This window comes from Staphylococcus cohnii subsp. cohnii (assembly GCF_002902365.1).
In the GTDB taxonomy this organism is placed as follows: Bacteria; Bacillota; Bacilli; order Staphylococcales; family Staphylococcaceae; genus Staphylococcus; species Staphylococcus cohnii.
Map to the genome: position 1 here is coordinate 693 of NZ_PPQC01000044.1, position 57,671 is coordinate 58,363.

The following is a 57,671-nucleotide window of genomic DNA, read 5'->3' on the forward strand; positions in this document are numbered from 1 at the left end:
TCGCTTTATTGCACTAAAGTCTTTCTTATTTCTAGCATATTGCCTTACCAGTCAATCAATATACCTAACAGATACATTGTTCACATGGGTAGAGAATTTGATGTGCTATCCGTTTGTGATTCATGGAAACACTCCCTTAACTTATTTTCTGTGTATTACCTTTAATATGGTGGGTCGGCATAACATAGTGACTATTTCTATCAATTTCTAACATACGTTTACCATCTCTGTATTTCTGCCAATATTTAGCATCTGCAGTGAGTTTATTAATTTCATCTAGTAAATAATTAATCGCTAAATGATCACCACGTAAATATATTGTCATATGCCCTACACTGTTATAGTTGAGTTTCAAATTGTACCCTCTTAACCACAAGAAAATTGATTCAGTATTTAACCTTGATTGCAGTGTTGCCTGTCCTAAACTCGACAAACACCAATCACATGTTATAAAGTCTATTTCTAAATACTGATACTTGCCCTGTGTTTTATAGATGTGACAAATAGGTTTGTTAGCAATTTCTAAATTCTTAATATCATTAAAGTTGAGTTTCTTATTATTTAATTTGAATGAATCAGTTGGTATTGAATGCATTAACACAGTTTATGAGTCCTCCTATTTTGAAATATGTTTAATAAGTTAATTCTATAATCACACGATTTACATTATTTTTAGTTACTAATGTTCCATATCTGTTGCCACTATTGCATAGGTATCTCATTTTCTTAATCTCCTTTTTGTTCGTTACTTATTTTATTTCGTTACCAAAAACGCCATTTCATTACCACCATTACCAGTTCGTTACCACTGATTTTTCTTACTGCCACAACGTGTTTAGTAGTTTACTGGTAATGAAAGAATGAAAATCAAGAAAAAACTTCTTATATATTAATGTCCTACTTCTTTTAGTTATTTGTATATTAACTTCTTAAAAATTGAAATTCCATTCACACTTTTGTCTATAAACCTTGTCATACCAACACTTAAGAGGTGGTAATGAACAATAATATTTCGTTCACAATAGTTCATATAAATGTGATTGAATGTACTATAAACGCCGTAATATCAACATTTAATAGGTGTGAATGAAATTTCAATTTATTCATCATTTCATTCACACTTTCATTCACACTACTTTCAAATTAGTATTTATATACGATTGCTTTTGTTCCCCATGTGGTAAAAGTGTAGGGTCAAAATGTCCTACTTTTGCTTGTAAGTCATTCACTGAATAATATCTAGGTTTATCTACCTTCCAATTTTTACCAAGATATCGTTCAAAACTTTTGCAGAATTTCCTTTCAGAAAGAGGTTTATAACCACTACGTTCACAGAAAAATTTATATCTGTAATAAACAATCGTTTTAGGTACTTTATCAACATTCCATTTATCAAACTCTGTGACTTTAAAATCATATACTGGGTCATTATCTTGAACATATTCTTCTAATAATTCAGCTGACACTCTAGGAAGAATAAACTTGTTGAAATTTAAATTTATAGCTTTGTGAAGTACATATTCTAGTACCTTTTTATCAGCAAGATATTTTTCTTTGATATCTGGATTTTCTTTTGTACCGTTAAAATCTGCGTTAAATGGTACTATTAAAAGTCGTCTGTTTGTACCACCAGTTTTATTTTTAAATCTCGGCATACCATTTGTAGATTGAATTACTGTAGTTCTAAAAACTGTACGATATGGTTGTTTATTCTTTATATTTACAAGCACTGGATCACCTGTAACTACACTATTAAAGTTCGAGCTATCCTCAATATTTACGCCTACAGGAACATCATCACCGATCACAAGTGTTTTACCTTCTAGTACGCCTAATTTAAACTCTTGGTCAAATTCATTAACTTTAAGACTCGCTACATTATCAAAACCGATTAAGTTAGTAAGTAACGTTTGGAAAGTGCCTTTAGCATTATTTCCATCACCTACAAGGAATATTGCTTTCTTGCGTGTGTAGTTTCCATTTAATGAATCATTAATAACTTGCCATAATAATGTAAATACTTCTCTATCACTACATGCAACTTCTTCTAACCAGCTATCAAAACTCCAACCATTAATAACTGGTGCTTTAGGATTATCAATATAATTAGTTGAAATCTTAGTAGTAAACACATAGTTAGGTGTAAAAGATTCTAATTTCATAGTTTTTCTGTTAAACACACCGTTATTTACTGGTATTAAATGTGGTTCGTTTGTTTTATCTATAACATCTACCATATTAGTTAAATGATATATAACTTCTTGTGCTTTCTTCTCATTGTGTCTAGGCTCTAACCAAGAAATAATACGTTTAATAATTGCAGTGTTCTGTGTGTAGATGCCTTTTTCGCTTTGATACATTGCTAATTTTGTATTTTCTTCTAAATCGAATATCACGAATTTTATTACATCATTGAGCAATACAGCACATCTATTTGTTCCAATTGTTTGTGGTGGTCTACCTGATGCTTCACCATTTTCTTTCGCTTTCTCAAACTCTGCTTTCATAAATGCTAACTCTTCGTTTCGAATCAATGATATAGTGTATCTAAGCGATTGCCCTGTACCTCTCAAATTAGGCTCGTATATTGTTTCTTGGTTTACAATAGCTGTATCCAGTTCGTTATTTCCCCACGTTGAATTGCCACGCTTTTCGTCCCATTTGTCAGTAAGATTATTGTAGGCTAAAAATATTCGTTCCATTTGTAACTTATCTCTACCAGTATAAAAAGCTAATACTCTTAATAGACTTTGTACTGCTTCACTAGGACTATCAAAAATATCTTCATACTCACCAGCAAGTAGTTTTTTATATTTGCTTTTCTTCATCATCATTTTAACGATTTCATCATCTGTAAAAATACTGCTTCCAGTTTTAGCAATTGTTAAATTTTGTCTTTTAGGTTCTGCTTTAAAATACCTTTCAACAATATTATTAATAGTTTCTTGGTCATCACAAATTTCACTTTGCCCGATGGTGTGACCTGTAACAGTCATAAAGCGCCCTGTGTCATACAATTCAATATCTAAGTCAGTACGTTTCTTTTTGCGTTCATCTGGTAATGTACCTTTGAAGAAACAATGTAAGCCTGTTCCACTCGGTGATAATTCACAATAAGTTAATTCAGTCATTTCTATTGCTAGATCAGATTTTAATTGACCAGTATCATGATTGACTGCATCATCTATATCCAAGCAAATGTAATTATCATCATCACTTAATACAAAGCCAATGCCATTATATTGTTCATCACTATCACAAAGTGAAATGACATCTTGAAATTCAAGCCATGTACTAACATTTGTAGAACTTGCTTTATAACCTTCTGTGCTATATGGGACTTTGCTATATACTTGTTGTTTTTCTATCCATTCAGCACGCCACAATACCCATTTAGGCAATTGTTTTAATTCATCGGGTATTTCTAGCGCATTGACTTCAATGATTTTATCTTTTTCCTTAATTGCCATTAAATTCCTCCCTATTCACTTCAAAAACGAAGCACGGAATGATATAATATATTTATATATATAAGCTATTCCATGCTTGTTTTGCTTTATTGTTATCGAAATTCATCTATGCGTTGTCAGATTCTGTCGCCAAACATTCATCTGATGACGCTTTTTCTATATCTAATGCTTTAAAATCTTTGATTAACTTATCAAATTGCTTTAGATACACTAGCATTAACTCAGTTGTATGTTCATGTTGTATACGAGATTCGTTATAACCAATTGCATAGCTTATTTTTTCATCTTTAGTTGTTAAATCTCTTTTAGTAAACATTTCATCACCATGCCACACGTGTGCTGTTACAACATCATCAATTTTTTCTTTCAATAATTCAAATTCACATATCAAATCTTTCTGATTCCAGTTCATTTTACTTAACCTCCATACTCCCTAGTTTTTGCATTGCCCATTCCATCATTGCTTCCAAATGTTCTTCATGATTTTTTATTTCAACCCATTCATGCTTACCTTCTTTTACCTTATGCTTGTATTCTGTTTGCTTATTATCAATGACTGCTTCAAATGTGTTTAGAATATCGCATAATATCTCTAATTGTGTTTGATTCATTATTTAGCTCCCTCTCTAATTTGTTTCATTTGCATTTTTAAATCATTTAAATCAATAAATAACTTGTTATTTAAATTGAATAGTAGTTCTCCCAAATCTTCGCTGATTTCTTCATCAAGTGGTTTTGAATTGCAGTAATCTACTAACCATTTCATCAATTCATTTGCATAGTCACTTTGACCTAAAATATGATGCATTTTTTCTGTTTGTACGATATATTCATCTTATGTCATATTATTTCTCTCCTATTTTATATTTACGTCTGATTCTTCTATCTTCCAAACTATCTTTTATCACAATTGATATAAGTGATAGTGGTGTATATAATGCCAGCGCATTAAAGATGTCATCTGTGTATATTCCTACTGCTGCTGACACTGAAGCACTTGCGGTAATTAATGCTATAAATGTTTTCATTCTATCCTCCTAAGAATTATATATTTCGTTAAAATTTTTCTTGATGTAATCTTTCATTGGTTCTGCTAAAAACTTGTAATGATCTGCTTGTGATTTAGGCTCATGTACATACCTTTCAATATCCTTTTTAAATTTTGGATTTAGCAATAGTTTTTTCATAATTGAATTCCTTGATAATTGCATGTGTGACTGTAAATCTTTGAATGACCACACAAGCTTAGGTTCATTGATAATTACAATACCTTCACTTTCTTGTAGTTGTTCTTGCATTATTTTCACCTCCTTATTAAGCAGTAGCTTGTGTATTTAAGTATTTATTGTAGATAGTTTTACTGACTGAAATATCTAAACCAAATTTGTTAATAGAAGTCATTAAATCGACTGTGTCATCTAAAATTTGTTGACGAATAATTAACATATCCTCACTCATTTGTTCTTTTTTCAAAGCTTTATCATAACCAAACAATGTTGAAACACATTTATTAACTACAGTTTGACATTTCATATAACTAATCTTATTGGGATTAGATAAACCTTTTTGCAAAACGTCCATAGCTTTTCGTTGATGCTGCTTATCCATTAAATCAAATACTTCATGTTGCTTTAATCCGATTGATTGTCTTAACTCTTTAATAACTTGCTTAACCCATTTCTTAAACTCATCAGCTTCATCACGTCTACTATTCCAAATAGCTTCGTAAATGCCTACTTCTGAAATAATTACAGCTTTTTGCTTACCTTTAAGGGTGTCCACATTATGGACAGCCTTTTCACTCTCATCTAATAATCTAGTCATATGTGGTGTGTGTGAATACCCTAATGCTTTAGCAACATCACCTGCTATTGCCCAATACTCTCCGTCTTTTTCGATAAAACGAATTTCTTTGTCGTCAAAAATTTGTTTAATCATGTTACGCCTCCTTTATTTTAAAAAAATCATCAAAGTTTATTCCCAAACTATCTGTAATGAGTTTTGCAGTTTTAGGACTAACTTTTTTATCTTTAAATAAGATAGTTAAAGTAGCAGGAGAAACTCCTATTAAAGATGCAAAACTATTTTTCGTGTTGCCACTCATTACGATTTGCTTATTTAATTCTTTAGGGGCTTTGACTTCAATCATTTACGTTCACCTCATTTCTAGAGATAAATTTTTATCTCTTTTAACTTAATTTAACTCTACTATATTTATCAATTTATGTCTAGTGGTAATTTTCTATTTCTTTAAAAAGTTTTTAATGTTACTATTCATATAGAGGTGATTGAAAATGATTGAAAAAGAATTAAGCTCTAAAATAGGCGAAGAGTTAAAGAAGGCTAGAAAAAAATATAAAGTGTCTGCCCAAAAAATTGGTGACGTGTTAGGATATTCTCAAAGCCATATTAGTGGCATTGAAAATGGCACAAAAATTATTCCAAACAAAAGATTTATCACTAACTATTTGAAATTTATTACCAATTCCAATTTTTCTGAAATGAATTTTTATATTAATAATATAAACGAAATAGCAAATGGTGAAATCCAACTTGCCACTTATTTAGATGATAGTACGTCATTAATGAATGCGTTAGTTAATGATTACGAAGATGATACTTCACAAATTAATTCTTTAAAATATGAAAAACGAAATGGAGAAAGCGATAAAGAGCATTTTGATTTTCCAATAAATGATATAATGTTTCATTTAACAGATTCAGAAAATCCAAAATACTTTAACAAAATTAAATTGAGTATAAGCGACAAAGAACATATAAATAAATACATCGAAGATTATATTGTTTTAAAATATAAAATTCATTTATCACAATTGAACGACTTGTATAATAAACATAAAATTAACGAAAAATCATATAATCAAGAATATTATCAAATTGATAGAATTTTAAAGTCTATTAAAGGGGATAACTATGGCAAGCTTTGAAAAGCGAGGTAAAACATGGAGATATTCAATCTCATATGTAGATGATGAAGGCAATCGCAAAAAAGTTCAAAAAGGTGGTTATCGTACTAAGCAAGAAGCTAAACGAATTGCAGAAGATTTAGAGTATAAAATGAGAAATGGATATGCTATAAGTAATGATGTGACGTTCGCAGACTACTTTTACCAATGGTATGAAGTTAATAAAAAGCCTCACGTATCGGAATCAACCAAGAAACATTATGAATCTGCATACAAGCATATTAAAGACCATTTTAGATACAAGTTATTAAAAGATATTAAACGTACTGAATACCAAAAGTTTCTCAATGAGTACGGTTTAACGCATAGTTATGAAACGATTAGAAAGTTGAATAGTTATATACGCAATGCATTCGATGATGCTATACATGAAGGTTATGTTATTAAAAACCCTACATACAAAGCAGAATTACACGCATCTATTCCAGCTAAGACGGAAGAAATGAAGTTTATTAACGAATCAGAATTCAAAAAACTTAAACATTATTTTGAACAAAAAAATACCACCTCATCACTTGTGCTATTAGTAGCACTTGCAACAGGTGGTAGATTTTCAGAAATCGCTAAATTGAAACGTGAAGATCTGGATATTAAAAATAATAAAATTCATTTAAGAGGTACCAAGACCGAAACATCAGACAGAATAATAAGTATTGATGCAGTAACTATGAAACGTATACAATCATTTATTGATTCACGACCTACTAATATCAGTGGTTACATCTTTACTGTTGATGGTAAAACGATAACTAACGCTGCTGTAAACAAAGTACTGAGAAAAGCATGTGCTAATCTAAATATAAAAGAGATAACTATTCACTCGCTAAGACACAGTTTCTGTTCTATACTCATACATCATGGCTTTTCAATACTATATATATCAAAACATTTAGGGCATTCCAATCCAGCCACAACACAATCCATTTACTCCCACCTACTTCAGGAAACCTATGAACGTGAAGATGAAAAAGCAATGAAATTATTAGAAACTATTTAAGCCACTTAATAATAAATATTAGGTGGTTTTTTATTATAATTTATATTTCAGTCCCCAAATAGTCCCCACAAAGTAAAGAAAAAGCTTATATAACAACGTTTAATCACTTTATAATATGCCCTTCGAGGGATAATTGAATGTTCTTCGTTATAAGACATTACCTTAAATAGTGATTTATCGGGCTTTCAATGACTTTTATTTTCAGTCATTGAAAGTCCTTTTTATATTTCTACACCACGTAAAATATAAAACAACGATTCATAAGATTTAAAAACAAATTTCTTCATTTATAACGTTTAAATGGCTTAACTATTGTGATTCAAGCATTTAAAGTTTCGCGAAAATGATTTTATGATTATTTTTAAACATTTAACTACTTAAATATATCACCATTATTTCACATTGATAAACGTGCTGCCTAAAACATCTCTCACATCGTGAATAACTAAAAAGGCATTTTCATCTACTTCATTGACTAATTTTTTAACTCTGGTCACCTGAGACTGAGGTACAACAACATATAACATCGTTGTTTCAGTTTTAGCATAACCGCCTTTTCCATTTAATAGTGTCGAGCCCCGACCGGTAAAGGAATTTATTTTGTCACTGATAATTTCATTCTTACTAGAAATGACCGTAACGCCTTTTTTAGGATTAAAGCCTTCAATGATAAATGAAGTCGCTCTTTCTGTAATGAATAACATGATAATCGTAAATAACACATTTTTTAATGGTAATACCATTAAGAAAGATAAGACGACAATACCATCTAAAATAAAAATACCTTGTGATGTTTTCATTTCTGAATACTTACTTATGATTTTAGCAATGACAGATGTGCCTCCAAGTGTACTCCCTGTAGAAATTACTAGTCCAGCACCGATTCCTATAATTGCACCACCAAATACAGAGTTGATAACAAAATCATCTATACCTAAATTTATATTTTCAGTTACTCTTAAAAAGAATGAGAGTGCCGTGTTTGAGATGACGGTATAAACAGCGATTGTTTTGTTTAAATACTTCCAACCAACAAAAACAACGATTGTATTAATAACTAAAGAAGACCAAGCTGGAGAAAAGCCTAAGGTATACTTCAAGGCTAGTGCGATACCGACTGTACCCCCATCACCTAAATTTGATCCTAGTAAAAAGCAATTTACACCTATAGCGTTAATAAACGTTCCAACTAAACACAAGATAATACTTTTATAATGATTTTTTATTAATGCTGACATTTATTCACTCCCATTCTGTTCGATTTAATCTAAACTATAATCACGTCATATGTTATGTATATATTCAATCCATACCTAAATAATTGACTTAGCTATTCCTAAACTTAGATTACAATAGCAGCACATTTAAGTGTCAAAACTTAATTTAGTATTAATAAGGCATCGTAAGATCCTCAGAAAATGTAGCCCTATTAAAAAAGACACCTCTTATGAGGCGTCATCTATAAATCTAATTAGAATATTATAATATCAAAACGTAGTTTTTTTCAATAACATTTTAATATATTTTTAAATTTAGTCTTATCATTTGTAATAAATGCCACATTCTTTTAAGAAAAACTAATTAAAGTTCGATTGTTTCACCGCTTCGGATTTTGTCAGCCATTTGATTTAATTTTCTTAAACGATGATTGACACCAGATTTTGAAATTGTACCTGAAGACATCATTTCGCCTAATTCTTTCAAAGAAATATCTTGATGTTCTATTCGTAATTTCGCTATTTCACGTAATCGATCAGGCAAGTTATCTAACCCGATTTCTTGGTCTATTAATTGAATACTTTCGACCTGCTTCATCGCTGCACTAACGGTTTTATTTAAATTAGCCGTTTCACAATTAACTAATCTATTTACAGAATTTCTCATGTCTCTGACAATACGCACATCTTCAAATTTAAGCAACGCTTGATAACCACCGATTAAACTCAAGAAATCAGAAATTTTTTCAGCTTCTTTTAAATAAGCGATGCTTCCTTTTTTACGTTCTAGATGTTTCGCATTAAGTTCATATTCATTCATTAAATTCGTAATGCCTTCTGAATGATCTTCATACAATGAAAATATTTCTAAATGATAGGAAGATGTTTCAGGATTATTCACTGATCCACCTGCTAGAAATGCACCACGTAGATAACTTCTTTTCATTTCATCTTCATGGATCATTGCTTCATCTATTTCATGCGTAAAAACACCATTCTTCAAAATACCTAATTCATCTAAAATTTCTTTGGCACGAGCTTTAATTCTACAAATATAAATATTATTCTTTTTTAATTTCATTTTTTTTCTTACAAGTAACTCTACTTCAACATTAAATACTTTTTTTATTAAAGAATATATACGTCTTGCTGTCGTAGCATTTTCAGTTTGAACATTTATCACAAATTGTTGGTTTGAAAGACTGAGTGCACCGTTCATCCGTATGAGTGCACTGAGCTCTGCTTTTGCATTTATTTCATCTACTTCTATTCTCGTAAGTTCATTTTTCATTTCTGATGCAAAGCTCATACATCTTCAGCCCCTTCTTATCTAAGTTTAATACTTAGTTTATTTACTATTTTATTTATCTCTGTTAAATTCAATCGTTTCTGTTTCACTCATGGCAATCTCGTAAATCATTTTAGACAAGACCTCTGTATTATGTCTAACATAATTTTCTTGTGACACTTCTACTAGGTTTTCGTGTGTAAAAACTTTTATATTTTGTGCTTCCATATCTTTCATGTTGCATTTAACTGGATCTGCGCCATCTTCTTTATAACGACGTATAACATCAGCATTAAACGTCTGAGTACTACATATAGCATAGTTTATACAATGACGTCCCATGTGATTATGTATTGCATCAACATGATCTAAAGCAGTGTAATGATTAGTTTCCCCAGGTTGCGTCATAACATTTGATACATATAGCTTTGGCGCATCACATTTTAATAATGAATCCGCAATACCTTTAACGCACAGATTAGAAATTACACTTGTATATAGGGAACCTGGTCCTAAAACGATTAAGTCAGCATCTTCTATCGCCTCAACAGCTTCTTCCATAGGTTCTACATTTTCTGGTTCTAAAAATACACGTTCTATCTTTTTATTTTTTTTAGGAATTTTTGATTCGCCATAAACAATTTCACCGTCTTCCATCACTGCATTTAAGCGTACACTGGAATTTGTAGACGGTATTACTCGACCTCTAATATTTAAAATTTTACTTAATTCTTTTACTGCGTGTCCAAAATCGTCATTCATATTCGTTAATGCAGCTATTAATAAGTTACCTAAAGAATGACCTTCAACTTGATTTTCTTTAAAACGATATTGGAACAATCTTTCAATTGTTGATTCTGAATCGCTGAGTGCTGAAATTACATTTCGTATGTCACCTGGTGCAGGAATATCCATTTCGCTTCTAATTTTCCCCGTACTACCCCCATCATCAGCAACTGTGACAATGGTCGTAATATCTATTGGAAAATCTTTTAAACCACGTGCTAAAACAGATAAACCTGTACCTCCGCCAATAAGTACAAGTTTAATTCTTTTCATTTTTTTGCTTCACGCCACTTTCAATTTGAGCATCTCTATGATGCACATATACATTATAGTCAAAATTTTCGTTGAGTTCTGCACCAATGCGTTTCGCCAGAGCTACAGAACGATGTTGGCCTCCGGTACAACCAATAGCAATCACAAGTTGTGATTTACCTTCTTTTTTATATCCTGGAATCATAAATTTTAATAAATCCATCAATTTCTCATAAAAAATATTTGTTGTTTTCCATTTCATAACGTAATTATATACTGCTTCATCTTCTCCAGTTAGGGGTCTTAATTCATCTACATAATGCGGGTTTGGTAAAAACCTCACATCAAACACTAAATCCGCATCCATCTGAATCCCATGTTTAAAACCAAAACTGGTTACATTAATGTTGAATGTTTGATAATTACTTTGATTAAAGTAATCTCCAATTCGCTTACGAAGCTCTTTGGGTTTCATAAATGATGTATCAATCGTGTAGTTTGCTAAACTTTGAATCTCAGAGAGTAAACTGCGCTCTTCTTCAATTGCTTCAATTAACGAGCGTTGCCCTTGTTCATTTAATGGATGCGCACGTCGTGTCTCTTTATAACGCGAGATCAACTTTTCGTTGGAGGCTTCTAAGAACATCATATCAACAATAATGTCTGAGTTACTTTTGATTTGATCGATTTCTTTAATCAATGATTTGAAAAGTTCTTTCCCTCTTAAATCAATGGCAATGGCTACCTTTTGCAACGAAGGATTTCCTTGACCCATTAATTCTACAAACTTCGGCAACAGTATTGGAGGTAAATTGTCTACACAAAAATAACCGATATCTTCTAAACTTTGTATTACAACTGACTTACCTGCGCCAGATAAACCCGTTACAACTAATAATTCACTTTTAGTCACTTCTTTTTCTTCTCGTTGCATTACTTTACACCATCCAAAGATTATTTTTAGACATTCCATTTATTGTTCTGGAATTTTATTTCAAACCACGCAATCATTTTAACTTAGTCAGTTTATGACCACTATGCTATCACATTATATTTTACATGAAAAACGACTTTGGTAGTAGTTTTATCACTTAATCGACCCTAAGTACTATGTAGACTGACTTAAATGAAATAAATTTGTGTCCACAAATGTAACTGAGCACTTTTCAATTTTTCAATTAACATAATTTATAATAGATTAGCGTCTGTGCGACGTAATTAGTATATAGCTCCTGAAATATACATATATTAGGTTTATACCTCACACAAGCGATTCATAGAGCTAACACTGCACACTTACACTTAAAATGCGATTATGTAAAAAAGCTAGAATGCTAAACCTACATGATTAATGTATGGTTGAAACATTCTAGCCTGTCTGAATCCCGTTATTATCCAATTAAATTCTATAAATAATATATTTTAATCTTATGCTTCTATAGTATCTTTTAATTCTTCAATATAAGAAATTGCACTTTGTGCTGCAATACTGCCGTCACCTGTTGCAGTTACGATTTGGCGTAGGCCTTTTGCACGTACGTCTCCAGCAGCATAAACACCTGGGATTTTCGTACTCATATCTTCATTAGTGACAATATAGCCTACTTCATTTGTAATGCCTAAATTTTCAAATGGTGCCGTTAATGGTTTCATACCAATGTATACGAAAACACCGTCAGCATCGAAAGTTTGTTCAGCGCCATCTTTTGTTGATTCTAAAGTAACTGAACCAACTTTACCGTCTTTTTCGTTGATTGTTTTAAGTGTATGACTCCAAATAAAGTCGATTTTATCATTTTTAAAAGCACGATCTTGTAAGATTTTTTGCGCACGTAGTTCATCTCTACGGTGAACGATTGTTACACTGTCAGCGAATTTTGTAAGGAATGTACCTTCCTCAACTGCTGAATCTCCACCGCCGATAACAAATAATTTTTTGTTTTTGAAGAATGCACCATCACATACCGCACAATAACTCACACCACGGCCACCTAATCCTTGTTCACCGGGCACACCGATTTTTTTATATTCAGCACCAGTAGATATAATCACAGCTCGTGCAGTAATCTCACTGTTGCCAAGATTTATGACTTTATATCGACCTTTGTCTTCAATTGATTTGATATCACCATATTGATATTTTGCGCCAAATTTTTTAGCGTGTTCAAACATTTTAGTTGATAAATCTGGCCCAGTAATCATTTCAAAACCTGGGAAGTTTTCAACCTCTTCTGTATTTGCCATTTGTCCACCTGGCATACCACGTTCAATCATTACAGTACTTAAGTTTGCACGTGATGCATACACGGCAGCAGTCATACCAGCTGGCCCTGCACCTACAATCGCAACATCAAAATCCACTTGTTCAGCCATTTAAATTGCCTCCTGTTTATTAATTCATTATACGCATTATATATGATTTCTTGCATTTCATAAAATTATATGCTTACCAAATAGTCTATTGTTTTATTTAAACGATAAGCCGTTATATCAAACCATTCTAATACTTGTTGTTTAGTAATCTTAGTATCCATACTCCGATAATACATATAAACAAAAGCAGCCACATAATCATCTACATTAGTTAAATCTGCTTGTTCTGCTATAATCGCCTCTGCTTTATCAATCCATACGATAAATAATTCTGAGTTATTTTTCAAGTATTCAATATTATACAACATTAACATGCCTCTATGAATAAAATCTAACTTATTTAACTGTAAACCTTGAATGAGGTAAGTTAAATATAATTTTTCATAATCATTCATATCTTCTAAAACAGCCCATATGTCTTGTGTCAGTAAGACTTCACGACCCTTTAATTGATTTAATAAGAAAATCCCGTATAACCTCCGATGACTATCATCACTCAATAATAGTGGCAATACTTGTTGGTTGAAATACGCCTTACTTTGCTCAATTACCCAAGGCGCATAACCTACATCAACCTTAGATATTTCTTGTAACTTAGACCAAAAATATTTGCTATCTTCGATATGATTGAGATGATAATTGTTGTGGCTCAATGCATTGTACATTTGTATAGAGAGAAATTTCCCTTTTCTATAAAGTGGTTGCAGCAATTTTTGAGAAGCTTCATATTGTTTTAAATAACAAAGTACAATACCTAACTTGAACGATTCATCATCATTCATAGGTACGACTTTACTTAAAATATTCAAATAACGTTGATATTTTTCTTTTTCATTGGTGTTATATAACAATAAAGTGTAATGACAAAGTGCATGTACATCAGTATTATCCTCATTAAGCAAACGTTCAAACATTACTTTAGCAGTATCATATTCATTGAGGTAAAGATAACACATGGTTAATAAATTTCTAACTACTCGATGATCTTGAATCGCTTCATTTTGATTTAAAACAAAGTTTCTTGCCTCGGGCAGTCTGCCTTGTGAAAATAAATATTGAAAAATGAGCTGAACCGCAAATAATTGGCACTCAACCTCAATCTTTTCTTCAGAGTTATAAGTAACCTCAAACATTTCTTCTAATTCTTCTTGGTAGTCGTCATCATCTGCTAAAATGACATAATTCATTCCGAATAAAAAGGCTTTATTTGCTTCATTGAGCGTAATATTTAATTGGCTGAGTTGATAGTAACTATCCACTATCGATTCTTGTTTAGCAATCATTTCATAAAAAATATGTTCTGCTCTATTGTTATAACCAAGATGTGCTAGACATTCTGATAATTTTACTTTAATTTCAAAAACATCAATTTCTTGGGGTGACATTTCAAGCACTTTTTCATAGTATTCTGCTGCCTTTTTATAATCTTGCTGTTGATATTTTTGATCAGCTAATTTTTTATAAAAAGGACTGTCAAGTTTCATTGAAATAATTTTATTGCTGTTTTGCGCCATCCATGTTCACCTCCTGTATTTAGTCATTGTTTCAGTTGCATTGGATTTCCATATGCTAACGTGTGATTCGGGATGTCTCTGGATACAACAGTACCTGCGCCAACTTTCACATGATCTCCTATTTTTACCCCAGGCAAGATTGTTACATTAGCTCCGATTAACGTGTGATTTCCAATATAGACATGCCCTGTTCGAAATTCATCTACTAAAAATTCATGCGTTAAAATAGTTGTGTTATAACCTATGATACAGTTTTCACCAACCGTTATATACTCGGGATGCAATAAATCAGGTACAACTTTAAAAGCAAATGCAGTATGTGCACCTATATTCATATTTAATAAATTACGATACATCCAATGTTTTAATTTCACATTAGGTAAGTAACGACAAACTTCTATAATCACTGTTTGTTTAAACATTTTGACATGGCTTATGTAGCGATACATATGCCATAATGGATTTTTACCATTAACTTTTAGCTTTTTTAAGTCACGCATTATATTCTATCACTTCACCTTTTGCTTTGACCATGTTAAAGGGCCAACATCTTTATATCTTGGTGCATTATATCTCACTCTTCTAATTATCATAAGGACAATGCCCGCAACAATAAGTACGACAGACATGAGTTGCGCAACACGTATATCACTCGTGAGCATCAAACTATCTGTACGTAAACCTTCTACAAAGAATCTACCTATAGAATACCAGATAAGATATAGTGCAAAAGTATCACCTATACGTAAATGCTTTCTTAATGAAATTAATATAACAAAACCTAGAATATCCCATATGGATTCATATAAAAACGTTGGGTGATAGTATTGGCCATCAATATACATATTGTTAATAATAAAGTCCGGTATATGCATATTTTCTAAAAATGATTTAGACACAGGACCACCATGGGCTTCATGATTCATAAAGTTACCCCATCTGCCAATACCTTGTCCTAAAATCAAACTCGGTGCAATCACATCACCAATTTGAAATGGATTGATATTTTTTTGTCTACATACAATAATACCTGCGATAAAACCGCCAATCAGACCGCCATGGATTGCGATCCCTCCATACCAAATCATAGGTATTTCTATTGGATGTTGCGCATAATAAGGCCATTGGAAAATAACAAAATAAATTCTAGCTACGATAAAACCAAAAATTGCACTCCAAAAGATGATATCAATTAATATATCTTTATCAAAGCCTATGCGTTTAACACTTCCCTGAGCAATAAAATAACCTAATAATATACCCACGGCGATGATAATGCCATACCAATGAACAGATATTGGACCAAGCTCAAATGCAATTGGATCAATGTAATTCAATATCATCATTTATTCTCCTTATTGTTGCTACCATTACGCATAATTTCAGCATTTAAGCGATCATTGAATTCTTCTGCAGTATTAATCCCCATGATATTAAGTCTATAGTTCATCGCTGCAACTTCAATGATAACTGCTACGTTACGACCAGGTCTAACTGGTATGGTCTTTTTAGTAATCTCAGTGTCTAAAATACGCAATGTTTCTTCATTCAAACCAACGCGATCATACAATTTATCTTTATGCCAATTTTCTAAATGAATATTTAAGCGTAAACGCTTTTCGGTCAATATGGAACCTGCACCAAAGAGTGTCATTACATTTATAATGCCTAAACCTCTAATTTCTAATAAATGTTCTATTAATTTAGGTGGTCTACCAATCAGTTCATCTTTACTAATTTCTCTAATCTCTACATTGTCATCCGCGACAAGTCTGTGACCGCGTTTAATTAGTTCAAGTGCTGTTTCACTTTTACCGATACCTGAGTCTCCTGTTATTAGTACACCTACACCATACACATCTACTAATACACCATGCAACGAAGTTGTTCGTGCAAGTTCATGTTCTAAGAAAGTCGTTAAACGGCTCATCAATTGTGTTGTTGCAATTGTTGACGTAATGAGTGGTGTATCAAATTCTTTCGCTGATGCTACAAGCTCTTCCGGTGGCTCTAAATCTCTTGTCAATATAATTGCTGGTGTTTCTGGTCGACATAATTTTTTCATGCGTCCTTTGCGCTCTTCATCCGGTAGTAGATTATAAAATGATAATTCTGTCGTTCCTAACAATTGAATGCGGTCAGAGGCATAGTGCGAAAAATATCCAGCCATTTCTAATCCTGGTCTTGATATATCTGTATTTTTTATTTGCTTATTTAAGCCCGACTCCCCAGCTATAAGCTCAAGGTTAAAGCGTTCAATTAAACTCTTTGTTGTTAACATAGGTTCACCTCTATTAATATTTCTCCTGAAATTTCATATGTCATTATCATATCAAAAAGGACTGATAATCTATATAAAAAAGTACAAAAGTCTAAAATAAATCCTATCGTTTTTATCATACCCTATATTATTTTTGAATAAAATTACTAAAATGGTTAGTAATCCCATTTATTTTAAATGATTACGTCGTTACAATCCAGCAAGGTTGGATAAGCTTGAATGGGATAAAATGCTAGATATCAAAAAACTACTCCATATATGCCAGACACATCAACATGCCTATTTGTATGGAGTAGCTAATATTTTATATATTTTTTCAGAGATTGGTCAATAAACTATTATGCTTGAACTGTATCTCTTTCTAATACTGGTTTTAAATATTGTCCAGTGTAGCTTCCTTTCACTTTTGCAATATCCTCTGGTGTACCTGTCGCAACGATAGTACCACCACCGTCTCCGCCTTCTGGGCCTAAATCAATAATATAATCAGCCATTTTAATAACGTCTAAATTGTGTTCAATAATGACAACTGTGTCACCATTATCAACTAATTTATTTAACACTTTTAATAATCGGCTAATATCATCAACATGCAAACCAGTTGTTGGCTCATCTAATATATATATTGAACGACCAGTAGAGCGTTTATGCAATTCTGAAGCAAGTTTAACACGTTGTGCTTCACCACCAGATAATGTCGTAGCCGGTTGTCCTAAAGTAACATAACCTAAACCAACATCCACTAGAGTTTTCAATTTCCGATGTATCTTAGGGACATTTTCAAAAAAGTTTGTTGCTTCTTCGGCAGTCATAGCTAAGATATCCGCAATGTTTTTACCTTTGTATGTTACTTCTAGTGTTTCACGATTGTATCTCGAACCGCCACAAACTTCACAAGGTACATAGACATCCGGTAAAAAGTGCATTTCTATTTTAATGATACCGTCACCTTTACATGCTTCACAGCGACCACCTTTAACATTAAAACTAAAGCGACCTTTAGAATAACCTCTGACTTTCGCTTCGTTTGTTTGAGCAAAGATATCCCGTATGTTATCAAAAACACCTGTATACGTTGCTGGATTAGAACGTGGTGTTCTACCAATTGGCGATTGATCAATATCAATAATACGATCAAGTTGATCTATACCGTTAATTTCATCATAATCACCTGGTTTAACTTTAGATTTATTTATCTTTTTAGCTAATGATTTATAAAGTACTTCATTGACCAATGTACTCTTACCGGAACCAGATACACCCGTAACAACATTCATCGTTGAAAGTGGAAAATCTACATTAACATCTTTCAAATTATTACTGCGTGCGCCTTTGACACTTATCTTTCTATCCGTAACTTCACGACGTGATTCTGGCACCTGGATTTTTTTCTTACCACTCAAATATTGACCAGTTAAAGACTTTGTATTTGCCATAACTTGTTTTGGCGTACCACTCGCAACAATTTCACCGCCGTGGTCTCCAGCACCTGGTCCTACATCTACTAAGTAATCTGCGGCACGCATTGTATCATCGTCATGTTCAACAACGATTAAAGTGTTTCCTAAATCTCGCATTTCTTTTAAAGTGCTAATTAGCCGATCATTATCACGCTGATGTAATCCTATTGAAGGTTCATCTAAAACATATAACACACCAGATAGTCTCGAACCAATCTGAGTTGCTAAACGTATACGTTGTGCCTCACCACCTGACAAAGAACCAGAGGCACGATTGAGTGTTAAATACTCTAAACCTACATTATATAAAAATTCTAATCTTGAATTAATCTCTTTTAAAATTTGATTAGCAATTTTTCTGTCTTGCTCTGATAATGTGATATGTTCATAGTTATACAGTGCATCTTTAATAGAGTGCTCTACCACTTCACCGATATTTTTCCCGTCCACATATACAGACAAAGCTTCACGGCTTAAACGTTTGCCATGACATGTTTCACATGTAAGTTCTGTCATGTATTTACTCATCATTTCTCTAACGAGTTCTGATGGTGAATCATGATAACGTCTATTGATATTATTGATAACACCTTCAAACGCCATCGTACGTTTTCTTGTTTGGCCATTGCGTTGTTTGAAAGTAAATTCAATTTCTTTATCTTTGGAACCATAAAGAATAATATCTTTTTGGCGTTCTGTTAATTTTTTGAATGGTTTATCCATATTTATTTTATATACTTCACAGACACGATTTAATAATGTTGGATAAAAGTCTGAACTTGAAGATTCCCAAGCAACAATTGCACCTTCATTCAATGATTTCTCCTTATCAGGAACAACTAAGTCTAAATCTACCATTAGTTTTTGTCCTAAACCATCACAAGTTGGACAAGCTCCAAATGGGCTGTTAAAGCTAAACATGCGTGGTTCTAATTCTCCGATTGAAAATCCACATATAGGGCATGCATGATTTTCGGAAAATTTTAGTTCATCGCCATCAATGATATCTACGATTATATTACCTTCTGCTAGTTGTAATGCCGTTTCTATAGAATCAGCAAGACGTGTTTCAATACCTTCTTTGATTACAAGTCGGTCTACAACAACTTCTATCGTATGGTTTTTATTTTTATCTAGACTTGGCACTTCATTTACATCCGTAATTTCGCCATCAACACGCACACGTACGTATCCTTTTTTACTAATGTCATCAATTAACTTTTCATGCGCACCTTTTCTATGACTTACTACAGGTGCCAGTAATTGAATCTTACTGCGTTCTTCAAGTTGTAAAACTTGATCGACCATTTGTTGTACAGTTTGAGATTCAATTTCTATACCATGATTTGGGCAATATGGCTTTCCAATACGTGCATATAATAGACGAATATAATCATAGATTTCAGTAACAGTAGCAACCGTAGATCTTGGATTTTTACTCGTTGTTTTTTGGTCTATTGAAATCGCAGGAGATAAACCTTCAATAGTATCAACATCTGGCTTATCCATTTGTCCTAAAAACTGTCTTGCATAAGCACTTAACGATTCTACATATCTACGTTGCCCTTCTGCATAAATCGTATCAAAAGCTAATGAGGATTTGCCTGAGCCAGATAACCCTGTCATTACTATAAGTTTATTTTTAGGTATTTCAATATCCACATCTTTTAAATTGTGGGCACGTGCCCCTTTAACTACAATGGATGGTTGCTTCATTTTCGTCACCCTTCTGCTTTTAATTCAAACAACATATCTCTGAGTTCAGTTGCTTTTTCAAAGTCTAAATCTTTAGCTGCTTGTTTCATTTCTTTTTCTATATTGCTAATTGTTTTTTCGCGCTCTTTTTTCGTCATTTTTTTAGGTACTTCCGTACGTTGTGCTTCGTTTGTTTCATCTGTTTCAACAGTAGCACTGATAACATCGTGAATTTTTTTATTAATTGTGGTAGGTGTAATATTGTGTTTTTCATTATATGCTTGTTGAATCGATCTACGACGTTCTGTTTCATCTAGCGCGTAACGCATTGAATCTGTAATTTTATCACCATACATAATAACTTCACCGCCACTATTACGCGCTGCACGACCTACTGTTTGGACAAGTGATCTTTGCGAGCGTAAGAAGCCTTCTTTATCTGCATCTAATATGACAACAAGAGATACTTCTGGTATATCAATACCCTCTCTTAACAAGTTAATACCAACAATCACATCATAGGTACCCACACGTAAATCTCGAATAATTTCAATACGTTCTAAAGTTTTAATTTCTGAATGTAAATAATTCACATTAATGCCTGCTTCTTTCAAATACGTGGTCAAGTCTTCACTCATCTTTTTAGTCAATGTTGTTACTAATACACGTTCATTTCGATTAATACGTTCTTGTATTTCACTGAGCAAGTCATCAATTTGCTTTTCTGTCGGTCTAACTTCTATCTTAGGATCTAATAATCCTGTTGGGCGAATAATTTGTTCCACCATTTCATCTGTATGTTCTAATTCATAAGGTCCTGGTGTTGCAGACACATATACAAGTTGTTGCGTTTTTTCTTCAAATTCTTCAAATTTTAACGGTCTATTGTCTAAAGCACTTGGTAACCTAAAACCATGGTCAACAAGTACTTGTTTACGCGCACGGTCACCGTTATACATACCTCTGATTTGTGGTAATGTCACATGCGATTCATCAATCATCACAAGCCAATCATCTCCAAAATAATCGAGCAATGTATAAGGCGTTGAACCCATAGGTCTTAGTGTCAAATGTACAGAATAATTTTCGATACCTGAACAAAATCCCATCTCTCTCATCATTTCTAAATCATAATTCGTTCTTTGTTCCAGGCGTTGAGCTTCAAGCAATTTATTTTCGGAACGCAACTCTGACAAACGTTCTTCAAGTTCATTTTCAATACGTTGGATGGCAGATTTCATTTTTTCTTCTCGGGTAACGAAGTGGGAAGCTGGGAAAATTGCAAAGTGATCGCGCTCTCTTAACACTTCTCCAGTTAAATAATTAACCTCACGTATTCTATCAATTTCATCGCCGAAAAATTCAACACGAATGCACATTTCTTCACGAGAGGCTGGGAAGATTTCTACAACGTCACCTCTAACACGAAACGTACCACGTCTAAAATCAATATCATTTCTTGTGTATTGCACATCTACCAATTTTTTAAGTAACTCACTTCTGTCCATTTCCATACCAACACGAACACTGACAACTAAGTCACGATATTCTTCTGGATTACCTAAACCATAGATACAGCTCACACTAGCAATAATAATGACATCATCTCGTTCAAATAATGCACTTGTCGCAGAGTGACGTAATTGGTCAATTTCGTCATTAATTGACGCATCTTTTTCAATGAATGTGTCAGTTGATGGTACATAGGCCTCTGGTTGATAATAATCGTAGTAACTGACGAAGTACTCGACTCTATTCTCAGGAAAGAATTCTTTAAATTCACTATATAGTTGACCCGCTAACGTTTTATTATGGGCGATAATTAAAGTTGGCTTACCAACTTGTTGAATCACATTACTCATTGTAAATGTCTTACCAGTACCCGTAGCTCCTAGTAATGTCTGATGTCTCTTCCCTGCATTCACACCATCTACAATTTGTTGAATCGCTTCTGGTTGGTCCCCTTTAGGATCAAAATCCGATTGTAATTTAAATGGGTAGTGTTCCATAATGACACAAACCTCCTATTATATTTCTATCTGCTCGAACATAATTTAAATATCTCATTTAACACGCGACTTATTTTAATTTATATAACTATATTTTACATACGTATGTTATTAACAGTTTATATTTTAACAGATTTACAACCTTTAATACAAACATTTGTTCGTAAATTAGTGTTTCACTAAATAAAAACAAACACAGTACATGACCATGTTTGTTTGCGTTAATAAATTTTTATTCTGATAAAATGAAGTTAAATAATTATATACTTTTTGTCATGTTGTATCAATTAAGTTGCTTAACACTTATTAGCTAATCATCTTCTTTTTTGTGGAGTTCCAATTGATCAATAATTAAGTAACCTGCTAATAATGAAGCAACATCTATAAAAATAATCCATTCATCATGAAAAAAACCTTTTTCAATTGATGTTCCTATTAAAAACAAAGTTAAAATAGTACCTACCCATTTACTTCTTGTCAGTACACTAAACAATACAACAAGTATGCAGGGAAAAAAAGATGCTAGTATATACCAGATCATTCATGTCACCCGTTCCTATTATTTAAAATAGACATCGTTGTTTCTCGTAATTCCGATTTTGGTATAAATCTCTCTGTAAGCATTTCAGGAATAATATTTTCTATAAAATCTTGCACTGAATTCAAATGGTCAAATTGCATAATTGTTTCTAATGACATTTCGTATATTTCAAAAAATAGTGGCTCAGGATTACGTTTTTGAATTTCACCAAATGTTTCATATAACAAATCTATTTTGTCAGCAACAGATAAAATTTGACCTTCTAGCGAATCATCTTTTCCTTCTTGCAGTCGTTCTCGATATATAGATTGATATTGTTCTGGTATTTCTTCGTTGATAAAATGATCTACCATTTCTTCTTCTACTTGTGAGAATAATTTTTTTAATTCTCCACTCGCATATTTGACTGGTGTTTTAATATCTCCTGTAAAAATTTCGGCGAAATCATGGTTTAAGGCTTTTTCGTATAAGCTTTTCCAATCTACTTTATTGCCGTGATATTCTTCTACTGTACCTAAATATTGAGCAATTTTAGTCACTTTAAAAGAGTGTGCTGCAACATTATGCTCAAAATATTTAAATTTCCCAGGCAATCGTATTAATTTTTCTAAGTCTGATAAACGTTTAAAATATTGATGTACTCCCATGATAGCGCCTCCTCATTTATTTAATGATTGATTATACTTGATTTTATAATATCATTCCACATGTAAAATGTCTTTTTAATGCTGTTAAATATCATCAAATCATTCTATTTTCAAAATATAACCTATTTATTTGTCTTTCAAGTTTTATTCATTTTACATCATTTCAAAAATTGATGTGTCCTTTAAAAATTTTATTGAAAAAGTACCGAACGTAAAAAATGGCATCTCTGACATATAATGACTATTATGATAATAAGCCCGAGACATCATTTATGTCCCGGGCCATTAATTTAAATATAGTTGTACAATTGCTAGTAATATTGCTGATTATAAGTTTTTAACTTTTTAATGAATATAGTTATATTGTCCCGAATTATGAATGGTTCTATAAGATTTTTGTCCAACACCTCGCCAGTTCATTTCCGAAACCAAAATGGATCCATCGCTGTTTTGACGTTCTACAATGCCTACATGACCATAATTTCCAGCATTACTTTGTAAAATAGCGCCTACTTCAGGTGTAGAATTAACAACATAACCATTTTGACGTGCAGCTGAAGCCCAGTTATTCGCATTGCCCCAAAGCGTTCCTACAGATTTACCTAATTGTTGACGCCTATCGAAAGCGTAGTATGTGCACTGACCCCAATCATAATAATTCTGTCCTCCGGATGCATGGTATTTTGGTTGATAACTATTGTTATGAATATTGTCAACGCTTGATGTAGTATCGCGTTCATCAATACTATCATTTGACCAAGACTGCTGCTTTACTGGTAAAGAACGGTTAGCTAATTTTGTGAACGTATTATTGTTTTCAGTTGTTACACCTACTGTCAATTGATCACTATTAGACGTACTTTCTAAGTCATTTTGTGCGTAGCTTTCAGAATTAATTTGTGCATATGCGCTTTGTAATTGATTATTTAAATGTGATGAACCTTTTTCAGAAACAGCAATAAGCTGTCCAGGATGAATTGTCTCTGTAATAAACGGATTCAATTGATAAAGTTCATTTAAGCTTATTTGATGTTTATTCGCAACACCTTGTAATGTATCTCCTTCTTTTACTTCTACAATATCTTCGTCAGGGAGTACTAGCGTTTGTCCAGATTTAACCGACTGTACAAGTTCCATATGATTTAATGATTGTATCGTATTAGTCGTTGTTGCGAATGCTTGCGCTATATTTGATAAATCAGTATCTTCTTTCACTGTATGTACTTGATTCGCTGATGCTAGACCATTCACGCCAAAAAACAGTGCTGCAGAAGTTAGAGAAAAAGTTAAGCCTTTCTTCATTATGTGTTTCAATCCTTTGCTGTCTAAATTTATGCGATATTTAATCAATCATAATATAGCATATCCGCTTAATACTTTTAGCATTGTTATCGTTTTGTAATGCAAAAGATAATTATTAACTGAACGCCTCATTGGCCATTAACCAAGCCTTTCTTACCTTTATCACAATAATTTTAATCATTGACGCACATCGGTTAAATTCAACTGTAATATTTTAATTTGCATTTTACATATTAAGAAGTTGTTTATTAAAAAATCACTAATAAAATTAAGCAATTGATTGAATTAAATAGTTCTTCTTACTTTCTATATTACTCTATAAAAAATATGAGCAAGCTAGAAAACAATTAGTTATAAATTGGTTCCCAGCTCACTCATAAAGTTAGTATAATATTAACATCTATTTAAGTTTTAATCTTTTGCTGAATGATTTAGATTCATTTGATTTCGTAGATATGCTTCGATAAATGGTCCTATATCACCGTCCATAACTGCATCTACTTTACCTGTTTCTTCGTTTGTTCTATGATCTTTAACCATCGCATATGGATGGAATACATAAGATCTTATTTGGCTTCCCCATCCAATTTCTTTTTGCTCACCGCGGATTTCTGCCATTTCTTGTTCTTGTTCTTCTATTTTTAATTGATAGAGTTTAGACTTCAAAGTTTTCATTGCAGCTTCTCTGTTTTTGATTTGTGAACGTTCATTTTGGTTATTTACCACAATACCTGTTGGATGGTGGGTAATTCTAATAGCTGATTCTGTTTTATTGATATGTTGACCACCTGCACCTGAAGCTCTAAATGTATCAACGGTAATGTCATCAGAATTTATCTCCACTTCTATTTCAGTGTTATTAAACTGTGGTATAACATCACAAGAAGCAAAAGATGTATGTCGACGACCTGATGAATCAAATGGTGATATACGTACAAGTCGATGTACACCTTTCTCTGCTTTTAAATAGCCATATGCATTATGACCTTTCACAATCATTGTTACGCTTTTAACGCCCGCTTCATCCCCAGGCAAATAGTCTGCGATTTCAACTTTAAAGCCTTTTTGTTCACAGTAACGTTGATACATTCGCAACAGCATATTTGTCCAATCTTGAGATTCTGTACCACCTGCACCAGGATGCAATTCAATAATTGCATCATTCGCATCATAAGGTCCATCTAACAATAATTGTAACTCAAATTGGTTTAGCTCGTTTTGAAAATGAATGACACTTGCTTCTAAATCATCTTTCATCGATGTATCATCTTCTTCTAACAATAATTCTCGTGTTGTTTCCATATCTTCAATGTTTGCTTCTAAATCTCTGTAGGCATTAACAACCGATTTTAAAGCATTATTCTTATCAATAATTTCTTGAGCTTTATCTTGATCATCCCAAAATGAAGGATCTGTCATCATTTCTTCGTATTCTTGTATATTTATCTCTTTTTCTTCTAAGTCAAAGAGACCCCCTAAGTTGTTCTAACTTTTCGTTATAAGCATCTAAATTACGCTTAATTTCAGATAATTCCATTGTGCATCTCTCCTAATTTTTACGAATGAAATATATTTGATAAATCAATTACTACACTATCATACATATGATACAAAATATAAACTGACAATTTCAACTTAAGCACTAGCCACTATGCTTAAATTATTAAAAAAAACATCTTTCACAGTTAAACACCACAATTTAACTGCAAAAGATGTTTGATATACAAAAAATAATAAATCCTATCTCACATGATTATCAATTTAGATAAGTTTAAGCGCCATGACAGTTTTTATATTTCTTACCGCTGCCACAAGGACATGGGTCATTTCTGCCTATGTGTTCATCTTTGACATAGGGCTCTGCTTTCGCTTTTTCTTTTCCATCTTCTGCTGACACATGCTCAGCTTTACCAAAATCAGTTGTTTTATCACGTTCTATATCATCTTCTACTGAAATTACTGACTTGAGAATATATTTACTCACATCTTCTTCAATGTTTTGCATCATCGTATCAAATAATTGGTGACCTTCATTCTGATAGTCACGTAATGGATTTTGTTGACCATATGAACGGAGATGAATACCTTGTCGTAATTGGTCCATTGTATCAATATGGTCTGTCCAATGCGTGTCAATGGAACGGAGTAAAATCATACGCTCAAATTCATCAAACTGAGTACCTATTTTCTCTTTTTGATCTTTTAAGGCAATTTCTATTTTTGACCATACAACTTCAAAAATATCGTCATTATCTTTTCCATTAATATCTTCTACTTTTAATTCGCCTTCATTCAAGAAAACATCTTCCACATAATTGATGAATGGCTCATAGTCAGGTTCGTCATCTTCTTCATTTACATAATAATGAATACTTCTTTCTAACGTAGAGCGTAGCATCGCATTGATTAATTCGCTACTTTCGTCGCTGTCAATAATATCATTACGTTCACTATAGATAATTTCACGTTGTTTACGCAGTACATCATCATACTCAAGGACACGTTTACGAGCATCAAAGTTATTACCTTCAACACGTTTTTGCGCTGATTCAACAGCACGTGAAACCATTTTAGATTCGATTGGCGTTGAATCATCCATGCCTAATCGATTCATCATATTTTGTAAACGTTCCGAACCAAAGCGCACCATTAACTCATCTTGTAGTGATAAATAGAAACGGCTATCACCTTTATCTCCTTGACGACCTGAACGACCACGTAATTGGTCATCTATACGACGTGATTCATGACGTTCTGTACCAATTACTGCTAAGCCACCAATTTCTTCAACACCATCGCCTAATTTGATATCCGTACCACGACCAGCCATGTTGGTAGCAATTGTCACTGCACCGCGTTGGCCAGCACTTGCGATAATGTCTGCTTCACGTTCGTGATTTTTCGCATTTAAAACATCATGACGGACGCCATGTTTTTTCAATAAATTAGAAATATATTCACTTGTTTCAACAGCAACAGTCCCTAATAAGACTGGTTGACCTTGTTTATGCTTTTGAATGACATCTTCTACAACTGCATCAAATTTACCCTTTTGACTGATGTAAATTAAATCAGGTTTATCAATACGTTGTACTGGTCTGTTGGTAGGAATTTGCGTAACTGTCATATTGTAAATATTTCTAAATTCTTCTTCTTCTGTTTTTGCAGTACCTGTCATACCAGATAATTTATTATACATTCTAAAATAGTTTTGGAATGTAATTGAAGCCATTGTTTTTGATTCGTTTTGAATTTTCACACCTTCTTTAGCTTCAATTGCTTGGTGTAATCCTTCTGAAAAACGACGTCCAGGCATTGTACGTCCTGTAAATTGGTCAACAATCAATACTTCACCGTTATTTACCATATAATCTACATCTCTTTGTAAAGTAACATGTGCACGTAATGCAGTATTGATATGACTGATAATATCAACATTTTTTACATCGTAAAGGTTATCAATTTTAAACATACGTTCTGCTTTATCAATACCCTGTTCAGTTAATTGGACTGCTTTTGTTTTTTCATCATAATTATAATCATCTTCGCCTTTAAGCATTTTAGCAAAAACATTTGCTTGAGTATAAAGTGAAGTTGATTTTTCTGCTTCACCTGAAATAATCAATGGTGTACGTGCTTCATCAATTAAAATTGAGTCTACTTCATCAATAATCGCAAAATTAAGTGGTCGCATCACGCGTTCTTCGGCATAATTCACCATGTTATCACGTAAGTAATCAAATCCTAATTCGTTGTTGGTACTATAAGTAATATCACATGCGTAAGCTTCTCTTTTCTCTGCAGTCGTTTTACTATTTAAGTTCAAACCAACACTCAAACCAAGAAATTCATATAATTCTGCCATTTCTTCACTCTGTATGCTAGATAAATATTCATTGACTGTAATAACATGTACACCGCGTCCTGTTAACGCATTTAAATAAACTGGCATTGTCGCCGTTAATGTTTTACCTTCACCGGTTCTCATTTCAGAAATATCGCCGCCGTGGATCGCTATACCACCCATAACTTGTACTTTATAAGGGATCATGTTAAACACACGCTTGGATCCTTCTCTAACTAAAGCAAATGCTTCTGGTAAAATATCATCTAAAATTTTATTTTGCTTTTTAATATCTTCTTCTTCTTGAACTTGCGCTTGAAAATTTTTCGTTTTTTCTTTAATTTCTTCATCAGTTAATATCGACATATCCTCTTCTAATGCAAGGACTTTGTCGGCTAATTTACCAAGGCGTTTTATTTCTCTTTTATTGCCATCTGCAATTTTTGATAAAAAACCCATTTTGTTCGCTCCTTTAGCTTTATAACTCATTATAACTCTTCGTTTACAACAATTTATAATATCATTTATAAGCTTAAATTTACACTTATTACGTTTATCGTACTACCTACGCTATGTTTTACTTACATGTTTTGGAATACATATTGGAATACTGGTTCAATAAAAATATACACAACATACATGTTCACTTTCAAATTATTACATAATAACATAGCAAAAAATGAGCGTCCATGATTTCACTCAATCATGGACGCTATTACTTTTATAAATATGATACTAATGCAATTGAATTATTCAGTTGTTTCAATTAGTCCATATTTGCCATCTTTTCTTTTATAGACAATACTTGTACCATCTGTTTCGCGATCTGTAAAAATGAAGAAATCATGGCCCAATAAATCCATTTGCAATACTGCTTCTTCAGAATCCATAGGTTTTAAGCTGAAATTTTTTGAACGAATAATCTCAATTTCACTATCATTGTCATCATTTTGAAGTTTTTCTGCTTCTTGTTCTTCAGGTAATGATGCAAATGCTTCTGGTTCGTCATTCTTTCTATTTTTACGGTTTACACGCGTTTTATATTTTCTAACTTGTCTTTCCAATTTACTATTAATTAAATCAATACCAGCGTATAAATCATCATGACGTTCTTCCGCTCTAAGCGTAACATTTTTCAATGGAATAGTTACTTCTATTTTAGTTGCTGAGTTTTGGTACGTTTTAACTTTAACGTGTGCAGTCGCATTTGGCACATTGTTAAAATAACGTTCTAATTTACCAATTTTCTCCTCAATATAGTTGCGAATCGCATCAGTAATAGTGAGGTTCTCTCCGTGAATTTCAAATCTGATCATAGTAATCGACTCCTTTAAAACCTCTATATTGGTAATAGTGCTTATATCTATAATACCACGAATAACTTACCGTGCAAACGTAAACACATCGAATTTTCTGATTTTTCTATCAAATAACAACTGTCCTGCATTATGAACCGTTAAGCCTGTAGTATATATGTCATCTATCAACAAAATATTTTTTTCTTTTAAATCTACACATCGTGTTATTTCAAAAGGGTTCGGTCGTTGCATGCGTTTTTGTTTTCTTAATTCTGATTGTTTTATACTTGAGTGTGTAGCAAGTAGACAATGATATTTAACCTTTTTTAAGTCTAATACTAATTGTATAGGATTAAATGTTCTTTCCATATCTCTATATAATGGAGACGGTATAGGAATAACGTAATCATATTTATAATGAGGCAATTTAACTCTTTCTGCAATTATTTCTGCTATCGCAACATCTCTTTTAAATTTATATTGTTGAAGCATTTCTTTTATAATGCCGTCGTATCGGTAAAAACAATACAATTTATTCATTAATTTATATTTCGAAGATAATTCAGAACAATCTGAGCATAATTTTTCTGTTTTATTAAGTAACTTCATACATGTTGGGCAGCGATTTGTCGCATTTAATTTCATCATATCCCATTGATGATTACAATTATGGCACAATTTTGAAGCTTTTTTATAAAAGGTGAATGCATTTAACGGTTCTGAATAATCAGTGTGACAATATAAACATATCGCTGTCAGTCTATCCACCCTCTTTTTTTAGCAAGTTTATTCATTTTCTTTATCTGATATTGAGCTTGAAGCATAGACAGTGTGATGCCTTCATGCATACAAAAGACGCTTCCTGTTGGTGCTTTCGCTTTTCTTCCAACTCTACCTGATATTTGAATGATGGCACTCGTCTCAAACTGGTGGCTATTTATGATCACAACATCGAGTTTTGCCATAGTAAACCCTCTTTCTAAAATAGTAGTGGTGAAAACAATAGCGTGTTCGCCATCTCTTAAACGCTTTACTTTATCAAATCGAAAGACATCATTACTGTAGACATATATAAAAGATGGTAAGTCATCTTTATATAATTGATACAATTGTTTCATTAAAGTAATGTCGTTAAAAAAGACGAGCGTATATCGTTGTTGTCTGACTTGATGTTGTAAAAATCGTAATAATTGATATTGCTTTTTTTGGGGATTAATTCTCAAAAATTTAAATTGAGGTACTGGTAAAGGATGTCTATGAAAGCGCGCGGGTAATTGAATGATTTCTATATTGCTGATTTGTCTAATTAATGATTTTGTGGGTGTAGCAGTCATTAATATATGACAGTGTTTTAATTTCGAGGCATGCTGTAATGCTTTTATCAACGTTGGTTCTGTGGGTAATGGAAAGGCATCTACTTCATCTACAATAATTACATCAAAATGTTGTTTGAAACGATAAAGTTGATGAACTGTGGCAATAATAAAATGACCATTGAACTGTTGTTGAGAGGACTGATGTAACACATCTATTTCTTCTTCGCAGAATGCTGCTTTAATCCTCATGCTCACTTCTAAAACAACATCAACCCTTGGGACACGATTGCGACATTATAACCTTGGTTCCTCGCAAATTTAATTCCTTCAAATATCATCTCAGTCTTACCTGCACCTGTCACAGCATGAAGTAACAGAGAATGTAAGCTTGCAATCGCTGATACAATTTTGTCGGATGCAAATTGCTGTTGCTCTGATAATTTGAATGATAATTGATAATGGCAAGGCGTCACTACGTTATGACTTTCTATGATATAGACTTCGGTAATATTATCCATTCTACCCATATTGATACAATTTCTACAGTAGACGATTGACTTATTTAATACCATAGATTGATATTTATAAAAATGCGTCGGTCGGCGTGAATGACATTGCGAACACGTCCAATAGCCGTTTTCTAATTTAACACCTTTCGTCGTTTGTCTTATGCGTTCATCAGTTAATAAGGTCTTATCATTAATCATTCTTCCATAATATTTAATCGTTTATTTCCTCCAAACTAAAAAGCGAGTCACAAATTAAACCTTACTTTAATTCCAAGACCCGCCATAAAATATTTGATTCATTGATTTATCGCACAAAAATTCAAACGCTAAACAACTCATTTGTCATCTTATTGTTGTCATTGCTGGCTGAATGAATAGTTGTATTTATAACAAGTGTTTCTCGCAAAATGCTACTTTACTTAACATGATAAAAGTATTTTCGAATCTATCATTTAGTCTGTACGTATGGATCTACCTGTGAAACCTAATCCCATACCACCTGGACCTAAATGCGCTGCGACTACAGGGCCTAAATAAGAACGATATAATTTATACTGAGGATAGTTCTTTTGTAATTCATTATACATCCAGTCTGTATCTTCTTGAACATCTCCACCTATCACTAATAAAGTGACCTCTTCATAATCTTTAACGATTTCAATCACTTTATTGATAATTTCTTTAAGTGCACGTTTTTTAGTACGTATTTTTTCATCAGGTAAAATTAAACCATCTTCGAATCTTAAGACTGGTTTCATTTTCAACATCGTACCAACCCACGCTTGAGCACCAGTAATACGACCACTTTTCTGCAAGTTTTTCAAATCGTCTACCATCAATCTCGCACCAGTGACTTCTCGCATTGCTTCAAGCTCTTTAATGATAGCCTGCGGTGTTTCATTTTGTTCAATGAATTCAATAGCTCGTAATACGAAACTCCCCATTGCCATCGCTGAAATTTTCGAATCAAAAGTATGAACATTAATACCTTCAACCATTTCACCCGCTTGTGTAGCTGTTTGATAAGTACCACTGATACCTGAAGATAGGAAAACGCCTATGACATCTGTATAGCCTTCATCACGTAATTGTTCATATTTAGTTACAAATTCACCGATTGCCGGTTGGCTTGTCGTAGGAATTGTTTTAGATGCTTTCATTCTTTCGTAGAATTCATCTGCTGAAATAGATGCATTTTCTTCAAAATTTTCACCGTTATCAAAAGTTACACTTAGTGGTGCAATATTTATATTATATTTATCAATTAATGTTTGAGATAGATAACTCGTCGAATCTGTTAATACAGCAATTTTCATCATAATCCTCCTCAATTATACTCACAACTATGATACATTATTTTATATTAAAAGAAAATTTTTTTTACATTAAACTTGAATTCAGAACCGTGTATAATATTAGGTATTGATTGAAACTATGACTGGAGTGTTTAAATATGGATGAATCAATCATAACAATAAAGCAAGAACATATGATAGAAAATGTAATTAGCAAATCGCGTTTTATTGCCCATATCAAACCTGTTGACTCTGAAGCAGAAGCTAAAGATTTTATCAACTTGGTAAAATCAGAACATCGGGAAGCAACACATAATTGTTCAGCCTATACGGTTGGAGCACAAATGAATATTCAAAAAGCAAATGATGATGGAGAACCAAGTGGAACTGCAGGCGTACCTATGCTAGAAATATTAAAAAAACTAGAAGTTCACAATGTTTGTGTCGTAGTTACGCGTTATTTCGGTGGTATAAAATTGGGTGGTGGCGGTTTAATAAGAGCATACAGTGGCGCTGTGAGAGATGTCATTTACGAAGTGGGTCGTGTTGCTTTACGCTCAGCAATACCAACTACAATCACGATTGATTATGATCTTACTGGTAAATTTGAATATGAATTAGCGCAAACATCTTTCTTCTTAAGAAACACAAACTACACAGACAAAGTGAGTTATCAAATAGATGTGGTAGAAGCGGAATATGATGATTTTATTGCTTTTCTAAATAAAATTACTTCTGGTAACTATGATTTAGTTGAACAAGAGATCATTCAGTTACCATTTGATATACCAACAACCTGAAGTATAGTTATTTCAAATTATTTATACGTACCATCTATCATAAATAATATCTATCCTGCTACAAAGATAAAAAAATGAAAAAACTTTGCTGATATGCATTGATATTTGTAATCAAAGTAAACTTTAAAAAAGTAAGTATATCAGTCGTTGCTTTAATTTATTGTTGTTCATAAAACAAAATTAGAACCTGAGATATTCATATCTCAGGTTCTAATTGGTAGTCTAACTATTCATCTTTTTTATGTCGTTCTTTATTTTCAATTAATTTTAAGAGTGGCCTATAATCATCATCTATTAATCCTGTAAATTCAACAATGAGTTCAATCGTAATGAGTATAAGTACAAGCATCATGAGTACGCCCCATGGTTGCGATAAATATAAAATAATACTTGAAAGACTAAATAACAATGCGATTGAATATATCAGAATTACTGTTTGACGATGTGAATAACCTAACTCTAGTAATTTATGATGTAGATGTGACTTGTCCGCTTGCATAATACGTTGGCCCTTTTTCACACGTCGTATCATAGCAAATAAAGTATCTATGAACGGTACTGCTAAAATCACAATCGGGAAGAATAAAGACACAAACGTAATATTTTTAAAACCTAATAGTGAGAGAAAACCAACAATAAAGCCAACAAGTAAAGCGCCGCTATCCCCTAAAAATATTTTAGCAGGATGAAAATTAAAACATAAGAAACCTAATAACGCACCGATAAGTACACTACAGATCATAATTATAAATATATTTGCTTGTAGTATTGCGATAAAACCAATAGTCATCAATGCGATTGTTGCGACACCAGATGCCAAACCATCCAAACCATCAATTAAGTTGATTGCATTGGTGATCGCTACAATCCAAATCACTGTAATAGGAATGCCTAATATACCAAAATGTATTGTTGGTCCAATCGGTAAAGATATGAAATCAATGGTTACACCATAATAAACGACAACCAGTGCTGCAACTACTTGACCTAATAATTTTACGATTGGCGTTAGATCATAGATATCATCTATCAATCCTACTAAGTAAATTAATACTGCCCCAATGACAAGTGGCTTCACCTCTGTTTCAATTGGATGTCCTAACCAAATCCCTAATAAAAAGGAAAGTAATATCACGGTACCTCCTAGGACAGAAGTTGGTTTTTTATGTACTTTCCTAAAATTAGGTTGATCGACAACACCCAATTTATGGGAAACCTTTATGACAATGGGAGTAAGTATTAAACTGACAATCATTGAAAAAATGATTAATAATAACGTATACATCAGTTCACCTTCATTATTTTAAGTCTTTATATTTTTGAATTGGAATTTAAAATCTCTATAAATATTCCAAATATGAAATCATATTTGGAATGGATATACACATGTATGTTTTTAAAACATAATTAAATTTATATATTTCGAGTAATTCTATAAACGATTCAATTAAGTCTATAATACACGATGTACTTTTAGTAATACAAATAGTAATGTAATCATTAGTAAGATTCAACGCAGAAATTCACTTTATTTTTTATAGAATAAACAATTTATTTATTTTACAATCACTCAAATAAGTATTCTAACATGAATTTTAAACAAATGTTATTAATTTCTGAATATCAATGATGACAAAATGTAACTTTTCACTTACAATGACTAAGTGTTTATTTAAAGGAGCGTAAGAAAAATGTTTGAAGCGATAATTTACAATATTGCGGTTACTGTCGCAGGAATTTATTTATTCCACCGATTACAGTACTCTGAAAATAAAAATATGGTATTTTCAAAAGAATACGTCACGATTTTAATGACCATTGTAGCATTATTATTATCTGTAAAGCCTGTCCCTATCTTCAATGAATATGTACTCTATTTATCTTTTGTGCCGATTTTATTTTTAGGTAGATATACAAATATGGTTTATACAGTTTTAGCAGCGTTTATCGTGTCTTTAGTTAATGTATTAATTGGCGATTTTACGATTATAACTGCAATGATTTTAATTGTAATAGCCATCATTGTCGGAGCAATAGGACCATTTTTAAAACAAAATGACATCATCTCATTACAAATACTCAACTTAATTACGCTAGTCATATTTGTCATCTTGTCATTTATCAGTCCATATTATGAATTTAAAGAAGTGTTATACATGATACCGTTATCGTTCATTTTAACAATCACTTCTTCGATTACATTCGTAGATATTTGGCATTTCTTCTCTTTAGTAAACCGCTATGAGAATGAAGATAAATTTGATTATTTGACGGGTTTAGGCAATGTTAAAGAATTCGATAGACATTTGAATGAAACAACACGTATTGCAGAAGAAAATGATGAAAGTTTAGGTTTACTACTCATCGATATTGATGGGTTTAAAGATGTTAATGATATGTATTCACATGATTCAGGTGATGCTGTATTACGACAAATCGCACAATTACTGAAAAACTACGTCCCAGAACAATTTAGCATTTACCGTAACGGTGGCGAAGAATTTTCTGTAGTATTATATGACTATACGTTAGATCAATGCGTTAAATTAAGTGAAAGTATCCGTAAAGGCGTGGAACAATCTACTTTCCATTTACCAAATAAAGAAATGATTAAATTATCCGTTTCTATTGGTGTTGGATACTTAACTAAAGATGATTATAAATCTCAACGTACTGTCTTTAAAGTCGCAGATGATATGTTGCATATGGCTAAAAACGAAGGACGTAATCAAGTCATGTTTAATCCTATTGTTAAATTATAACTAAATAAAATGAAACCATTTTTAAGAATCTAGGACATAAATATCTCTGACTAAAAAAATAAGGGCCAATTTCTATTGAGAAGTAGAAATTGACCCTTTCTTTAGTTTTATGAAATTTTATAGCTCTTTAAGCTACCATCTCTCTTATATTCAATGATATTAATATAAAACCAAGTCCTTGTTTAACTTTATTTATGCCTCAAACTGATATTCGAGTGAAAACCAAAATAGCCTTCAAAAACCAAAATCTGGTTCTACATCAATTTTTCTTTAACTGTAGATTTTTTAGTTTCTGGTTCTGAAAGCCTTTGGTTAATATTGGATTTTAAATATTCCCAGTTATAATTCTTCATTAATTAAATCTTCGATTTCTTTATTTAAGTGAGTTCCTATTAAATCTATTTCCTCTTGAGTTAAATTTGTATCACTTTCTTGTTTAATATCAGGTATGATTTTATTTTTTATAAGTTCATTGTACATTAACTTTGAATTTTCATTCATTTTTGTTTCGTAGTTTTGGATACTTCTTTTCCATACAAATGTATATTTATTGGCATTAGCTCCTACCTTTGTACCATGAATAAAAAGAGATTTGTCATCAAGGAGAGATTGTTCAAGACACTGACTATGAAATTGAATAAAAAGTGATGACAATAAAGCGTCAGTTTTAGGGTTAACTCTAAAGCAATTGATTGCTTTAGAGGGAGGTATTTGGTTTTGAAAGAGGCAACTCGTTAATTTAATTTAGTTGTGTTTATTAAATTATACGAAAATGCCTTGTTTTTTGAATATTAATATATTGAACCGATTTTGCATTGTGCTGACGCCCGGGGAATAGTATGTGTGAGAGACTACAGGCTCTAGCCATATCCCCAATGTATTTCATCGCATCGTTCTTTTGAAAGTATAACTCTAAAAATAGTATTGTATATATACCAACACTCGTAAGATATAACAATGCATAAGCATTCCTTCAATATTTTTAAAATTAAACATATCATTTACAAATTTAAGTTTGTTACAATATAGGATGTAATTATAATAACAATCTATACTGAAATAAATATTATTGAAAGTTACCTTAGTACACGGTAAACTTTCTATTGATTTATGAAAAATTTAGGAGGTGCCCAGCTATGTCTGATTCGATCACTATCATTGATGAAGATAAAGTGATTGACGTTGTACTCATTGCAGGCAGAATATTGCTTGAAAGTGGTGCTGAAACTTATCGTGTTGAAGATACGATGAATAGAATTTCAGCAAGTTTTGGCTTAGATGATACATATAGTTTTGTCACGTCTACAGCGATTATTTTTTCACTCAATAATAGAACAAACACGAGACTTATCCGTATACGTGAGCGGACGACTGATCTAGAAAAAATTGCATTAACTAATAGTTTATCTAGAAAGATTTCTAATAATCAGTTAAGTATAGATGAAGCAAAATCTGAACTTATACATTTACACCATGCATCATTACAGTTTTCATCTATCACTAAATTTTTTGCTGCTGCCATTGCATGTGGTTTTTTCTTATTTATGTTTGGCGGTGTTATGAATGACTTCTTTTTTGCAATTCTTGCAGGAGCTGGTGCATTTTTAACTTTTGATTTTGTTCAACGTTATATACAAATAAAATTCTTTTCGGAATTTATTAGTGCTGCGGTTGTTATTACAATAGCAGCTACATTTTCAAAATTAGGCATGGCAGCAAACCAAGATATTATTACCATTGCAGGCGTCATGCCACTAGTCCCTGGTATTTTAATTACAAATGCTATTCGAGACCTCATGGCAGGCGAACTCATCGCTGGTATGTCTCGTGGTGTCGAAGCGGCGTTAACATCATTTGCTATAGGTGCTGGTGTGGCAATCGTTTTATTAATATTTTAAAAAGGAGTGCTCAAATGGTCATTGGCTACTATGTTTTACAATTTATTATTAGTTATTTAGCGACAATGCTCTTTTCTGTTATTTTTAACGCAACCAGACGTCTCCTTTTGGCTTGCGGTTTCGTTGGTGCTATGGGATGGATTATATATAAAGTGACACTTGATATTGAACTAGGAAAGGTAATGGCTTCGTTCCTAGGAAGTTTTATATTAGCAATTATGAGTCATACCATGAGTAGACGTTATAAAAGACCAGTTATCATTTTTATTGTGCCTGGCATCATCCCGCTCGTTCCTGGTGGACTTGCCTATGAGGCAACACGCTATTTAGTGAGCAACCAATATACACATGCTGTTAATACATTTCTCGAAGTAACACTTATTTCAGGTGCAATTGCCTTTGGTATTTTGTGTGCAGAGATTATTTATTATCTTTATACACGCATAAAACAACACATTGGCAAAATGAATGGTAAAATATATAAGAAATCATATAATATGAATAACAGAGCATAAGGGGTGTTTTTATGAAAAATGATATTATTGAACGACTTACAAGATATGTCAAAATTGATACACAATCTGATCCACATTCAAATTCAACACCTTCCACTAATAAACAGTGGGATTTATTGAATTTATTGAATGACGAATTAACTGATTTAGGTCTAGAAACTGATGTTGATGAAAATGGATACTTGTTTGCAACATTAGAAAGTAATGTTAACGAAACTATTCCAACTGTTGGTTTTCTTGCGCATGTTGATACTTCACCTGATTTTAATGCTACAAATGTCAATCCACAAATTATTGAGCAGTATGATGGAAAACCCATTCAGCTCGGCGATACAAATCGAGTTTTAAGTCAAGATGTCTTTCCTGCTATGAAACAAGTAGAAGGACATACTTTAATGATTACAGATGGCACATCATTATTAGGTGCAGATGATAAAGCTGGTGTCGTTGAAATTATGGAAGCTTTAAAATATTTAACAGCGCATCCAGAAATCAAACACGGTCGCATCAGAGTAGCGTTTACACCTGATGAAGAAATTGGTAAAGGACCACATGCATTTGACGTTGAACGTTTTAATGCTGACTTTGCATATACAATGGATGGCAGCCAATTTGGCGAGCTACAATATGAAAGTTTTAATGCTGCAGAAGCGATTGTAACTTGTCACGGTGTTAATGTTCATCCAGGTTCTGCTAAAGATGCGATGGTCAATGCTGTGCTTTTAGGTCAACAATTCAACGCTCTTTTACCTCAAAATGAAGTACCTGAACGTACAGAGGGTTATGAAGGCTTTTATCATTTAATGAAATTTGATGGCGATGTTGAGAAAGCAAAACTTTACTATATTATTCGTGATCATGATAAGCATGAATTTGATTTACGTAAAAAACGCCTAGTAGAAATTCAAAATGATATCAATAGTCATTTTGAAGATGCGCCAATCGAAGTTGAAATAAACGATCAATATTACAATATGGGAGAAAAAATTAAGCCAAAACCACATGTTATAGACATTCCTAAACGTGTCTTTGACCAGTTAGATATTCCAGCTAATACTGAACCGATACGTGGTGGCACAGATGGTTCACAACTATCATTTATGGGATTACCAACACCTAACATTTTTACTGGTTGTGATAACTTCCATGGACCTTTCGAATATGCTTCTATCGATGTCATGGAAAAAGCTGTAGATGTCATAGTAGGTATCGCTCAAGAAGTCGTACAAACTTATCAAAAGAATGATTAAATAGAAATGACTCGGATATAGCGCTCATTTTATACATTTTAATGCTTGTCATCCTTGTCGGAGTAGGACAACGAAATCTTTTCAAAAAATTAGATTTCTGTCCTACTCCCTTTTTTATTTTTGTACCTTACAGTTTGGATTGTTCATGCTATTCCAACACATATTTCGTATCAACCTCAAACTTGTATTTGTTAATCAGACGATACCACTGGGAGCCAACATTATGGTGGTGTTGTTTTTTTCATACGTATGTGTATTAAAAATAATTTTATAAAATTTATGTCTTATAATTGTAACTTCGAATACCTGCTGATTTTTGTAGAATTTAAAAAACCGTCAATTTCTATATGATTATAATAGAAATTGACGGTTTGGCATTTATATTTTATTTATTAACATCAAACTGTGTTTTCAATAGCTTAATCGCTTGAACTGTATAATGTCTAATTTGAATTCCCATTTTAAAATCTGTAAAGGATTGAGGCATTTCTATAAATGTATTAAACATTGCTGTTACACCCATCGATTCAAACAAATCAAACTTATCATCTGTTGCGCAAATTGCGATTGATGGTTTGTCATGTTTTGTAGCTAGCTCTGCTAAGCGAACGGTAGTCGTTTCTAAAATTTGATCTTGTTCGTTCACACCTTCACCAAAAATTATTAAATCTGCCTGTTGAATTAATGACTCTAAATGTGTAATTTGGTCTACCAGTTCATGACTCGTCATAATCTCAGCATTGTATAAACCATTCAACATTGCAGCTATACCCCCACCAGCGCCGCCTCTTTGAATAGGCCCTAGTGCGATTTTCAATTCAGCTTTAAACATCTCACTTAAATACCATATTAAATTATCTATCTCACTTGCTTCTTGATGCGAAATTTGATGCGTTTCATACGTTTGCATGATTTCACTATTTTTACCATATAATTTACTGTCAAAATCTGACATAAGTTGGATTCTAATCTCTTTCAACTTAGGATTAACTTGAGATACATCTATACGACGAATATATTTTAAAACACGACTGCCTTGTGTAACGTCGATTTCTTGAGCTTCGTCATCATAAAATTTAGCACCGAGTGCTTGAAGCATGCCAGCACCACCATCAAAACTACCAATAGCACCTAGCGAAATAATTAAATGTTCAGCACCATTTTCTATTGCATCAAGTATAATTTCACCTAAACCATAACTCGTTCTTTCTATAATTGGACGTTGACCTTTTAAAAATAGATTACCTTCAATAATTGTCATGCCATTATCAGTAATACCATAAACAGCTTCTACTTCATTCATATCTGCATCATGTGCAACCACTCTGTATTTGGTACCTGACTGCCATAAAAAGACAGAATCCATCAGTTCATGCCGACCATTAAACAACGGTACTTGAACAATATCAGCCTTCTCTATTTGACTAGCAACCGCTTCTTCTACATATCGATTGGCTTGATAGCTAGATATAATACCATTAAATTCATCCATTGCTACTAATACTTTCATTTTGTCACCTCTAATATTAATATTACATTGCAATTTTCATAGCTTTATTTTTAAATTAACGTGATTACCACACCTTATAAATTTATAACTTTCAAATAGCTGTGATTCGTTGATATATTTAATTCAGCTGTACAGCACTCAAACAAGTATCATTTCACATTGTGTTATATATTTGGCACAAATCATATGCTACTAAATCACTGGTAAAAATATCATCACACTTAAAGTTGGTATCACGTTCAATCATTGTATTGCTGATAAATACAATAGTTACATAAATAACATACATTTGTGCGCATAGACGCATTACTAATTCAACTTTATATTATACATGTCAAAACACATTTTTTCACATTATAAGAAACGCTTGTTAAACCTTTTAATATAACTTAAAGCTTAACAAGCGTTTCTTTATTAAATATTTATTTTTTTATTCTTCAGCACCTGCCAAAGATTTTACATTAATATGATCGTGACTTGCATTCCAAATCGCTTGTCCCTTCACAAAATAAAATGCTTGTGGCGATTCATGCTTAACATTTGTTTTTTCTTCTATATAATCTGATAAAGCCCTCTCTTGTTGTACGATTAAATAATAACCGTCCATATCTCTTTCATATAAAAATTTGTTAAATTGATCAATTGCATTTGCTGAAATTGGACATGTTTCACTATGCTTCAGCACAAATACATATTTATTTTCTTCTAAAACTTGCTCAAACTGGTCAATCGAACTCAGCTTTATAGCCATTCTATTCACCTCTAAAAATATTTAACACACCACATTGTCTCTAAAAGTGTGAAATTCCAATGATATTCACATATCATTGTTTCCAATTATACACAATTCCCTTTTTATTGTTAACAGTTTATTACAAATCTCATAACTTAACCAATTAATTTATTATTGATATTTTTCTTTTAATTCGGCATACCGTTTATTAAATTCCTTATCATAATGTTTTAAATCTTCACTTTCTTTTGGTAATTTATTGATGTCTATTTTAGCTATTGCTTCACCAATTTCAATTGTTTCTTCTCTTGTTTCGTAATAATTTTGTAAGCTATAGTACATCTCAATCGTGTTTTTACGCGCATCATTCACATAACCATCTGTTATTTCTGCCTTATTTAAGTCTTTAATTTGTTTTTTAATTAATGGCATGATTTGAGTTTCAATAACTTGTTTCTCTGATTTAGCATTTGTAGAATTGGATTCTTTTTCCGCTGTATTTTTTAAATCTTTGTTATTTTGTTCCAATTTCTCTTTAAAGCCTTTAACACTTTCACCAGCATTATTAGCTTTTTTCATGTTTTCTTCTACTTCTGATCTATTCTTTTCAAAAAGTTTTGTATAATCTAAAATATCTTCATTCGCTTTAACTGCTTGGTTGTATAAATCAACAAATGTTTTAACTTCCTCGATGGCGGCTTTTTTCTTTTTGACAGAAGCTAAATATTTTGATTTTAATTCCTTGGTTTCCTCAGAATTTGCTGGCAGATGCTTTGTAGATTTCTCATATGCTTCAAGTTTAGGTGTTAACTTGCTATTCAAGTTATTTTGCAATTGATTGAATTCTTTTTTGTTTTTATCAGTCATATCTGTTTTACTTAAATCATTAATGTTTTCTAAATCAATAGAATCCATTACTTTATTAAATTCCTTTTCTTTTTGCTTTACGTCAGTTAATGTACTATCGAAATCTTTAAATTCGTTAGCACCTTCATGTCCGCAAGCGACAAGTACTACAGCAAAACAAACTAATAAAACAAAGCACATTAATTTTTTCATTTCTGCACTCCTTATCATTACGTATTATACAGAAACTTATTTAACTTGAAAATAATATATGATATATTATTCCAGAATTTACAGTTTAACAATTTATTTTGATCATTTAAAGGAGTGATTTAGTTCAATGCATTCAGATGTTCAACCTTTTATCAATGAAGATATACACCAAACTTTTATTAAACAATATCAGATGCTACGTCATAAATTATTGTCACTCTTAGATACACCTGTGAAAACAACCCATCATATCGGGGGGACAAGTCACTTCAACTACCCTACTGAACCTATTTTAGATGTTTTAGTTGGCGTCAATAATTTACATGATATAACTGCTTTAGATGAAAAAAGATTAAATTATGAAGGGTTTTATAGACTTCATCACCCATATCACAAAAAAGTAGTTATGGCTCAATTTAATAATCTCATTGATTTAAGACAAATTGCTCGATTACATATTGTTCAAATAGATTCACAACTTTATAATGATTATCTGAAGACAAATCATTATTTAACAATAAATCCATCTTCAGCAACCAACTTTGGAAAGCAAAAGTATAATTTATCGACAGACGCAGTACCAATTCGTGAATATGAAAATCAAAAACAGTTACTTTTTAAACAACTACTCCGAAAAATTAATAAAGATTTATCGAATGCACACAACTAATCTTTATTCACTAAAATAATAAATGAACTTAATCGTTTTCAATAAAACGATATACTATTTAGCAAACATGTTAAATCATTGGTATAATGTATAAATGAATTCAACAGGAAAGGATGTTCTATAATTGCATAAAGATGACATCTTAAAAGAATTAGAAGCAATAGTTCCAAAAGATATTATAAAAGTTGACGAACCGCTAAAACGCTATACCTACACTGAGACGGGAGGTCAAGCTGATTATTATTTATCTCCAACCCAAAATGAACATGTCCAAGCTATCGTCCATTTTGCCTACACAAATGATATACCCGTCACATATTTAGGTAATGGTTCAAACATCATCATCCGTGAAGGTGGCATCAGAGGAATCGTTATCAGTTTACTTCAGTTAAATTATATTGATGTTTCCGATGATGCGATCATCTCAGGAAGCGGTGCTGCAATTATTGATGTGTCACGTACTGCACGTGATAATGCGCTCACTGGATTAGAATTTGCCTGTGGTATCCCAGGTTCTATTGGTGGCGCTGTATTTATGAATGCAGGTGCTTATGGTGGTGAAGTCAAAGATTGTATTGATTATGCACTATGTGTTAATGAAAAGGGAGAGCTAATCACACTGACAAACAAAGAACTGGAGTTAGATTATCGTAATAGTATCGTCCAAAAAGAACACTTAGTTGTATTAGAAGCTGCATTTACATTAGCGCCAGGCAATTTACAAGATATCCAAGCAAAAATGGATGATTTGACTGAGAGAAGAGAAACGAAACAACCTTTAGAATACCCATCTTGTGGTAGCGTCTTCCAAAGACCACCAGGACATTTTGCTGGTAAATTAATACAAGATTCAAACCTACAAGGCTATCGTATAGGTGGCGTAGAAGTATCTAAGAAACATGCAGGTTTTATGGTAAACGTTGATAAAGGTACTGCAACTGACTACGAAGATTTAATCCATCACGTGCAAAAAACGGTTAAAGCAAAATTTGATGTTGAACTTCATCCAGAAGTTAGAATCATTGGTGAACATCCTTTTGAACGTTAGGAGTGTTATAAAATGCCGAAAGTATACGGTGCAACTGTAGATAATGAAACACGTTGTACACACTACCATACACCATTAGATGTAATAGCAATTAAATTCAAATGCTGTAATAGATACTACCCATGTTATAAATGTCATAATGAGGACACCTCTCATTCAATACAAAGATGGGATGCTGATGAATTTAATACAAAAGCTATTTTATGTGGTGTATGCAAACACGAAATGACAATCAATGAATATATGCTGATTGAATCGTGTCCAAACTGTGATGCACATTTTAATAATCGTTGTAAATATCATTACAGCACTTACTTTTCTATATAATTAACGCTAAACAAAAAGAGCGACGCAGAAATTTATTTTCTAATCAAATTTCTACGTCGCTCTTTTATCTATTTAAACCATTGTAAAATAAACATAAACGTGACATACACAAGTTCATTCAAACGCTATCTTTTATTATGCGTTTATTTTGTCCTTTACAAATTGTACAAACGCTTCTGCATCACCTTTTTGTATGTTTTTCATCGGCATAGGCCCAATATTAAACGTAAAATGAATGCGACCGTCTTCGTATGTAATTTTCTCTACTTCATCATAACCAATACTTCTATAATAGAATTCTCCATTCATATCTACATTCAAAATAATACGTTCATTTGTAGCAATAAATGCACCTTCAAATTCTGTAGAACCTTGTACAGAATACTCTATCGTACCTAGAACACTAGGTCCTTTCTTTTCTGTTGGAAATAAATCATTTGGGTTTACATTATCTAAAATCATTTTTATGTCACCTACTTTTACTATTTTTATTCATTATACAAGTTTTTAAATCAATTTATTACTTAAGTGCTCAACTCCATTCTAGTATTGAGCCAACCAAAAAACAATTGAGATTAGCCTAGTTAGATTTTATACCATCTTACAAGCAGGAGGAATCATCCATATCAAAAAAGCAGTGAATTCACGATTAAAGTGATTTTCACTGCTTTGAGTATGCGTTATTAAGACAATCCCCACTCATGTCTATTATTATTTTTTATCTATTGCTTTTTCGACTTCTTCAATTTGTTTAATCGCAGTTGTTGTCGAACCACTTGAGAAGTACCAAAGTTTTGGATCTAATTCATATACTTTATCATTTTTAATCGCATCAACATCTTTGATGACATCATTACTCAATGCTTTTTTAGCAGTAGATTTACCTGCTACAGCTTGTCCTCGGTCCATCGCAAAAATAATGCCAGGATTTTTTTCTGCAACATATTCATTTGTAACATTTTGGCCATGATTACTTTCTTTAATTTCTTTATCTGCTGGTGTAAAGCCCATAGTATTAAAAATCATAGAACCGAAACGTTCCCCAGGACCAAATGTTGATAATTCACCTTCATTTACTAACAAATATAACGCTTTTTGGTCTTTTAAATCTTTTGTTTTTTCTTTCATACTTGCTATTTTATCTTCTAATTTTTTATTAAGAGACTTAACTTTGTCTTCTTTTTGATAAATTTTACCTATTTTTTTAGCATTTGCTTTAAGCGACTTAACTTCATCTTTATTATCTACACCTATGTAAACAACTTTAGCATCTGGTGCAGCTTTTTTAAATTCATCTAAGTTTTTTTGGTTTGCTGTACGTCCAGATATGAATATCACTTCTGGTTTTGCTTCTGCAACCTTGTCAAAATTAACTTCTTTTAAACTACCAGTATTTAAATATTTATCACTTTTAAATTCACTTAAAAAATCTGGTAATGATTTAGCATCTTCACCTTTAGGAACTGCTTTAACTTTATCTTCAAGTCCTAATTCTTTTAATGTATCTAATGCACCATAATCAAACACAACTGCGTTCTTAGGATTAACTGGAACCTCAACTGTCTCTTTTACAGATTTAGCATCACTTCCATCACGTTTTTCTCCATTAGCTTTATAATCATTTTCTATCTTAACTGTTTTATTTGATTCATTGCTATCTGATTTTGTATCCGATGACTTTTTGTCGTCTGAGCCACCATTATTACATGCTACTAATAAAAACATTAAACCTATTACCATAAACAAAGCAAACTTCTTCATATGTTTAATCCTCCTGGAATACTAAAGTTAATCACCATTTCAATATGCCGTTTAAAATGAGCAACGTTGCAGCTGCATCACTCCCTTCAATAAAAATCATTCCATTTTAAACGGATTGTAAAATAGATAATTCATAATCTGCTGTTTCTTCATCAAAATATACACAAATGCGTTGTCCGCGAATTTCTTCAATTTTAACGTCCATATCATACAATGTTTTGAGCGTATTTTCTTGTATAACTTCATCTTTAGTACTGGCTTTAACCATTTCTCCATCTTTCAATGCAATGATGTCATCCGAATAACACGAAGCAAAATTAATATCATGAATCACAACAACAATTGTTTTATTGAGTGATTTTGCGAGTTGACGTAACGTTTTCATGATTTGAACTGAATGTTTCATATCTAAATTATTTAATGGCTCATCTAGTAAAATATACTCTGTGTCCTGTGCTATTGTCATAGCTACATATGCACGTTGTCGTTGACCACCTGATAATGTTTTTAGGTAACGATGTCTTATTTCTTTAAGATTCAATAACTCAAGTGCATACTCAACTTGCGCCCGATCTGCTTCATTTAAGCGGCCTTTTGAATACGGAAATCTTCCAAAATTTACGAGTTGCTCAACAGTAATATTTAACTCAGTATGATTAGCTTGTTTCAAAATCGATAATTTTTTAGATAATTCATTACTCTTAAATTCAGAAATAGCTTTCCCTTCAATCTCAATAGTCCCTTTATCAAAATCGATCAGTCGTGTAATTGCTGAAAGTAAAGTACTCTTACCTGCACCATTTGGACCTATCATTGAAGTTAAACGCCCTTTACTTATATCTACGTTAATGTCATTTAAAATCGTTTTATCTTGAATGGTTTTATTTAAACCTTGAACTCGTATCAATTCGCATGTCTCCTTTTAATTAATAGATAGATAAAGTATGTTCCACCTACCAAGTCAATAATGATACTCACTTGCGTCGTCGCTTCAAATAAATTTTCTACTACGCCTTGTGCAATAAATAAACTCAACCAACTTAAACAGATTGTTGCCGGTAATATATATTTATGTTCATAGGTTTTCATCAATTCATGCGCTAGATTAACTGTTAACAATCCTAAAAATGTAATCGGACCTACCAATGAAGTAGAGACAGATACTAATATCGCGACAAGTATGAGCAGTAATCTTGTAATCATTTTATAGGACAAACCTAAATTTATTGCTTGGTCTTTTCCTAATAAAAGCACATCTAAATATGGTATCGCAATCACTGTAATAATGATTAAAATAATTAATATAACGCCGCACAACATTACCAATTTACTATTGGAAGCATCAAAATTGGCAAACATTGAACTCTGAACTGCTAAAAAATCTTCAGGATTAATAATCAGTTCTAAAAATCCAGTTATACTTCTAAAGAAAGTACCTAATATGACACCTATGAGTAAAATTAAATATATCGACACATCGCCAATTCTAAAGATACCTTGAAATAATAATAATGAAAATACAATCATAACCAACAGCGAAGTAGCAAAACTTAAATATATATTAGTTACAAATGCAGACTGTACGCCAAACACAAATACTAGTAATACTTTCACAAACATATATACAGCATCAAGTCCCATAATTGATGGTGTCAATAAACGATTCGTTGTAATCGCTTGAAAGATAACTACTGAAGCTGCAATTGCTCCACCTACCAATATCATGAGCACAAGCTTTCGAAAACGACTGATAAACTGGTATCTAAAAATTTCAAAATCAATACCGATGAAAAGATATATTAACGCAGCACTTAAAGTGACAGCTATTAATATCATTAACTTTGATTTAGCACTAATTTGCATAATTGTGTCTTCCTTTCATCAATAAGATCAAGAAAATAATCGTGCCAAAGACACCAATTGTTAAACCAATATTTATTTCATATGGGTAGACAACAATCCTACCAATTATGTCAGAAAACATAACAAATACCGCCCCTAACATTGCCGTGTGAGGTAATGCTTGCTTTAAGTGGTCACCTCTGAATATTGACACAATATTCGGAACAATTAGACCTAAAAATGGTAGTGTTCCTACTGTAACAACTACAAGTGCTGTTATAGTTGCAGTTATAAATAAACCAATATTTATTATTTTTTCATAGTTGACGCCTAAGTTATTACTAAAATCTTTTCCCATCCCTGCAATCGTAAAATGATTGGCGAATATATATGTAAGTATCAATAAAGGAATGCTTAAGTATAATATTTCATATCTACCGCTCGTAATGATGGCAAAGTTTCCGTTGAGCCAGTTACCTACACTTTGTACAGTATTGGTTCTTAGAGCAAGAAAAGTTGCTAAACTAGACACAATACCACCAAGCATAATACCTAAAAGTGGAATAAAAATAACATCAGTGAATCGTATATATTGAACTAATTTAACAAATAAAAATGTGCCACCAATACTTAATATCACCGCAAATATTAATTTAATAATAATGTTTTCTTGTGGAAAAAATATCATTGATATCAAAATGCCTAACTTTGCCCATTCCATAGTCCCTGCTGTCGTTGGACTCACAAATTTATTTTGCATCATCTGCTGCATAATAAGGCCAGAAAGTGCTAAAGTGCTTCCAGATATTAATATACTTATTGTTCTAGGAATCCTACTAGACACGATGATATTTAATTGTTCGGGCGTTAAATGAAAAATATCAGTAATTGATACTTTACTAACGCCTATAAATAAAGAAAGGATAGTTAAAAAGAATAAAATAATAGCTAAGACAACACCATTGAGTAAAAATTTCATAGTGAGTAATTAATCCTTTCATAAACGTCATGTTTTATTGATTGTGATAATCATTATCAATACCTGTAAGTTAAATTTTATCATCTTTGCATGTAAATTCAATAGCTATAACAGAGATTATCAAAACAATTCTCTATTTATGTCAAAATTTTCAAAATAAAAACAAAAACTTTTAGCCAAATGCATTTTTTAAATTTATGTATTTATAGAAATTTTTGACGTTTCAGTTGACAAACTAATTCAAATACTAAATAAAGTTAAATACGTGCTTGAATTAATTGTATTGCATAAATGTGTAAAATATTAGTGCAACGCGCAAAACTTTAATAAATAAAAAACGTCAATCTCTATATAATTCCAATAGAAATTGACGTTTGTTGGTGATTAAAATTGATTTATATTTCATTCATCTGCTATTAATAACTTTTACATTATGATAGTTTAAGCAAATGTAATTTAGTCTTCAAAAATAAAATCTTCATCTTGTAATGCTTCAACATTTAGCGCTAAAGTATAACCATCGCCTTTAACAGAGAAGAAATCATGGTTTTTTGTAGATGTGTCTAATGCATTTTCGATGATCGGATTAAATTCTCTTTCTTCAAAGTACGGATCAAATCCGAGGTTTGATAGTGCTTTGTTACCATTATATCTTACATAGTTAAGCACATCTTCAGTTAAACCGATATCATCATATAAAGATTGTGTATAAGAAACTTCGTTTTTATATAGTTCATCTAATAATTTATACATTTCTTGGTCTGCTTGCTGTTTTTCACTTTCAGACAATTCATTGCGTAAACTTTGTGCGTCCATACCAGTAAATACACCATGAATTGATTCATCTAATAAAATTTTACGAATAATTTCTCCTGAAGTCGTCATTTTACCTTGTCCAGCTAAATATAATGGATAATAGAAACCAGAATAGAATAAAAATGTTTCTAGAAAAACACTTGATACACGTGCAATATATTGATCATAAATAGATGCTTCTTTTCCCCATAATTTATGATAATTATTTACAATTTTATCCGATTTGAATTTCAAATGTGGTTCTTCTAGGACCCATTTATCTAATAAATAGTTTGTTTCGCTAGATGGCAATAGTGTTGTAAAGATGTGAGAATAACTTTTAGCATGAATTTGTTCCATCATCGCCATAAAGGAATAAACCGCTTTTTTACGTAAATCTGTAGTATGTAACATAATTAATGGCATACCATCATCTGCTTGGTGTGTATCCAAACCAGTTAAACCTGCCAATGCCTTTTTAAATGCATTTTTTTCTTCATCAGATAATGTTTTCCAACTTGCAATATCTTTTGAAACTTTAAATTCAGTTTCTACCCACATTTGCGAAATATTTTGTCGCCAAAACATATTTGTCATATCTTCTTGAGTATTCCAATTGACTGCTTTCATTTAGATAATTCCCCTATCTAGTAAATATTTGTTTAATTTATAAAACACAGAAAGTGGGACAGAAATCTAAATATATTTTTAGATTTTCTATCCCTTTGCATAAGTGACTATATTTCTCTAATGTCGATACACTTTGATTTAAATGACATTCACTTAATGCCTCACCTTTTTGTATTTAAAACAGATGCGTTATTTCAAGATTCATAGATCTTTTTCATTAATTAAAAAGTTTCGTTTTATATTGCACAGCTTGTACATTCTTCAACACTTAATAATTTATTTCTAGTGTAATATAAAGATTTCAATCCTTTATGATGTGCATAAACATATAATCTAGATAATTCACGTGTTGATATCTCTGAATTTACATAAAGAATTGTAGAAATACCTTGGTCCACATGTGTTTGGATCGTAGCTATTAAATCAATTAATTTCATTTGATCAGTATTAAATGCAGATTTATAGTACCACATTGTTTCTGGTGATAAGAAAGGCATTGGATAAAACGTTTCTGCATTACCATAAGTACGACGTTCAATTTGATCAACTATCGGCATAACTGAACTTGTCGCATTTTGTACATAAGAAATACTTTGTGTTGGTGCAATCGCTAAACGATATGCATGGAATAAACCGTGAGTTTCAACTTCTTTTTGTAATGCTTTCCAATCTTCAGGTGTAGGAATTTCTAAGCCTTCAAATAATTTACGTACTTTTTCATATTTTGGTGCAAATGTTTGCGAAGTGTAAAACTCAAAATATTTACCATTCGCATAATCTGTCTTATCAAAGTCTTTAAATGTTTCTTGTCTATCTTTTGCAATTTCCATGGATCTTTCAATTGAATAGTAGTTCATCATCATGAAGAATATGTTAGCAAAATCTTTTGCTTCTTCAGATTCATAACCAATTTTATTTTTAGCAAGATAACCATGTAAATTCATAACGCCTAATCCAACTGAATGTAACTCGCTATTAGCTTTTCTAACACCTGGCGCATTTTGAATATTTGCTTCATCACTAACCACTGTCAATGCATCCATACCTGTATGCACTGAATCTTTGAATTTACCTGATTCCATAACATTAACAATATTTAAAGATCCTAAGTTACAAGATATATCACGCTTGATGTCATCTTCTGTACCGTAGTCATTAATAATAGATGTTTCTTGTAATTGGAAGATTTCTGTACATAAATTACTCATTTTAATTTGACCAATATTAGAGTTAGGATGTACTTTATTCGCATTATCTTTAAACATTAGATAAGGATAACCAGATTGTAGCTGTGTTTGTGCAATCATATTTAGCATTTCACGAGCGTCTTTTTTCTTTTTATCAACATTTGGATTGGCTACTAAACTTTCATAGTATTCATCTAAATTAATATCATCTAACGTTACACCATATTCATTATAAACTGTATGCGGTGCAAACATATAAAAGTCTTTACCTTCTTTTGCCAACTCAAAGAATTTTGAAGGTACAATTAAACCAGTAGAAATAGTAGATAATCGCAAATCTTCATCTGCGTTAACTTTTTTAGTATCTAAAAATTCTTCTACATCATAATGGAAAATATTTAAGTACACCGCACCAGCACCAGGACGCTGTCCTAATTGGTCTGCATAGCTAAAGCCACCTTCAAGAGATTTAGCAACAGGTAATACGCCTTTTGCTACACCTTTAATGCCTTTAATCGCTTCTCCTCTTGCACGCAATTTAGATAGGTTGATAGCAACACCGCCGCCAATTTTACTTAATTGTTTTGCAGTAGAATCTATAAAATTGATTGAATTTAAACTGTCGTCAACTTCTAATAAGAAACATGACACGAGCTCACCACGACGCGCACGTCCCGCATTTAAAAATGTTGGCGTTGCTGGTTGGTAACGTTGTTCAATCATAGCTGAAATAAGTTGTCTAGCTGTCGGTTTATGACCATTTGCTAAATAAAGTGCAACAATCACAACATGTTGCTTATAATCTTCTAAGAATTGTGTTTTATCATTTGTCTTTAGCGCATAATCTTTAAAGAATTTACTGGCCGACATATAACTTGCAAAACGAAAGTCTATACTTTTAGCATAATCTGTAATTTCTTGTAAATCTGCTTCTGAATATTTTTCAAAAACATCAAAATAAAAATCGTTATCTACAAGATAGCGTAAACGTTCAATTTCAGTATCAAAATAGATTGTCTTATCTTGAATCTCTTCTAAATAAACTGCCAGTGCTTCTTGATCCTTTTCCAAATTAAAGAAACCATTATCTTTTCGTTTTGTAACCTCATTATTTAATTCAATATGATTGTATTTCTTCTCGTCCATAATCTTCATTGAAATTTCCCACCTTATCTTTAAATTCATTTATATCGTCTGCAGTGCCCTGTACTTCAAACTTCAATAATAGTGGAACTTGATATCGTTCCGAAATTGATCGTCCAGCTTTTGCGAAATTTTGTCCCCAGTTACGATTTCCGCTTGCTGCAACAGCTTTTAACAAATCATCATTCACATCTAAAAACATTTGAACTGGTTGGGGTACCTCACCAAATCCTATTGTTCCAGTGACCAAAACGAATGGTTCCTCTATTCTCTCTGAACAATTATTTTGCGTGATTTCCATAACATTTGTCAGTTCGGTTTTTTTTATAAATCTGCGCACATTGCCGGAAAACGAAAAATATACCACTTTCATTGGATCACCTTCTTTCTAATAGATATACGTAAGTTGGAAAATCAAAAAATGTAAGGCTTTCGAGGTGTTATTATTTGAATGTGTTTTAAATGATTGAAGTAACCACTATATATAGTAACTAGTAAATCTATAAGTAGGTATGTAAAAACTCAACATTTAAGTATTAATGCCTTATTTGTCATTATTCAAAGCCTAAAACTGTGTGATTTTACTTAAAATTTGATTTATTATAAATAAATTGACCACATACTAAAACACAATATATTGTGTTTAGTCCTGGCCAGAAATACTATATTATGTGTTTCATTATACATAACTCATCGCCTTATTAAAAGTCTTTAATTTATGACAAAACGATGAAAACAGTATGAAAATGGCACCAATTCAACTTTAAAATCAATTTAAAAAATTAAAAAAATATTTTTGTCTTTTTTAGAGTCTCAATGCTTGCTTTTTTTAATTTTTTCTTAAGCCTTGATATACCTGCATTACTTCATCTATCCTCATATATATTGCGCTTCATCTATTATATTTTTAAACTAATTACTATGCTAAATTACTTTTAAGTTTCTCGATTATATACTCTCCAACAGAACGTTTGTTCGTATATCGTTTTAATATATTTCTACTTTGATTTCAAGCATATATACATTTTCTAATTAACTATGCTAATATAGATACGTTAAAATTTTAAAATTGAGGCGATGTATGTGAATCCAAAAGTAAAAGGTATTATTGCTATTCTAATTTCTGCAGTTGGCTTTAGCTTTATGTCTGTTTTTTTTAGATTAGCTGGAGATCTCCCTGTCTTTCAAAAATCATTGGCAAGAAACCTCGTGGCGATGTTTATACCTTTGTATTTTATATTTAAATATAAGCAACCACTTTTTGGTAAATTAAGTAGTCAGCCTTTATTAATATCTCGTTCTGCGCTTGGCTTGATTGGCGTTTTATTAAATATATATGCCATCGACCATATGATACTCAGTGATGCAGACACATTAATGAAATTAAATCCATTTTGGACGATACTACTTAGTTTAATTTTCCTAAATGAAAAAGTACGCAACTACCAAGTTTTTGCTATGATTATAGCCATTTTGGGTATGCTATTCGTTGTAAAACCTGAGTTTTCATCATCAATGATACCAGCGATTGGTGGATTGTTATCAGGTATCTTCGCAGCAAGTGCCTACACTTGTGTTAGAGCATTAAGTAGCAGAGAAGCACCTTATACGATTGTTTTTTATTTTTCTTTCTTTTCTATAATAGTTCTCATTCCATTTACGATTTTTACATTCGAACCAATGTCTGTCATGCAAGTTGTTTATTTAATTGGTGCTGGCTTAGCTGCAGCTGCTGGTCAAATAGGTATTACTTTAGCATATAGTTTTGCACCAGCAAAAGATATTTCAATATTTACGTACGCATCTATTATTTTCACTGCGTTATTTGGTTTTATTTTATTTGGCGAATCACCAGATTTCTATGCAATTTTAGGTTACATCATTATCATTGGTGCAAGTTACTATATGTTTGAAAAAGCAAGACGCCAACCGCTAACAATTCAGAAAAAAGAACAAAAATCTAAATATTAAAGGAGCAATTACGATGTCTGAAGGACGTAAACAAGAAGATTTAAATGACATTACTTTACTAGGAAACCAAAACAATAAATATGATTTTGATTATCGACCAGATGTATTGGAATCATTTGATAATAAACATCCAGGCCGTGATTATTTTGTTAAATTTAATTGCCCTGAGTTCACATCTTTATGCCCTATTACAGGTCAACCTGATTTTGCTACAATTTATATTTCTTATATCCCAAATATTAAAATGGTAGAATCTAAATCATTAAAATTATATTTATTTAGCTTTAGAAATCATGGTGATTTTCATGAGGATTGTATGAATATTATTATGAATGATCTCATCGACTTAATGGATCCCCATTATATAGAAGTTTGGGGCAAATTCACACCTCGTGGTGGTATATCTATAGACCCTTATACAAATTATGGCCGTCCTGACAGTAAATATGAAAAAATGGCAGAACATCGTTTAATGAATCATGACCTCTATCCAGAAAAAATAGATAATCGTTAATTTATTCCTACTATGAATAATCCACTCGAACTAAAAATAATTCGTGTGGATTATTTTTTTATTTATTTCATTTAGATATTAAAACGCTTACTTATATAATTTTGTACTATTGATATATACACTTGTTATTTAAGTGAAAACATTATAAAATAAATCCAACCATTTAGGGGAGGGAAATTATGAAACAGATAAGTTACACGCACGAGGAAATTATGAAAAGTACTCCGAGAAAGGGGTTTTTCGGACATCCAAAAGGACTAGGTACACTGTTTTTCACTGAATTTTGGGAGAGATTCAGTTATTATGGTATGAAAGCGATACTAATATATTATCTTTATTATAGTGTGGCTGAGGGTGGTTTCGGTTTAAGTCAAGCCGTGGCAATGCAAATTGTCGCAATTTACGGAACTTTAATTTATATGTCAGGTGTTATTGGGGCATGGATTGCAGATCGGATAACCGGGACACAAAGCGCTGTCTTCTACGGTGGATTCTTGATCATGATCGGGCATATTTTATTGTCCTTACCTAATAATTTAACATTAGTAATGGTTGCGCTCGCAGTCATCATTGCAGGTACTGGTCTATTAAAGCCAAATATTTCATCAACTGTTGGTGAACTGTATGATCGTAATGATGTAAGACGAGACGCTGCATTCACATTATTCTATATGGGTATTAATTTCGGTAGTTTATTTGCGCCATTACTTACAGGTTATTTACAAACTAGAGTGAGTTTCCATGCAGGTTTCTTAGTAGCTGCTATCGGTATGTTCTGTGGCTTAGTAGTATATGCACTAAAACGTAAAGTGAATTTAGGTTTGGCTGGTCGTAACGTGCCGAATCCTTTAACTAAACCAGAAATCAAAAAGTTCGTATTATTTAGTTTAGGTATTGTTGTATTATTTTTAGCATATTTATTAATTCTACATTTAAATAATGCCTTAAGCTTAGAAAACTTTAGCTTTTTAATTACCATTTTAGGTATCGTATTACCAATCTACTTGTTTATTAATATGATTTTACATAAAGACGTTACGAAAGATGAGCGTTCACGTGTATATAGTTACATACCATTGTATATTACATCTGTTGCTTTTTGGATGATACAAGAACAAGGGTCAACGATTCTCGCAACATTTGCAGATAAAAAGACACAACTCGAAATGTCTGTATTAACGAATGGGTTAATTGAT

General features: G+C 32.1%; 53 protein-coding genes and 2 pseudogenes (1 of these 55 only partly in view). 13 read left to right on the forward strand and 42 right to left on the reverse strand.

What is annotated here, in order from left to right; translation table 11 throughout:
• Window positions 1–136 precede the first annotated feature (136 nt).
• The 9 genes from CD032_RS07270 to CD032_RS07310 all read right to left on the reverse strand — a co-directional run bounded on the left by CD032_RS07270 (window position 137) and on the right by CD032_RS07310 (window position 5,619).
• Window positions 137–595: a hypothetical protein gene (locus tag CD032_RS07270; protein WP_258026247.1), complete on the reverse strand. Its 459-nt coding sequence runs from the start codon at window positions 593–595 to the stop codon at window positions 137–139.
• Between the two features lie 532 nt (window positions 596–1,127).
• Window positions 1,128–3,470, reverse strand: a complete 2,343-nt coding sequence (locus CD032_RS07275; RefSeq protein WP_103211344.1) for a phage/plasmid primase, P4 family — start codon at window positions 3,468–3,470, stop codon at window positions 1,128–1,130.
• A gap of 106 nt (window positions 3,471–3,576) precedes the next feature.
• The gene (gene tscT, locus CD032_RS07280) at window positions 3,577–3,882 is read right to left on the reverse strand and encodes a type II toxin-antitoxin system toxin TscT (protein ID WP_103211345.1); all 306 of its coding nucleotides are present in this window, start codon (window positions 3,880–3,882) and stop codon (window positions 3,577–3,579) included.
• A 1-nt stretch (window position 3,883) separates the two neighbouring features.
• Window positions 3,884–4,081, reverse strand: a complete 198-nt coding sequence (locus CD032_RS07285) for a TscA family type II toxin-antitoxin system antitoxin (RefSeq protein ID WP_103211346.1) — start codon at window positions 4,079–4,081, stop codon at window positions 3,884–3,886.
• A complete protein-coding gene (locus CD032_RS07290) occupies window positions 4,081–4,278 on the reverse strand; it encodes a hypothetical protein (RefSeq protein ID WP_103211347.1) in 198 nt (65 codons plus the stop codon). Before CD032_RS07290 ends, CD032_RS07285 begins: the two co-directional genes overlap by 1 nt.
• A gap of 37 nt (window positions 4,279–4,315) precedes the next feature.
• Complete coding sequence (locus tag CD032_RS07295) at window positions 4,316–4,498, reverse strand: hypothetical protein (RefSeq protein ID WP_103211348.1); 183 nt, start codon at window positions 4,496–4,498, stop codon at window positions 4,316–4,318.
• Window positions 4,499–4,507: 9 nt separating this feature from the next.
• On the reverse strand, window positions 4,508–4,768 hold the full coding sequence (locus CD032_RS07300) for a DUF771 domain-containing protein (protein ID WP_103211349.1): 261 nt from the start codon (window positions 4,766–4,768) through the stop codon (window positions 4,508–4,510).
• A 16-nt stretch (window positions 4,769–4,784) separates the two neighbouring features.
• Complete coding sequence (locus CD032_RS07305) at window positions 4,785–5,408, reverse strand: BRO-N domain-containing protein (protein ID WP_103211350.1); 624 nt, start codon at window positions 5,406–5,408, stop codon at window positions 4,785–4,787.
• A gap of 1 nt (window position 5,409) precedes the next feature.
• A complete protein-coding gene (locus tag CD032_RS07310; protein ID WP_103211351.1) occupies window positions 5,410–5,619 on the reverse strand; it encodes a helix-turn-helix domain-containing protein in 210 nt (69 codons plus the stop codon).
• Between the two features lie 145 nt (window positions 5,620–5,764).
• On the opposite strand from CD032_RS07310, the gene CD032_RS07315 reads away from it, so the two are divergent.
• Window positions 5,765–6,418 (forward strand): helix-turn-helix domain-containing protein, encoded by a 654-nt coding sequence (locus CD032_RS07315; RefSeq protein WP_103211352.1) that lies wholly within the window; start codon window positions 5,765–5,767, stop codon window positions 6,416–6,418.
• Window positions 6,405–7,454: a site-specific integrase gene (locus CD032_RS07320; protein WP_103211353.1), complete on the forward strand. Its 1,050-nt coding sequence runs from the start codon at window positions 6,405–6,407 to the stop codon at window positions 7,452–7,454. The genes CD032_RS07315 and CD032_RS07320 overlap by 14 nt, the downstream gene beginning before the upstream one ends.
• Before the next feature lie 392 nt (window positions 7,455–7,846).
• Here the strand turns inward: CD032_RS07320 and CD032_RS07325 are convergent, their stop codons facing one another.
• The 20 genes and pseudogenes from CD032_RS07325 to fakB1 form a co-directional block, all read right to left on the reverse strand.
• Window positions 7,847–8,692 carry a YitT family protein gene (locus tag CD032_RS07325; protein ID WP_103211354.1) on the reverse strand — a complete coding sequence of 282 codons (846 nt, stop codon included), beginning with the start codon at window positions 8,690–8,692 and terminating at the stop codon, window positions 7,847–7,849.
• 343 nt (window positions 8,693–9,035) lie between these two features.
• Window positions 9,036–9,980 carry a DNA-binding protein WhiA gene (gene whiA / locus CD032_RS07330; protein WP_019469480.1) on the reverse strand — a complete coding sequence of 315 codons (945 nt, stop codon included), beginning with the start codon at window positions 9,978–9,980 and terminating at the stop codon, window positions 9,036–9,038.
• A gap of 51 nt (window positions 9,981–10,031) precedes the next feature.
• Window positions 10,032–11,018 carry a gluconeogenesis morphogenetic factor MgfK gene (gene mgfK / locus CD032_RS07335; protein WP_103211355.1) on the reverse strand — a complete coding sequence of 329 codons (987 nt, stop codon included), beginning with the start codon at window positions 11,016–11,018 and terminating at the stop codon, window positions 10,032–10,034.
• Window positions 11,005–11,931, reverse strand: a complete 927-nt coding sequence (gene rapZ, locus CD032_RS07340) for an RNase adapter RapZ (RefSeq protein ID WP_019469482.1) — start codon at window positions 11,929–11,931, stop codon at window positions 11,005–11,007. Before rapZ ends, mgfK begins: the two co-directional genes overlap by 14 nt.
• A gap of 494 nt (window positions 11,932–12,425) precedes the next feature.
• Window positions 12,426–13,370, reverse strand: coding sequence for a thioredoxin-disulfide reductase (gene trxB / locus CD032_RS07345; protein WP_064263788.1), 945 nt, complete (start codon window positions 13,368–13,370; stop codon window positions 12,426–12,428).
• 65 nt (window positions 13,371–13,435) lie between these two features.
• The gene (locus CD032_RS07350) at window positions 13,436–14,884 is read right to left on the reverse strand and encodes a tetratricopeptide repeat protein (RefSeq protein WP_019469484.1); all 1,449 of its coding nucleotides are present in this window, start codon (window positions 14,882–14,884) and stop codon (window positions 13,436–13,438) included.
• Window positions 14,885–14,907: 23 nt separating this feature from the next.
• Window positions 14,908–15,384 carry an acyltransferase gene (locus CD032_RS07355; protein ID WP_019469485.1) on the reverse strand — a complete coding sequence of 159 codons (477 nt, stop codon included), beginning with the start codon at window positions 15,382–15,384 and terminating at the stop codon, window positions 14,908–14,910.
• A gap of 9 nt (window positions 15,385–15,393) precedes the next feature.
• Window positions 15,394–16,230 (reverse strand): prolipoprotein diacylglyceryl transferase, encoded by an 837-nt coding sequence (lgt, locus tag CD032_RS07360; protein WP_026034808.1) that lies wholly within the window; start codon window positions 16,228–16,230, stop codon window positions 15,394–15,396.
• On the reverse strand, window positions 16,227–17,165 hold the full coding sequence (gene hprK, locus CD032_RS07365; protein WP_019469487.1) for an HPr(Ser) kinase/phosphatase: 939 nt from the start codon (window positions 17,163–17,165) through the stop codon (window positions 16,227–16,229). The genes lgt and hprK overlap by 4 nt, the downstream gene beginning before the upstream one ends.
• A gap of 338 nt (window positions 17,166–17,503) precedes the next feature.
• The gene (gene uvrA / locus CD032_RS07370) at window positions 17,504–20,341 is read right to left on the reverse strand and encodes an excinuclease ABC subunit UvrA (protein WP_103211356.1); all 2,838 of its coding nucleotides are present in this window, start codon (window positions 20,339–20,341) and stop codon (window positions 17,504–17,506) included.
• A gap of 5 nt (window positions 20,342–20,346) precedes the next feature.
• Window positions 20,347–22,332: an excinuclease ABC subunit UvrB gene (gene uvrB / locus CD032_RS07375; RefSeq protein ID WP_026034809.1), complete on the reverse strand. Its 1,986-nt coding sequence runs from the start codon at window positions 22,330–22,332 to the stop codon at window positions 20,347–20,349.
• A 307-nt stretch (window positions 22,333–22,639) separates the two neighbouring features.
• A complete protein-coding gene (locus tag CD032_RS07380; protein ID WP_064263781.1) occupies window positions 22,640–22,870 on the reverse strand; it encodes a CsbA family protein in 231 nt (76 codons plus the stop codon).
• Window positions 22,871–22,875: 5 nt separating this feature from the next.
• The gene (locus CD032_RS07385) at window positions 22,876–23,517 is read right to left on the reverse strand and encodes a YfbR-like 5'-deoxynucleotidase (protein ID WP_019469491.1); all 642 of its coding nucleotides are present in this window, start codon (window positions 23,515–23,517) and stop codon (window positions 22,876–22,878) included.
• A gap of 345 nt (window positions 23,518–23,862) precedes the next feature.
• Entirely contained in the window at window positions 23,863–24,819 is a 957-nt protein-coding gene (locus CD032_RS07390; protein ID WP_064264207.1) for a CHAP domain-containing protein, read from the reverse strand.
• Between the two features lie 411 nt (window positions 24,820–25,230).
• Window positions 25,231–26,356, reverse strand: a protein-coding gene (prfB, locus tag CD032_RS07395) for a peptide chain release factor 2 (RefSeq protein WP_103211357.1) whose coding sequence is annotated in 2 segments (ribosomal slippage) — window positions 25,231–26,283 and window positions 26,285–26,356 — 1,125 coding nt in all. Because the reading frame shifts where the segments join, the coding sequence is not laid out codon by codon here.
• A gap of 234 nt (window positions 26,357–26,590) precedes the next feature.
• Window positions 26,591–29,122 carry a preprotein translocase subunit SecA gene (secA, locus tag CD032_RS07400; RefSeq protein ID WP_019469494.1) on the reverse strand — a complete coding sequence of 844 codons (2,532 nt, stop codon included), beginning with the start codon at window positions 29,120–29,122 and terminating at the stop codon, window positions 26,591–26,593.
• Between the two features lie 290 nt (window positions 29,123–29,412).
• Complete coding sequence (hpf, locus tag CD032_RS07405) at window positions 29,413–29,979, reverse strand: ribosome hibernation-promoting factor, HPF/YfiA family (protein ID WP_019469495.1); 567 nt, start codon at window positions 29,977–29,979, stop codon at window positions 29,413–29,415.
• A gap of 66 nt (window positions 29,980–30,045) precedes the next feature.
• The gene (locus CD032_RS07410; RefSeq protein ID WP_233433257.1) at window positions 30,046–30,729 is read right to left on the reverse strand and encodes a ComF family protein; all 684 of its coding nucleotides are present in this window, start codon (window positions 30,727–30,729) and stop codon (window positions 30,046–30,048) included.
• A pseudogene (locus tag CD032_RS07415) lies at window positions 30,717–31,984 on the reverse strand (DEAD/DEAH box helicase family protein). The gene CD032_RS07410 and the pseudogene CD032_RS07415 overlap by 13 nt, the downstream one beginning before the upstream one ends.
• Window positions 31,985–32,238: 254 nt before the next feature.
• Window positions 32,239–33,102, reverse strand: coding sequence for a fatty acid kinase binding subunit FakB1 (gene fakB1 / locus CD032_RS07420; RefSeq protein ID WP_040030220.1), 864 nt, complete (start codon window positions 33,100–33,102; stop codon window positions 32,239–32,241).
• Window positions 33,103–33,239: 137 nt separating this feature from the next.
• Here fakB1 and CD032_RS07425 point away from each other — a divergent pair, with 137 nt between their 5' ends.
• A complete protein-coding gene (locus CD032_RS07425) occupies window positions 33,240–33,881 on the forward strand; it encodes a YigZ family protein (RefSeq protein WP_019469499.1) in 642 nt (213 codons plus the stop codon).
• A gap of 226 nt (window positions 33,882–34,107) precedes the next feature.
• Here CD032_RS07425 and CD032_RS07430 read toward each other — a convergent pair whose 3' ends face one another.
• The gene (locus tag CD032_RS07430; protein WP_019469500.1) at window positions 34,108–35,166 is read right to left on the reverse strand and encodes a glycosyltransferase family 4 protein; all 1,059 of its coding nucleotides are present in this window, start codon (window positions 35,164–35,166) and stop codon (window positions 34,108–34,110) included.
• Window positions 35,167–35,572: 406 nt separating this feature from the next.
• Here CD032_RS07430 and gdpS point away from each other — a divergent pair, with 406 nt between their 5' ends.
• A complete protein-coding gene (gene gdpS, locus CD032_RS07435; protein WP_019469501.1) occupies window positions 35,573–36,643 on the forward strand; it encodes a GGDEF domain-containing protein GdpS in 1,071 nt (356 codons plus the stop codon).
• Window positions 36,644–37,000: 357 nt separating this feature from the next.
• Here gdpS and CD032_RS13655 read toward each other — a convergent pair.
• Window positions 37,001–37,369: pseudogene (locus tag CD032_RS13655) on the reverse strand (transposase); the annotation flags it as partial.
• A 410-nt stretch (window positions 37,370–37,779) separates the two neighbouring features.
• On the opposite strand from CD032_RS13655, the gene CD032_RS07445 reads away from it, so the two are divergent.
• From CD032_RS07445 to pepT, 3 genes are read left to right on the forward strand one after another with little or no spacing between them, the layout of a single operon-like run.
• A complete protein-coding gene (locus tag CD032_RS07445) occupies window positions 37,780–38,541 on the forward strand; it encodes a threonine/serine exporter family protein (protein ID WP_019469503.1) in 762 nt (253 codons plus the stop codon).
• A gap of 14 nt (window positions 38,542–38,555) precedes the next feature.
• On the forward strand, window positions 38,556–39,056 hold the full coding sequence (locus CD032_RS07450; protein ID WP_103211358.1) for a threonine/serine exporter family protein: 501 nt from the start codon (window positions 38,556–38,558) through the stop codon (window positions 39,054–39,056).
• Window positions 39,057–39,067: 11 nt separating this feature from the next.
• On the forward strand, window positions 39,068–40,306 hold the full coding sequence (pepT, locus tag CD032_RS07455) for a peptidase T (RefSeq protein WP_019469505.1): 1,239 nt from the start codon (window positions 39,068–39,070) through the stop codon (window positions 40,304–40,306).
• Between the two features lie 385 nt (window positions 40,307–40,691).
• Here pepT and CD032_RS07460 read toward each other — a convergent pair whose 3' ends face one another.
• The 3 genes from CD032_RS07460 to CD032_RS07470 all read right to left on the reverse strand — a co-directional run bounded on the left by CD032_RS07460 (window position 40,692) and on the right by CD032_RS07470 (window position 43,608).
• Complete coding sequence (locus CD032_RS07460) at window positions 40,692–41,816, reverse strand: glycerate kinase (RefSeq protein ID WP_019469506.1); 1,125 nt, start codon at window positions 41,814–41,816, stop codon at window positions 40,692–40,694.
• Window positions 41,817–42,246: 430 nt separating this feature from the next.
• The gene (gene ytxJ / locus CD032_RS07465) at window positions 42,247–42,567 is read right to left on the reverse strand and encodes a bacillithiol system redox-active protein YtxJ (RefSeq protein WP_019469507.1); all 321 of its coding nucleotides are present in this window, start codon (window positions 42,565–42,567) and stop codon (window positions 42,247–42,249) included.
• A 153-nt stretch (window positions 42,568–42,720) separates the two neighbouring features.
• A complete protein-coding gene (locus tag CD032_RS07470) occupies window positions 42,721–43,608 on the reverse strand; it encodes an EMYY motif lipoprotein (RefSeq protein WP_019469508.1) in 888 nt (295 codons plus the stop codon).
• A gap of 127 nt (window positions 43,609–43,735) precedes the next feature.
• Here CD032_RS07470 and CD032_RS07475 point away from each other — a divergent pair, with 127 nt between their 5' ends.
• From CD032_RS07475 to CD032_RS07485, 3 genes are all read left to right on the forward strand, one after another.
• The gene (locus CD032_RS07475; RefSeq protein ID WP_040030224.1) at window positions 43,736–44,278 is read left to right on the forward strand and encodes a GrpB family protein; all 543 of its coding nucleotides are present in this window, start codon (window positions 43,736–43,738) and stop codon (window positions 44,276–44,278) included.
• A gap of 124 nt (window positions 44,279–44,402) precedes the next feature.
• Window positions 44,403–45,326, forward strand: a complete 924-nt coding sequence (gene murB, locus CD032_RS07480; protein ID WP_103211359.1) for a UDP-N-acetylmuramate dehydrogenase — start codon at window positions 44,403–44,405, stop codon at window positions 45,324–45,326.
• 12 nt (window positions 45,327–45,338) lie between these two features.
• Window positions 45,339–45,653, forward strand: coding sequence for a CHY zinc finger protein (locus CD032_RS07485; protein WP_040030226.1), 315 nt, complete (start codon window positions 45,339–45,341; stop codon window positions 45,651–45,653).
• A 135-nt stretch (window positions 45,654–45,788) separates the two neighbouring features.
• Here the strand turns inward: CD032_RS07485 and CD032_RS07490 are convergent, their stop codons facing one another.
• From CD032_RS07490 to nrdI, 8 genes are all read right to left on the reverse strand, one after another.
• Entirely contained in the window at window positions 45,789–46,115 is a 327-nt protein-coding gene (locus CD032_RS07490) for a PH domain-containing protein (RefSeq protein WP_019469512.1), read from the reverse strand.
• Between the two features lie 249 nt (window positions 46,116–46,364).
• A complete protein-coding gene (locus tag CD032_RS07495) occupies window positions 46,365–47,414 on the reverse strand; it encodes a ferrated catecholamine ABC transporter substrate-binding lipoprotein SstD (protein WP_064264212.1) in 1,050 nt (349 codons plus the stop codon).
• A 106-nt stretch (window positions 47,415–47,520) separates the two neighbouring features.
• Entirely contained in the window at window positions 47,521–48,321 is an 801-nt protein-coding gene (locus CD032_RS07500) for an iron ABC transporter ATP-binding protein (RefSeq protein WP_040030228.1), read from the reverse strand.
• Window positions 48,318–49,277, reverse strand: a complete 960-nt coding sequence (locus tag CD032_RS07505) for an iron chelate uptake ABC transporter family permease subunit (protein ID WP_019469515.1) — start codon at window positions 49,275–49,277, stop codon at window positions 48,318–48,320. The genes CD032_RS07500 and CD032_RS07505 overlap by 4 nt, the downstream gene beginning before the upstream one ends.
• Window positions 49,267–50,235 carry an ABC transporter permease gene (locus tag CD032_RS07510; RefSeq protein WP_019469516.1) on the reverse strand — a complete coding sequence of 323 codons (969 nt, stop codon included), beginning with the start codon at window positions 50,233–50,235 and terminating at the stop codon, window positions 49,267–49,269. Before CD032_RS07510 ends, CD032_RS07505 begins: the two co-directional genes overlap by 11 nt.
• A 456-nt stretch (window positions 50,236–50,691) precedes the next feature.
• Window positions 50,692–51,660, reverse strand: a complete 969-nt coding sequence (gene nrdF / locus CD032_RS07515) for a class 1b ribonucleoside-diphosphate reductase subunit beta (RefSeq protein ID WP_019469517.1) — start codon at window positions 51,658–51,660, stop codon at window positions 50,692–50,694.
• A gap of 236 nt (window positions 51,661–51,896) precedes the next feature.
• On the reverse strand, window positions 51,897–54,002 hold the full coding sequence (gene nrdE / locus CD032_RS07520; protein ID WP_040030229.1) for a class 1b ribonucleoside-diphosphate reductase subunit alpha: 2,106 nt from the start codon (window positions 54,000–54,002) through the stop codon (window positions 51,897–51,899).
• Window positions 53,965–54,363 (reverse strand): class Ib ribonucleoside-diphosphate reductase assembly flavoprotein NrdI, encoded by a 399-nt coding sequence (nrdI, locus tag CD032_RS07525; protein ID WP_019469519.1) that lies wholly within the window; start codon window positions 54,361–54,363, stop codon window positions 53,965–53,967. Before nrdI ends, nrdE begins: the two co-directional genes overlap by 38 nt.
• Before the next feature lie 710 nt (window positions 54,364–55,073).
• Here nrdI and CD032_RS07535 point away from each other — a divergent pair.
• The 3 genes from CD032_RS07535 to CD032_RS07545 all read left to right on the forward strand — a co-directional run.
• On the forward strand, window positions 55,074–55,961 hold the full coding sequence (locus tag CD032_RS07535; protein WP_019469520.1) for a DMT family transporter: 888 nt from the start codon (window positions 55,074–55,076) through the stop codon (window positions 55,959–55,961).
• A gap of 13 nt (window positions 55,962–55,974) precedes the next feature.
• Complete coding sequence (gene queF / locus CD032_RS07540; RefSeq protein ID WP_019469521.1) at window positions 55,975–56,475, forward strand: preQ(1) synthase; 501 nt, start codon at window positions 55,975–55,977, stop codon at window positions 56,473–56,475.
• Between the two features lie 179 nt (window positions 56,476–56,654).
• Window positions 56,655–57,671, forward strand: the 5' portion of a protein-coding gene (locus tag CD032_RS07545; protein ID WP_040030230.1) for a peptide MFS transporter. It continues 498 nt past the right edge of the window; only the first 1,017 of its 1,515 coding nucleotides appear in the window; its start codon is at window positions 56,655–56,657; its stop codon lies beyond the right edge, outside the window.

What these genes read in the sequence shown, in the direction of transcription:
- CD032_RS07270 (WP_258026247.1), bottom strand. Translation starts at nt 595, where the DNA reads ATGCATTCAATACCAACTGATTCATTCAAATTAAATAATAAGAAACTC.
- CD032_RS07275 (WP_103211344.1), bottom strand. Translation starts at nt 3,470, where the DNA reads ATGGCAATTAAGGAAAAAGATAAAATCATTGAAGTCAATGCGCTAGAA.
- tscT (WP_103211345.1), bottom strand. Translation starts at nt 3,882, where the DNA reads ATGAACTGGAATCAGAAAGATTTGATATGTGAATTTGAATTATTGAAA.
- CD032_RS07285 (WP_103211346.1), bottom strand. Translation starts at nt 4,081, where the DNA reads ATGAATCAAACACAATTAGAGATATTATGCGATATTCTAAACACATTT.
- CD032_RS07290 (WP_103211347.1), bottom strand. Translation starts at nt 4,278, where the DNA reads ATGCATCATATTTTAGGTCAAAGTGACTATGCAAATGAATTGATGAAA.
- CD032_RS07295 (WP_103211348.1), bottom strand. Translation starts at nt 4,498, where the DNA reads ATGAAAACATTTATAGCATTAATTACCGCAAGTGCTTCAGTGTCAGCA.
- CD032_RS07300 (WP_103211349.1), bottom strand. Translation starts at nt 4,768, where the DNA reads ATGCAAGAACAACTACAAGAAAGTGAAGGTATTGTAATTATCAATGAA.
- CD032_RS07305 (WP_103211350.1), bottom strand. Translation starts at nt 5,408, where the DNA reads ATGATTAAACAAATTTTTGACGACAAAGAAATTCGTTTTATCGAAAAA.
- CD032_RS07310 (WP_103211351.1), bottom strand. Translation starts at nt 5,619, where the DNA reads ATGATTGAAGTCAAAGCCCCTAAAGAATTAAATAAGCAAATCGTAATG.
- CD032_RS07315 (WP_103211352.1), top strand. Translation starts at nt 5,765, where the DNA reads ATGATTGAAAAAGAATTAAGCTCTAAAATAGGCGAAGAGTTAAAGAAG.
- CD032_RS07320 (WP_103211353.1), top strand. Translation starts at nt 6,405, where the DNA reads ATGGCAAGCTTTGAAAAGCGAGGTAAAACATGGAGATATTCAATCTCA.
- CD032_RS07325 (WP_103211354.1), bottom strand. Translation starts at nt 8,692, where the DNA reads ATGTCAGCATTAATAAAAAATCATTATAAAAGTATTATCTTGTGTTTA.
- whiA (WP_019469480.1), bottom strand. Translation starts at nt 9,980, where the DNA reads ATGAGCTTTGCATCAGAAATGAAAAATGAACTTACGAGAATAGAAGTA.
- mgfK (WP_103211355.1), bottom strand. Translation starts at nt 11,018, where the DNA reads ATGAAAAGAATTAAACTTGTACTTATTGGCGGAGGTACAGGTTTATCT.
- rapZ (WP_019469482.1), bottom strand. Translation starts at nt 11,931, where the DNA reads ATGCAACGAGAAGAAAAAGAAGTGACTAAAAGTGAATTATTAGTTGTA.
- trxB (WP_064263788.1), bottom strand. Translation starts at nt 13,370, where the DNA reads ATGGCTGAACAAGTGGATTTTGATGTTGCGATTGTAGGTGCAGGGCCA.
- CD032_RS07350 (WP_019469484.1), bottom strand. Translation starts at nt 14,884, where the DNA reads ATGGCGCAAAACAGCAATAAAATTATTTCAATGAAACTTGACAGTCCT.
- CD032_RS07355 (WP_019469485.1), bottom strand. Translation starts at nt 15,384, where the DNA reads ATGCGTGACTTAAAAAAGCTAAAAGTTAATGGTAAAAATCCATTATGG.
- lgt (WP_026034808.1), bottom strand. Translation starts at nt 16,230, where the DNA reads ATGATGATATTGAATTACATTGATCCAATTGCATTTGAGCTTGGTCCA.
- hprK (WP_019469487.1), bottom strand. Translation starts at nt 17,165, where the DNA reads ATGTTAACAACAAAGAGTTTAATTGAACGCTTTAACCTTGAGCTTATA.
- uvrA (WP_103211356.1), bottom strand. Translation starts at nt 20,341, where the DNA reads ATGAAGCAACCATCCATTGTAGTTAAAGGGGCACGTGCCCACAATTTA.
- CD032_RS07380 (WP_064263781.1), bottom strand. Translation starts at nt 22,870, where the DNA reads ATGATCTGGTATATACTAGCATCTTTTTTTCCCTGCATACTTGTTGTA.
- CD032_RS07385 (WP_019469491.1), bottom strand. Translation starts at nt 23,517, where the DNA reads ATGGGAGTACATCAATATTTTAAACGTTTATCAGACTTAGAAAAATTA.
- CD032_RS07390 (WP_064264207.1), bottom strand. Translation starts at nt 24,819, where the DNA reads ATGAAGAAAGGCTTAACTTTTTCTCTAACTTCTGCAGCACTGTTTTTT.
- secA (WP_019469494.1), bottom strand. Translation starts at nt 29,122, where the DNA reads ATGGGTTTTTTATCAAAAATTGCAGATGGCAATAAAAGAGAAATAAAA.
- hpf (WP_019469495.1), bottom strand. Translation starts at nt 29,979, where the DNA reads ATGATCAGATTTGAAATTCACGGAGAGAACCTCACTATTACTGATGCG.
- fakB1 (WP_040030220.1), bottom strand. Translation starts at nt 33,102, where the DNA reads ATGAAAATTGCTGTATTAACAGATTCGACGAGTTATCTATCTCAAACA.
- CD032_RS07425 (WP_019469499.1), top strand. Translation starts at nt 33,240, where the DNA reads ATGGATGAATCAATCATAACAATAAAGCAAGAACATATGATAGAAAAT.
- CD032_RS07430 (WP_019469500.1), bottom strand. Translation starts at nt 35,166, where the DNA reads ATGTATACGTTATTATTAATCATTTTTTCAATGATTGTCAGTTTAATA.
- gdpS (WP_019469501.1), top strand. Translation starts at nt 35,573, where the DNA reads ATGTTTGAAGCGATAATTTACAATATTGCGGTTACTGTCGCAGGAATT.
- CD032_RS07445 (WP_019469503.1), top strand. Translation starts at nt 37,780, where the DNA reads ATGTCTGATTCGATCACTATCATTGATGAAGATAAAGTGATTGACGTT.
- CD032_RS07450 (WP_103211358.1), top strand. Translation starts at nt 38,556, where the DNA reads ATGGTCATTGGCTACTATGTTTTACAATTTATTATTAGTTATTTAGCG.
- pepT (WP_019469505.1), top strand. Translation starts at nt 39,068, where the DNA reads ATGAAAAATGATATTATTGAACGACTTACAAGATATGTCAAAATTGAT.
- CD032_RS07460 (WP_019469506.1), bottom strand. Translation starts at nt 41,816, where the DNA reads ATGAAAGTATTAGTAGCAATGGATGAATTTAATGGTATTATATCTAGC.
- ytxJ (WP_019469507.1), bottom strand. Translation starts at nt 42,567, where the DNA reads ATGGCTATAAAGCTGAGTTCGATTGACCAGTTTGAGCAAGTTTTAGAA.
- CD032_RS07470 (WP_019469508.1), bottom strand. Translation starts at nt 43,608, where the DNA reads ATGAAAAAATTAATGTGCTTTGTTTTATTAGTTTGTTTTGCTGTAGTA.
- CD032_RS07475 (WP_040030224.1), top strand. Translation starts at nt 43,736, where the DNA reads ATGCATTCAGATGTTCAACCTTTTATCAATGAAGATATACACCAAACT.
- CD032_RS07485 (WP_040030226.1), top strand. Translation starts at nt 45,339, where the DNA reads ATGCCGAAAGTATACGGTGCAACTGTAGATAATGAAACACGTTGTACA.
- CD032_RS07490 (WP_019469512.1), bottom strand. Translation starts at nt 46,115, where the DNA reads ATGATTTTAGATAATGTAAACCCAAATGATTTATTTCCAACAGAAAAG.
- CD032_RS07495 (WP_064264212.1), bottom strand. Translation starts at nt 47,414, where the DNA reads ATGAAGAAGTTTGCTTTGTTTATGGTAATAGGTTTAATGTTTTTATTA.
- CD032_RS07505 (WP_019469515.1), bottom strand. Translation starts at nt 49,277, where the DNA reads ATGCAAATTAGTGCTAAATCAAAGTTAATGATATTAATAGCTGTCACT.
- CD032_RS07510 (WP_019469516.1), bottom strand. Translation starts at nt 50,235, where the DNA reads ATGAAATTTTTACTCAATGGTGTTGTCTTAGCTATTATTTTATTCTTT.
- nrdF (WP_019469517.1), bottom strand. Translation starts at nt 51,660, where the DNA reads ATGAAAGCAGTCAATTGGAATACTCAAGAAGATATGACAAATATGTTT.
- nrdE (WP_040030229.1), bottom strand. Translation starts at nt 54,002, where the DNA reads ATGAAGATTATGGACGAGAAGAAATACAATCATATTGAATTAAATAAT.
- nrdI (WP_019469519.1), bottom strand. Translation starts at nt 54,363, where the DNA reads ATGAAAGTGGTATATTTTTCGTTTTCCGGCAATGTGCGCAGATTTATA.
- queF (WP_019469521.1), top strand. Translation starts at nt 55,975, where the DNA reads ATGTCTGAAGGACGTAAACAAGAAGATTTAAATGACATTACTTTACTA.